The 57,671-nt window shown below is 43.4% G+C and carries 42 protein-coding genes and 1 pseudogene (1 of these 43 running past the window's edge); 15 read left to right on the forward strand and 28 right to left on the reverse strand.

Features of this window, described 5'->3' with window-relative positions:
* Window positions 1–283: 283 nt before the first annotated feature.
* On the forward strand, window positions 284–622 hold the full coding sequence (locus tag FAM09_RS17300) for a GIY-YIG nuclease family protein (protein WP_136578381.1): 339 nt from the start codon (window positions 284–286) through the stop codon (window positions 620–622).
* Between the two features lie 141 nt (window positions 623–763).
* Here the strand turns inward: FAM09_RS17300 and FAM09_RS17305 are convergent, their stop codons facing one another.
* The 7 genes from FAM09_RS17305 to FAM09_RS17335 form a co-directional block, all read right to left on the reverse strand.
* Complete coding sequence (locus FAM09_RS17305; RefSeq protein ID WP_136578382.1) at window positions 764–2,188, reverse strand: alpha-L-fucosidase; 1,425 nt, start codon at window positions 2,186–2,188, stop codon at window positions 764–766.
* A 145-nt stretch (window positions 2,189–2,333) separates the two neighbouring features.
* The gene (locus tag FAM09_RS17310) at window positions 2,334–5,525 is read right to left on the reverse strand and encodes a glycoside hydrolase family 2 TIM barrel-domain containing protein (protein ID WP_136578383.1); all 3,192 of its coding nucleotides are present in this window, start codon (window positions 5,523–5,525) and stop codon (window positions 2,334–2,336) included.
* Between the two features lie 57 nt (window positions 5,526–5,582).
* Entirely contained in the window at window positions 5,583–6,551 is a 969-nt protein-coding gene (locus FAM09_RS17315; RefSeq protein ID WP_136578384.1) for a BT_3987 domain-containing protein, read from the reverse strand.
* Between the two features lie 119 nt (window positions 6,552–6,670).
* Complete coding sequence (locus FAM09_RS17320) at window positions 6,671–8,434, reverse strand: RagB/SusD family nutrient uptake outer membrane protein (RefSeq protein ID WP_136578385.1); 1,764 nt, start codon at window positions 8,432–8,434, stop codon at window positions 6,671–6,673.
* A gap of 38 nt (window positions 8,435–8,472) precedes the next feature.
* Complete coding sequence (locus FAM09_RS17325; RefSeq protein WP_208025591.1) at window positions 8,473–11,802, reverse strand: TonB-dependent receptor; 3,330 nt, start codon at window positions 11,800–11,802, stop codon at window positions 8,473–8,475.
* Between the two features lie 301 nt (window positions 11,803–12,103).
* Window positions 12,104–13,405 (reverse strand): FecR family protein, encoded by a 1,302-nt coding sequence (locus FAM09_RS17330; RefSeq protein WP_136578386.1) that lies wholly within the window; start codon window positions 13,403–13,405, stop codon window positions 12,104–12,106.
* Window positions 13,406–13,531: 126 nt separating this feature from the next.
* A complete protein-coding gene (locus FAM09_RS17335; RefSeq protein WP_166437190.1) occupies window positions 13,532–14,119 on the reverse strand; it encodes an RNA polymerase sigma factor in 588 nt (195 codons plus the stop codon).
* A gap of 209 nt (window positions 14,120–14,328) precedes the next feature.
* Here FAM09_RS17335 and FAM09_RS17340 point away from each other — a divergent pair, with 209 nt between their 5' ends.
* The 7 genes from FAM09_RS17340 to FAM09_RS17370 all read left to right on the forward strand — a co-directional run bounded on the left by FAM09_RS17340 (window position 14,329) and on the right by FAM09_RS17370 (window position 23,372).
* Window positions 14,329–15,450 carry a 5-(carboxyamino)imidazole ribonucleotide synthase gene (locus FAM09_RS17340; protein ID WP_136578388.1) on the forward strand — a complete coding sequence of 374 codons (1,122 nt, stop codon included), beginning with the start codon at window positions 14,329–14,331 and terminating at the stop codon, window positions 15,448–15,450.
* Window positions 15,451–15,682: 232 nt separating this feature from the next.
* Window positions 15,683–16,738 (forward strand): efflux RND transporter periplasmic adaptor subunit, encoded by a 1,056-nt coding sequence (locus FAM09_RS17345; protein WP_136578389.1) that lies wholly within the window; start codon window positions 15,683–15,685, stop codon window positions 16,736–16,738.
* 119 nt (window positions 16,739–16,857) lie between these two features.
* Window positions 16,858–19,950 (forward strand): efflux RND transporter permease subunit, encoded by a 3,093-nt coding sequence (locus FAM09_RS17350; protein ID WP_136578390.1) that lies wholly within the window; start codon window positions 16,858–16,860, stop codon window positions 19,948–19,950.
* A 142-nt stretch (window positions 19,951–20,092) separates the two neighbouring features.
* The gene (locus FAM09_RS17355) at window positions 20,093–21,421 is read left to right on the forward strand and encodes a TolC family protein (protein ID WP_136578391.1); all 1,329 of its coding nucleotides are present in this window, start codon (window positions 20,093–20,095) and stop codon (window positions 21,419–21,421) included.
* A 105-nt stretch (window positions 21,422–21,526) separates the two neighbouring features.
* Window positions 21,527–21,928, forward strand: a complete 402-nt coding sequence (locus FAM09_RS17360; protein WP_136578392.1) for a four helix bundle protein — start codon at window positions 21,527–21,529, stop codon at window positions 21,926–21,928.
* Entirely contained in the window at window positions 21,925–22,470 is a 546-nt protein-coding gene (purE, locus tag FAM09_RS17365) for a 5-(carboxyamino)imidazole ribonucleotide mutase (protein WP_243751694.1), read from the forward strand. Before FAM09_RS17360 ends, purE begins: the two co-directional genes overlap by 4 nt.
* A 35-nt stretch (window positions 22,471–22,505) precedes the next feature.
* The gene (locus FAM09_RS17370; RefSeq protein ID WP_136578393.1) at window positions 22,506–23,372 is read left to right on the forward strand and encodes a DUF6929 family protein; all 867 of its coding nucleotides are present in this window, start codon (window positions 22,506–22,508) and stop codon (window positions 23,370–23,372) included.
* A gap of 152 nt (window positions 23,373–23,524) precedes the next feature.
* On the opposite strand, the gene bshC is transcribed toward FAM09_RS17370, so the two are convergent.
* The 5 genes and pseudogenes from bshC to FAM09_RS17395 all read right to left on the reverse strand — a co-directional run.
* Complete coding sequence (bshC, locus tag FAM09_RS17375) at window positions 23,525–25,123, reverse strand: bacillithiol biosynthesis cysteine-adding enzyme BshC (protein ID WP_136578394.1); 1,599 nt, start codon at window positions 25,121–25,123, stop codon at window positions 23,525–23,527.
* A 78-nt stretch (window positions 25,124–25,201) separates the two neighbouring features.
* Entirely contained in the window at window positions 25,202–26,029 is an 828-nt protein-coding gene (locus FAM09_RS17380) for an SMP-30/gluconolactonase/LRE family protein (RefSeq protein ID WP_136578395.1), read from the reverse strand.
* Between the two features lie 140 nt (window positions 26,030–26,169).
* Window positions 26,170–27,417 (reverse strand): NAD(P)/FAD-dependent oxidoreductase, encoded by a 1,248-nt coding sequence (locus FAM09_RS17385; RefSeq protein ID WP_136578396.1) that lies wholly within the window; start codon window positions 27,415–27,417, stop codon window positions 26,170–26,172.
* Window positions 27,418–27,554: 137 nt separating this feature from the next.
* Window positions 27,555–28,556: a 4-hydroxyproline epimerase gene (locus tag FAM09_RS17390; RefSeq protein ID WP_136578397.1), complete on the reverse strand. Its 1,002-nt coding sequence runs from the start codon at window positions 28,554–28,556 to the stop codon at window positions 27,555–27,557.
* A 209-nt stretch (window positions 28,557–28,765) separates the two neighbouring features.
* Window positions 28,766–30,250 (reverse strand): annotated as a pseudogene (locus tag FAM09_RS17395) (aldehyde dehydrogenase (NADP(+))); the annotation flags it as partial.
* Window positions 30,251–30,333: 83 nt separating this feature from the next.
* On the opposite strand from FAM09_RS17395, the gene FAM09_RS30740 reads away from it, so the two are divergent.
* Window positions 30,334–30,477 (forward strand): hypothetical protein, encoded by a 144-nt coding sequence (locus FAM09_RS30740; protein ID WP_153825462.1) that lies wholly within the window; start codon window positions 30,334–30,336, stop codon window positions 30,475–30,477.
* Between the two features lie 640 nt (window positions 30,478–31,117).
* Here FAM09_RS30740 and rimO read toward each other — a convergent pair.
* Window positions 31,118–32,428, reverse strand: a complete 1,311-nt coding sequence (gene rimO, locus FAM09_RS17400) for a 30S ribosomal protein S12 methylthiotransferase RimO (protein WP_136578399.1) — start codon at window positions 32,426–32,428, stop codon at window positions 31,118–31,120.
* 353 nt (window positions 32,429–32,781) lie between these two features.
* Here rimO and FAM09_RS17405 point away from each other — a divergent pair, with 353 nt between their 5' ends.
* Entirely contained in the window at window positions 32,782–33,264 is a 483-nt protein-coding gene (locus FAM09_RS17405; RefSeq protein WP_136578400.1) for a hypothetical protein, read from the forward strand.
* Between the two features lie 81 nt (window positions 33,265–33,345).
* On the opposite strand, the gene ftsY is transcribed toward FAM09_RS17405, so the two are convergent.
* The 5 genes from ftsY to rpmB all read right to left on the reverse strand — a co-directional run bounded on the left by ftsY (window position 33,346) and on the right by rpmB (window position 35,639).
* Window positions 33,346–34,305, reverse strand: a complete 960-nt coding sequence (gene ftsY, locus FAM09_RS17410; protein ID WP_136578401.1) for a signal recognition particle-docking protein FtsY — start codon at window positions 34,303–34,305, stop codon at window positions 33,346–33,348.
* A gap of 60 nt (window positions 34,306–34,365) precedes the next feature.
* A complete protein-coding gene (locus FAM09_RS17415) occupies window positions 34,366–34,818 on the reverse strand; it encodes a YqgE/AlgH family protein (protein WP_136578402.1) in 453 nt (150 codons plus the stop codon).
* Between the two features lie 108 nt (window positions 34,819–34,926).
* On the reverse strand, window positions 34,927–35,100 hold the full coding sequence (locus FAM09_RS17420; protein WP_136578403.1) for a DUF4295 domain-containing protein: 174 nt from the start codon (window positions 35,098–35,100) through the stop codon (window positions 34,927–34,929).
* Window positions 35,101–35,196: 96 nt separating this feature from the next.
* Window positions 35,197–35,379: a 50S ribosomal protein L33 gene (gene rpmG / locus FAM09_RS17425; protein WP_038107717.1), complete on the reverse strand. Its 183-nt coding sequence runs from the start codon at window positions 35,377–35,379 to the stop codon at window positions 35,197–35,199.
* Between the two features lie 23 nt (window positions 35,380–35,402).
* The gene (rpmB, locus tag FAM09_RS17430) at window positions 35,403–35,639 is read right to left on the reverse strand and encodes a 50S ribosomal protein L28 (protein ID WP_081155212.1); all 237 of its coding nucleotides are present in this window, start codon (window positions 35,637–35,639) and stop codon (window positions 35,403–35,405) included.
* 877 nt (window positions 35,640–36,516) lie between these two features.
* On the opposite strand from rpmB, the gene ppk1 reads away from it, so the two are divergent.
* The 3 genes from ppk1 to panB all read left to right on the forward strand — a co-directional run bounded on the left by ppk1 (window position 36,517) and on the right by panB (window position 40,643).
* Window positions 36,517–38,634: a polyphosphate kinase 1 gene (ppk1, locus tag FAM09_RS17435; RefSeq protein ID WP_136578404.1), complete on the forward strand. Its 2,118-nt coding sequence runs from the start codon at window positions 36,517–36,519 to the stop codon at window positions 38,632–38,634.
* 8 nt (window positions 38,635–38,642) lie between these two features.
* A complete protein-coding gene (locus tag FAM09_RS17440; protein WP_136578405.1) occupies window positions 38,643–39,548 on the forward strand; it encodes a Ppx/GppA phosphatase family protein in 906 nt (301 codons plus the stop codon).
* A gap of 273 nt (window positions 39,549–39,821) precedes the next feature.
* The gene (gene panB / locus FAM09_RS17445) at window positions 39,822–40,643 is read left to right on the forward strand and encodes a 3-methyl-2-oxobutanoate hydroxymethyltransferase (protein WP_136578406.1); all 822 of its coding nucleotides are present in this window, start codon (window positions 39,822–39,824) and stop codon (window positions 40,641–40,643) included.
* A 92-nt stretch (window positions 40,644–40,735) separates the two neighbouring features.
* On the opposite strand, the gene FAM09_RS17450 is transcribed toward panB, so the two are convergent.
* Together FAM09_RS17450 and FAM09_RS17455 are read right to left on the reverse strand one after the other, a co-directional pair.
* Window positions 40,736–41,194 carry a hypothetical protein gene (locus FAM09_RS17450; protein ID WP_136578407.1) on the reverse strand — a complete coding sequence of 153 codons (459 nt, stop codon included), beginning with the start codon at window positions 41,192–41,194 and terminating at the stop codon, window positions 40,736–40,738.
* A gap of 728 nt (window positions 41,195–41,922) precedes the next feature.
* On the reverse strand, window positions 41,923–42,303 hold the full coding sequence (locus FAM09_RS17455) for a hypothetical protein (protein WP_136578408.1): 381 nt from the start codon (window positions 42,301–42,303) through the stop codon (window positions 41,923–41,925).
* A gap of 782 nt (window positions 42,304–43,085) precedes the next feature.
* Between FAM09_RS17455 and FAM09_RS17465 the strand changes: the two genes are divergently transcribed.
* Window positions 43,086–43,571: a hypothetical protein gene (locus FAM09_RS17465; protein WP_136578410.1), complete on the forward strand. Its 486-nt coding sequence runs from the start codon at window positions 43,086–43,088 to the stop codon at window positions 43,569–43,571.
* Between the two features lie 158 nt (window positions 43,572–43,729).
* The gene (locus tag FAM09_RS17470; RefSeq protein ID WP_136578411.1) at window positions 43,730–44,179 is read left to right on the forward strand and encodes a DoxX family protein; all 450 of its coding nucleotides are present in this window, start codon (window positions 43,730–43,732) and stop codon (window positions 44,177–44,179) included.
* A 58-nt stretch (window positions 44,180–44,237) separates the two neighbouring features.
* Here the strand turns inward: FAM09_RS17470 and FAM09_RS17475 are convergent, their stop codons facing one another.
* From FAM09_RS17475 to FAM09_RS17510, 8 genes are all read right to left on the reverse strand, one after another.
* A complete protein-coding gene (locus FAM09_RS17475) occupies window positions 44,238–44,795 on the reverse strand; it encodes a DUF6939 family protein (RefSeq protein WP_208025592.1) in 558 nt (185 codons plus the stop codon).
* A gap of 3 nt (window positions 44,796–44,798) precedes the next feature.
* A complete protein-coding gene (locus tag FAM09_RS17480) occupies window positions 44,799–45,104 on the reverse strand; it encodes a hypothetical protein (protein WP_136578413.1) in 306 nt (101 codons plus the stop codon).
* Window position 45,105: 1 nt separating this feature from the next.
* On the reverse strand, window positions 45,106–49,164 hold the full coding sequence (locus tag FAM09_RS17485) for an RHS repeat-associated core domain-containing protein (protein WP_136578414.1): 4,059 nt from the start codon (window positions 49,162–49,164) through the stop codon (window positions 45,106–45,108).
* Window positions 49,165–49,239: 75 nt separating this feature from the next.
* A complete protein-coding gene (locus FAM09_RS17490; protein ID WP_136578415.1) occupies window positions 49,240–49,755 on the reverse strand; it encodes a hypothetical protein in 516 nt (171 codons plus the stop codon).
* A gap of 33 nt (window positions 49,756–49,788) precedes the next feature.
* Window positions 49,789–53,898, reverse strand: coding sequence for an RHS repeat-associated core domain-containing protein (locus tag FAM09_RS17495; RefSeq protein WP_136578416.1), 4,110 nt, complete (start codon window positions 53,896–53,898; stop codon window positions 49,789–49,791).
* A gap of 38 nt (window positions 53,899–53,936) precedes the next feature.
* Entirely contained in the window at window positions 53,937–54,533 is a 597-nt protein-coding gene (locus FAM09_RS17500) for a hypothetical protein (RefSeq protein ID WP_136578417.1), read from the reverse strand.
* A gap of 42 nt (window positions 54,534–54,575) precedes the next feature.
* Window positions 54,576–55,943 carry a hypothetical protein gene (locus FAM09_RS17505; protein WP_136578418.1) on the reverse strand — a complete coding sequence of 456 codons (1,368 nt, stop codon included), beginning with the start codon at window positions 55,941–55,943 and terminating at the stop codon, window positions 54,576–54,578.
* A gap of 102 nt (window positions 55,944–56,045) precedes the next feature.
* Window positions 56,046–57,671, reverse strand: partial view of a type VI secretion system Vgr family protein gene (locus FAM09_RS17510; protein WP_136578419.1) — the 3' portion only. It continues 198 nt past the right edge of the window; 1,626 of the gene's 1,824 nt are visible here — the last part of the coding sequence; its start codon lies off the right edge, out of view; its stop codon occupies window positions 56,046–56,048.

Here is a 57,671-nt window from a genome sequence, read left to right on the forward strand (position 1 = left end):
GCTCAGTACCGACTGCGCTCAGTACCGACTGCGCTCAGTACCGACTGCGCTCAGTACCGACTGCGCTCAGTACCGACTGCGCTCAGTACCGACTGCGCTCAGTACCGACTGCGCTCAGTACCGACTGAGTTCAGTACTTTACTTAGATACAAAGATAGACAAATTGCTGAATATCGGAACTGAGCCTCATTGAATTGGATCCTGAGCGCAGTCGAAGGTAATTTTTAGCACATTGAGCGTAGTCGAAATGTGCCATTGTGTTGTTATACAGATAAAGGCATATATGATTTACCTCGATGGCCCTCAAAACGCATATTATGTTTACATTATACTTTGTGAGGATGGTTCGTACTATATTGGATTGACCAACGACCTGGTCAAAAGGTTTAAAGAACATCAAACCGGCGTGTATGCAACATGCTATACTTTTCGCAAAAGACCTTTGCAATTACAGTATTATGAAATGATCCCTTTTTTACAGGATGCCATACAAAGAGAAAAACAATTGAAGGGTTGGACAAAGGCTAAAAAGAAAGCTCTGGTAGATAGAAACCTCCATAAGTTGCAATTATTAGCTGAATGTCAGAATTTCACCCATCATAAGTACAAGGATTCGCATTAACATAACAATATAACCCTTCGACTACGCTCAGGGTTTTAAGCAGATCCTTCGACTGCGCTCAGGATCTTTGTTGCAACCACATCGCTCAGGATCTTTGTTGCAACCACATCGCTCAGGATCTTTGTTGCAATACCACATCGCTCAGGACGCTTTCGGCTGCTTATAAATTCCGAAGCTATGTAACACCGGGCAAGCTTTGCCTGCTGTAATTCGTAACCGAACGTGAGTGGCTGTTACTGGCCTGAACCTGACCAGCCATTTGTATCCGATACTTTGTTTTCCGGTTGCTTCCGGAATGGCGATCCAGTTTTTGCCATCCATTGAATAGTCGACCGACCAGCCGGTAGTACGATGCCCGAGCTCGATCACTTCCTGTAATTTCAGCACATCGAATGTTTTGGCCGATGCCAGTTGAAAGGTGATGGTATCGGTTGTAAAAGCATCTGAACCGGCATACCAGGTGCTTTCACTGTTATCAACCAGGTTAGCGGGGTTGTACTTTGCACCCCGTACATGCAGCGATCGAATGGAAGCGCCTTTGGCCAGATTGGTTTTAAAAGTGTTGTTGATCAACCAGCGCAGGCTATCTGTTCTTTGTGTATCAACTGCAGGAATTAACCCCTCTTTATTGGGTGGATAATTCAACAACAATACACTATTGCGACCTACCGAATTAAAGTAAATGTCCCACAACGTGGCAACACTTTTTACTTTGTTGTCTTCTTCGGGATGATAAAACCAACTGGGACGAATAGAGACATCTACTTCGGCGGGAACATAGGCAGTTCCATCAATTTCTCCTTCGTTTAGTTCTTTTATGTGATCGGCTTCGTCTCTTATTGAGTTCGGATTAATGGTTGACCAGCACGGGTCACCCGAGAAGCCAGATTCATTGCCCACCCAACGGCAGTCGGCAAAGCGATACGAATTCTTGGTGCCAAAAACAACGCATTGGGGTTGCAAACGGCGAACGGTATCTGCCCAGCGTGTATAGAATTCCGTTGTCAATTTATCTGCACCTGCCCCATCCCACCATATTTCCCAAATGGGACCATAATTTCTTAATAATTCTGATAACTGGCTGGCGTAATAATCACTGTAAGCAGGTGTTCCATACCGGCTATCGTGCCGGTCGTGAGGCCCCAGGTAAATACCGGCTTTTATACCGTCGGCTTTACAGGCTGCTGCAAACTCTTTCACTACATCGCCCCGCCCATTTTTCCATTTACTGTTTTTAACCGAATAATCGGTGTGGGCCGAAGGCCAGTTGCAAAAACCATCGGCATGTTTTGCCACCAGGATAGCGCAGGGAATACCCGCTTTTTTCAGCACGTTTGTCCATTGTTTGCAATTCAATGCGGTGGGGTTGAATAATTGCGGGCTTGCTTTTCCGTCTCCTTCATTATCGTTGGTAAATGTATTCATGCCGAAATGAAAAAATGCAATGATCTCCCGGTGGTACCATTCTATCTGACGGGCGTTAGGTACCGGACCTACGGGTTTGGGAGCCTGCTGTGCCTGTATTGATAATGGTAAACATGTTCCTATCATTATTATGAAAAACATGGATGTATTTATTTGCATTGATTGATGATTAAATTGTAAAAAATTTTATAAATGAATATGTAGCCGTGCCACGGTTTGCCCTTCAACCCTTCGGCTTTGCTCAGGATCGTGGCTCGGTCCTTCGGCTTCGCTCAGGACCACAATCCTATTTTAATTCCCATTTCGCATATTCACCCGGTTCGCCTTTCAGCGGATCGTACGGTTGAATACTGAATGACAGGGTTGCCGGTTTAAAGGGTATTTTATACTGGAGTAACTGATCGGGTCCGCAACTGGCATTGCCAATGCCCTGCTGTGCCTGATCGAGACTTAACACGGTTTCTTTACGTGGCTTTAACTGGTACAGGTGTTCTGCTTTATGCAGGTCCTGGTCGGTAAAATGTAAGGCCGTAAAGCTAAGCCGGTCGTGTGCAACGATCATGATGCCCTCATTATCTGCATCGCACAGGGTAACCCATCGAACCTCTTCCCGGTTGGCCATGCCCTGCGGACGTTCGTATGGTTCCAGCATCTTAGCTACTGTTTGCCCGTATTGCCCAACAGCGGCAGCTTCTTTTCTATCGGCATAATTTTCATGCGGACCTCTGCCATACCATTGTACATTTTCAAGGCCTTCGTGTAATAACATTTTAACTCCGAGGCGTGGAATATTAAGCGTACCATGGCTCGGTTCAAAAGAAGCATTTACCTTGATGTACCCATTACCATACACTGCATATTGAATGGTTGTTGTAATTGTAAAACCGTTTGTGGTAGCGGCTTCTGTAACTGTAGTGAGTGTAATACATTTTTTAGTTACCTCATTTATGGTAAAAGACCGGAGCTTATATTGCAAACTATCGTAACCGGCTTTTTCCCATTCCAGGTATGGTCCGCGTTCCTGTGTTCTATCATTATCCATGGTAGCGCGGTAAAGATTAAATAATGGACCACCCGCTGCTCCTTCAATAATAATTTTGTTATTGTATACCAGCGATGACAATGTGCCGGCAGCTTTATCAAATGCTGCCTGAAATGTTTTTCCATTTACCGTTACTGCGTTATTATCCTGGTTAACGGAAATATCTGCCAACTCAGTAATCTCAATAGTTGGTTTTGCCGGTACTGCAAAAGGCAGGGCTATTTGTTCATAGGCGACTGAATGCCCCTGTGGCGCCCAGGCAACATCCTGTTTTAACCGGGCATCGATCCGTAACCAGTATTCAGTGCCGGGTGTTATAACAGGCTCACTGAATGGTATGGTTACCTGTGCCGTTTGTGTGGGCGCCAGGTGTAAAGGCGGTAATACCCCGGACTGAATGACCTTTCCATCTGCTGATAAAGACCAGGTAATACTGAACTGATCGAGGTTGATGAAATTGTATTTATTCACGATCTCTATGCTCCCTGTCAATACATTCACCGGTTTTATTTTAATGTACTGGTATACTTTTTTCACTTCTTCTATTTCCGGTTTTATAGTGCGGTCAGAGGTAACCAGCCCTTTTATACTGAAGGTGCCATCATTGGGCACATCGCCAAATTCACCACCATACCCATAAAATGTTTCACCTGTGGCAGAACCCGGCACCGGTTTATTTACGCCCTGGTCTACCCACTCCCAGATACAACCGCCTATCAGGCGTTGATGCGATTCAATCACTTCCCAGTATTCTTTTAAATTGCCAATGGCATTGCCCATAGCATGGGCATATTCGCACATAAAAAAAGGCTTTGCAGATGATTTTTCTCCTTCCGCTTTTAAGGTGCTCACCGAAGGATACATGGTTGATTCTATATCGGCAATGTCATTATATCCTTCATAATGAATGGGCCGGCTTGAATCTATAGCCAGTATGGCTGCCTTGCCGGCTACAAAATTTTCCCCACCCCACGATTCATTGCCCATTGACCAGATAATTACCGAAGGATGATTCTTATCTCTTTCCACCAGTCGCACCTGCCTGTCAACATAAGCGGCTTTCCATTTGGGGTCTTTACTTAGCTGGTCGCCTGCGCCATGTGTTTCCAGATTGGCCTCATCAATTACATACAGTCCATATTCATCGCAGAGCCTGTACCATTCAGGATCGTTTGGATAATGGCAGGTTCGTACGGTGTTGATATTATACTGTTTCATCAGTTGAATATCACGCACCATGGTTTCAACCGGTATGGCTTTGCCATATTTCGGATGCACTTCATGGCGGTTAACGCCTTTCAGTAATACCGCTTCGCCGTTGACGTATAGTTGCCTGTTCTTTATTTCAACCTTCCTGAAACCAATTTTCGAGTGTAGCACCTGCAACACATTCTCTTTATTGTCTTTTAATACCAGTACTGCCGTATACAGGGTGGGTATTTCGGCGCTCCATAACTGAGGGTTTGGTACTGGCGCCTGCATGGTAAGCGTAATTTCCTCACCGGTACGAATACCTGCGAAGATTTTCGAAGCAACAGGCTTGTTACCCACTAATTCACCCAACGCATTATACAGGAATACGTCTACTTTACTGATAGCCGATTTAGCGGTTGCTTTATTTTTTACTGCCGCTTTTATGTTGAGCACAGCACTTTTAAGATCCGGCGACAATTGAGTTTGCAGGAAAAAATCCCTGAGCTGCAATTTGGGATTAGCATATAAAAAAACACTCCGGTGAATGCCGCTGAAGCGAAACATATCCTGGTCTTCGAGATAGCTGGCATCACTGAACTTATACACTTCAACAGCCAGCACATTTTTACCGGGTTTTATATAGCGGGTAATATTAAATTCAGCCGGGCTCATGCTGTTTTCGCTATAACCTACCCGTTGCCCGTTCACCCAGATATAAAACGCGCTCTGCACCCCTTTAAAATGAATGAATATTTCTTTACCATTCCAGTTGGCCGGCACCTCAAAATACCGGCGATATGAGCCAACCGGGTTGGGTTCTCTGTGTAAGGTCCAGTTGGCAGGAACTGCACCCATTACCCGGGGTGGATCATATTTAAACGGATAAGTAATATTGGTATAAATGGGCGTGCCATAGCCATGCATTTCCATGTTGGAAGGAACGGGTATGCTTTTCCATTTACTGTCGTTAAAATTTTCGGTATAGAAGTCAACCGGTCGTTCAGACGGTTGTTTTACCCAGTTGAATTTCCAGTTACCGTCCAACGACAGAAACCAGGGCGAAGCGGTTGGTACATGCTGCAACGCCTGCTGTATGTTTGCATAAGGAATATACGTTGCATGGGAAGCTTCTTTATTTATTCCAAATACCTGTTCATTCTCCCAGTCGTTTTGTTGACCATATGCATTAATGCCGGTGCTAACAACAAAGACCAAAAAAGGCAATACTTTTATTCGGATCATTTACGCGTTGATAAATTAGTGAGTAATAGATAATTTAAATGGTTATTGTTTTCGTTTCTAAAAGGCGCCCAGTTCAGCCAGATGGCAATAAGCGGCGTCATAGGCAGAAGTGAAAATCACTTTGAAAAATTTAGCTGATTTAAATCCGCTGAGAAATTGTTTTTGTGTTGCTTTGGAATTTTCCAGGGTAAAAGCACCGGCATCCGTCCAGTTAACACCATCCATGCTTACCTGCACCTGCACTTCTTTGGGTTTGCCTTCCTGATCGTTCTGGCGATCAATAAACCAGAGGCCGTGCAAGATTTTTGTTTCATTCATATTTACAATGATGTAATGCGGCGGGCCCGGACTTGCATTTTGCCATTGAGAATGCCAGAAGGTGGAGGTATTATCGTCAAGGGCATGAATGGCCTGTCCCCCATTACCCCACTGCGCTTCGGCCGGTTCTTCCGATGAGAATCCGGCAATCGTCCAGCCTGTTCTGCTATAATCGGGATAATCAGCCAGGTTGGGCTGCGATTTGATAAGATAGTACGTAGTGCGCAAATCTTCATTCACCTTTATATTGCTTTTAGGCGCCGTCATGGTAATGGGCACTAAATAATCGGTGAGCACATCAATAGCGCCTGCGCCGCCGGTTTTAATTTTTAACTCGAGCGGTTCGGTAGTCAGTTTTCCTTTTTGAATAACCGCCGAAGTTTGTGTAAATGAAAAGCTACCGGAAGGCAGGGCTTTATATTTAGTATTGTTTTTCTGGTTGAAACTGTCTATCAACGCGGGGTTAATAATAAAATCAACGGGAATATCCTGTGCAGGATAATCCTGCCCGCCATAATTAGCACCATAAATGATCGTTTGAGCAGTATCGGAAACTATTAATATCCTTTTTACAGGATTGTTTACAGCCTGCGGCATGTATATTTTTTCATAATCCGACAAAGGTTGCGACGGCAACGTTACTTTATCGCTGCAGCTTACATAAAGCACTACAGCTAAAAATGCGGTAATAATTTGTTTCGCTTTCATTATAATGCGCGTTATGTAATGAATTATTGTTATTGAGTTAGCGTTTCGATCCTTCGACTCCGCTCAGGACTCGACTCCATTAGGACTCGACTCCGCTCAGGGCAAGCCCGCTCATGAGCCTACCAACCCGGGGCTTGTACTACTAATCTGGCTCGGTCTAACTCGGTTTGTTCTACAGGAAACCAGTAATATGCTTTGCGATATACCCTATTGGTGATGGTGGTCCTTTTATAAAAATCATCGCTATCGCCATCTACATTCATTCCATGCAGGGCGCCGTTCACCGTTTGTTCCAGTATCTTCCAACGACGAATATCGAACCACCGGTGTGTTTCAAAAGCCAGTTCAATTCTTCGTTCGGCCTTTATTTTTTCACGCATAGCTTCTTTGCCTGCGGGTACCGGTAAACCTGGTGAACCGTATTGGGGAATGCCGGCTCTTTCCCGTATCAGGTTCAGGTATTTTGCGATGTCTGCATTGCCGGGATCGTACTCATTCAACGCTTCTGCATAGTTTAAATAAATTTCTCCCAGCCTGATCATCACATACGGCCTGCTTACGAAACTGTTGGTTAAACGGTTAGAACCAGGGTGCAGGTTTTTTCTGGAGAGATAACCGGTATGTGAGTAGTCTTCTTTGCCATCTTTTTTACCGTCGCGGCCCGAATAACTTAGATCAACAGTGGTGGGTGTTGTAAGAGCCCCGCCCTGCCATTCACTGCGGTTGTAGGTAACAGAGGCATAAAACCTGGGTTCCCTGTTCAGGTACATGTTATAAACGCCGTTGGTAAAACCATTTTCATTGTACGTAGATGATTCCCTGATCGATTTTCCATCTGCCATAAAATAGGCATCTACCATTTCCTGGGTAGGCGACATGCCGTTCCATCCGCCTGCAGAACGAAGGTTACAATGATTTTCCCAGTCCCACAGGTTGTTGGCCGGCCGGGCAAAAATGGTTTCCACATTCCATGGTTCTAACAATATATTGCGATAAGAGGTAACCGGATCACCACCTGGCGCTTTATATAAGTTGTATAAACCCATTTGAATAACCGCTAATGCCGCTTTGGCGGCAGCTTCCCATTTGGCCTGGGAATATGTTTGACTGATCAGCACTTTACCATCTGTGTTGGTATAACCGGCATAGTCAGTATTGCCGTTGTACAACGGACTGGCGGCATACAGCAGTAACCGTGATTTTATAGCCAGCGCAATTCCCTTTGTCATTCTGCCATATTCCAAATCGCTTTGCTGTCCGTTCCTCGACGGCACATTGGGCAGTATGACAGCGGCAGCATCCAGTTCGGATGATACAAAGGCTACGCATTCGTCGAAGGAACTTCGGGGGAGTTGAATGTCTTTTGCGTTCACATCTATTTCATTCTCGCCGAGTAAAACAACAGGCCCATATTGACGCATCAGGCAAAAATAAAACCACGCGCGCAGGCAACGGGCTTCAGCCTTATACTGATCTATAAGTTGTTGTCCGTTTAAGGCCAGGATCTCTTTATTACCATCGATATGATTTATAAAATAAGAGGCCGACCGTATTCCTTTGTAATAATGCGCCCATTTTGCAAAAGGCACATTGCCGGAGCTGATAACCCCGAGGTTGATCTTAGTACAGGCATGAGAAGTCCATGAATCCTGTATTTCGTCGCAGGTAGTTGTCCACGGATTGGCATCCCACTGGTTTCCTTCGCTATCCATGATGTAACTATATACGTTTGCGAGGTACTGTTCGGAAGCTTGTTTTTTCTGGAACACTTCTTCAATAGTGATCCTGTCGTCGGGCACCTGGTCAAGGAATTTTTTGCACGACCATGTATTGATACACATGGTGAACAAACAGAGCCAGAAAGCAATTCGTTTGCGAATCATAATCTTTTTGTTTTGTATATTAAAGTATGATCGTGTTATTATTTAAACCGGCAGTCTATACCAATGTTATAAGTTTTGATGAGCGGGTAATTAGCCCCTTTGCCATCACCTAATTCAACATCCCACATTTTAAATTTGCTGAAAGTAGCCAGGTTGTAGCCAATGAAATAAATCCTGAAATTGGAGAGGCCTACTTTGTTAAACCAGTTCCGTTTGGCCAATGTGTAACTAAATTCTACATTCTGCAAGCGGATAAAGGCGCCGTTTTTCACCCACCAGGAGCTGGCTTCATAATTCATATTATCCGTACCGTAAGTAAGCCGCGGATAAAAAGCATGGGGATCGGGATTTTCAGGTGTCCACCGGTTCGTGATCTCTGTGAACAGGTTGCCCCTGGTACTACCGTGACTGAAAGGTTGCAATCCAGAGCCATTCGCGTATATATCCACTTTACTAATGCCTTTAAAAAAGGCGCCTAAAGAAAAACCTTTATAGCTAACGGTGGGGCCAAAACCATATACCATTTCAGGTATGGAGCCATACCCTATCGGGCCTTTATCCTTGTCATTGATGATGCCGTCGGCGTTCAGGTCTTTGTATTTTATATCGCCGGGTTTATTTGTGCCTGTTTGATAAGGGCTGTTGGCAATTTCCTTATCATCGGTGAACAATCCAAGAGCGGTGAGGCCAAACCGTTGTCCCAGTTTACGGCCTATTACCTGTTGCCAGGGATAAGGCCAGGGCGCCATGGCATCATTGATCACGGTAGCCCTGTTCCAGGTAAAATTGCTGCGAAGGCCTACATCAAATTGACCTATTTTTTTATTGTATTCCAGGGTGGCGTCCACTCCTTTGTTGTGAATTTCGCCGAGGTTGCCCCAGGGCATGTTGCGCAAACCGAGGTATTGGGTAATATCGCCCCGCTGCCTGAAAATGCCGGTCCTTACTTCCCTGAACAGGTCGGCGGTAATGGAAAGGGCATTGTTCAGCATTTTTATATCTACGCCCAGGTTACTTTTATGGCTTTTCTCCCAGGTAACATCCACGCCATAATCGCCAATGTCGAGTCCGCTGATGTTGTTATTCATGGCTGTACCGTATGTATAACTGCCGTTGCCACCATCTACAGTAGAAATATATGCAAACCGGCGGCCGGTAATATTGGAGTTGCCTACCACCCCTGAAGAAAATCGAACTTTGAATAATTGAATGATGTTTGAAAGCGGTTCAAAAAAGCGTTCGTTGCTAGCTACCCAGCCTACACCAAAGGAAGGGAAAAATCCATATCGTTTGGCTGGTGCAAATGTTTCCGATCCGTTATAGCCAAAGTTTACTTCGGCCAGGTATCGTTTATCATATCCATAGGTTGCTCTGCCTGCGAGCCCCCGGTAGCGAAAAGGAATAGAAGACATGAAATCACCGGCAAACGCATTTACATAATCGCTTTGATTATATAATACCATGCCTGTTACATCATGTTTGCCAAAAGCATTGGCGTAATTAATTGCCGATTCGGTATAGAATCTCCTGTCGCCACCGTTTGATCTGTTATAACCCAGGTACGACTGGCCTACCCTTGTTTGTTCTAACGCAAGATTGCCGGCAGAATCCCTTCCTGTTGCTATATATCCGTCAACTGTTTTTGTTCTGCTTATATCATGCGCGTTTTGATTATCAAATGAAAACATACTGGTAACGGAAAGCCCTTTTACTAAAAACCCCAGGTCCTGCGTAGCCCGTACATTCGACCACAACTGGCTTTTAAATTCAGTTACATAGCCGCTTTGCGTTAACTGCGTATAAGGATTCCAGAGATCGCCGCTTCGTTGTTGCGCAAATAGGCCATTGGAGTATTTTGGCGGATGCACGATCGGCGGCACCAGGGTGGTGAGCTCCCAGATACTGGACGCGCTGTTGCCCGGATAATTACCATTGGCGATGAAGCCTGAAGCGCCGAAATCGAGCTTCGTTGTTTTGGTAATTTTTAAGTTAAGGTTGGACGTGAAATTGAACCTTTTGTACCTTACTTCATAATTGTATTTCGATAGTTCATCTACTTTGTACAGTCCTGTTTCATCAAAATAGCTCAGTGACAAATAGTATAATGCATTTTCCGACCCGCCATTTACATTCAAATTGATCCTGCGGTTCTTTCCGGTCTTGTTGAACATTTCTTTAAACCAGTCAACGTTGGGATATAGATCAGGATCGCTGCCATCGGCTGTTTTTTGAATGGCTTCATTGGAATACAATGGGTTTACGGCTAAAGGATAACTGCTTTTATACGCCTCATTGGCCATCTTCATATAGGTAACCCCGTCTGCAAATTTGGGCACTTTTGTAAACTGGGTAATGCCCTGGTTAAACTGGAAGTTTATGGTGGGTTTACCGGCTTTTCCTTTTTTAAGTGTAATGAGAATAACGCCATTGGCGCCCCGAACGCCATAAACCGCCGTTGCAGAAGCATCCTTTAAGATACTGAAGCTGGCTATGTCCTCAGGATCAATATTATTAAACGATCTTTCTACCCCGTCTACCAAAACGAGCGGACTGCTGCTGTTGTTGGCAAAGGTAGAAATACCCCGTATCCATATATCGGCATTGTCGTATCCCGGTTCACCGCTGCGCTGCACTCCAATAATGCCGGCAATACGGCCGGTGATAATGTTTGAAATATTAGCAACCGGCTGTTTTAATTCTTCGACCTTAATAGTAGTTTGAGCACCGATAGTAGTAATTTTTTTCTGTTGCCCGAAACCTATTACTACCACATCGTTTAAACTGCCTGATGTACCCTCCAGCGTAACATTTATCACAATACGATCTGAGATGGTAAACTGTTGTGTGGTAAACCCTATATGTGAAAACTCAATGATCTGGCCGGTATTAGCCTGTATGCTGTAATAGCCCTTTTCATCTGTAATGGCGCCTTTACCGGTAGAAAGGTTTTTTACGTTTACGCCCGACACTTCTTTTCCTAACTGATCTTTTACCGTACCGGTGATATTTAGTTCTGCGTTTATTTCATTCGCAGTTGTTGCTTTGGCAGGTTTGGCTTTAATTAAAATATAGCTTCCTTTCGGGTCGTAGGTTAATGCGGTAGCACTTAGTAACAGATCGAGGGTTTGCGCCACGCTACGCGTTCCCTTCAATAAATTCACTTTATGATACGGCGTTATCAGATCTGCTTTGTAAACAAACCGGAAGCTGGTTGTACGCTCAATTTCTTTTAAAGCGTACTGCAGGCTTTTGCCTTTTACTTCGAGACTGATCATTACGGTTGATACGTCCTGGCCCGGTGACCTTTTCGCCATTAATATGCCGGAACCTGTTAATATGATCAATAAGGTAAGAGTGCTACATCTCATAAGCCAAATGATTGTGCTTACCGGAAGCGCCCTGATACCAGGGCCGGTATTTAAAAAAAGCATAATTTTAGTTTGGTTTTAAGCTGTGAGGAAGATCTGTTATGATTTGCTTTCAATTGTTTAAAATTCAACCATTGCAGCTTACTTGCCGGTATGCTGCAATAATCTTTGGGCCGTTGTGATTGCCTTCACAGCGGCCTTTTTTAATTGTACTATTTGACTATTCAGGTAGGCGCAGTTTTACTGTTGGGCATAAGCATCGTTTTGGTTGTATTGAAATTATTGTTTGAAACGAGATCATTTATTCACATCCCTTCCCGCTCAGCGTTATTGTACCATCTTTCATTTGCCATTTAATGTCATAATACGCGCCGATCACTTCCATCACCTGTTGTATGGTTTCTCCTTTTAAAAAGGATACGCTAACCCTGCATGTTGCTACTGGCGGGGTTTTAATAACAACACGTACATTAAACCATCGCTCTATGATTGGCGCCGCTTCGGCCATGGTGAGGTTATTGAAGATCAGTTCACCCTTCTTCCAGGCAATTACTTCGTTTACATTAATATCGTTTGTTACCTGTATGTTGCCATTCTTTTGTAATTGAGCCTGTTGGCCGGGAGAAAGAAGTTTATAGTTTATAGTTTTTGGTTTGTTGTTCTTCCCATTTTGGATTGCTGATTGTTCGTTGAAATGGCCGACTGCCGAAATCTTTACTTTGCCTTCGAGCAGGGTTGTTTTTATATTCTCATTAAATGCGTTGATATTGAAGTGCGTGCCCAATACTTCTACCCGGCCTCCGGCACCCCTTCCAGTGGAAGTAAGAATGTCAACAATAAAAGGGACCTTTCCTGATCCTTCGCCAGTTGGCTGAGTCAGGGGCGCCACTTCAAAATAGGCTTCACCGGTCATGTCAACGGCTCGTTCACTACTGCTAAATGCTGCCGGAAAACGAATGGCCGTGGCAGCATTGACCCAAACGTGACTCTCATCAGGCAATATCACTTCGTATTGTGAGCCCGGTGGTGTGGTAAGGTTGTTATAATGTAAAGTTTCGACTTCTTTATCGGAAGGATCGATTTTATAAACCAGTTGCCTGTTACTATATTTAATGATGGTGGCACTTCCCTGCCTGGCCAACTCACCATTGGGGACATCATCCAGTACAATCTCCGATCCGTTGGCTAAGGTGAGTATGGCTTTGCCCATTTGGGCGGCCTTGTCATTTTTAAGTGGCGTAAGAAGAACTATATTTTTTTGCGCTGGCGTTTCTTTTTTATTTAAATACATAAAAGCCACGCTCCCCAACGCCAGCACGAGAACCGCAGCGGCGGCTATTTTAAACCAGGTATATCGTTTTACAGGTTCTTGATGAACAGGCGCTGCTGCAATAATATTGCTAAATAGGGCTTCTTTATCAAAGGTGGGTAATGTATCCGAATCGGTTATATTTTGCCAAATGTTTTGCAGCGAGTTGTGTAAGGTGTCATCATGCCCGGCTTCTTCTATTGCCTGCAATAGTTCAAGCAATTCCCTGCGGGTGCAATTATTGTTGGCGTATTGCATCAATAAATAATGCAATTGTTCCGGGCTTGTGCTCATAATGGCAGTTGATTGTATCGTTAAAAGGGTAGTTTTGATCTCCCCTGATTAAAAGATGACGATGCAAAAACGATATCGTACTGCCATTGACAGGTTTTTTTTACATTTTTTTTTAGTTGAAGTATTTTAATGGAGCGAGATGCATGCCAAGAGCAGTAATAACGCTTCCGGATTAGGCTGCTGGCTGATGTGCTCCTTCACATGCTTTAATGTTTCGGAAAGATGATTTTTGACGGTACTCTTGGACAATTGCATGATCTCGGCTATTTCATCATGACTAAGTCCTTCATTCCTGCTTAAATGAAAGATCCTTTTTTTCTGTTCCGATAGCTGCTCCAGCGCCTCTTCAATTAAAAGCTGCAGCGCCGACGCATTTAATTTATCCTCTATGTTGTTATTATGTTCGGGTAACTGTGCCGATAATACACTAATTAAATGGGTTTCTTTTGCCAGCCGGCGCAGGTGATCGATCGTTTTGTTGCGGGCCATGGTAAAAATGTAGGCATCCAGAATAGCTACATCCGTCAACAGGGCTCGGTTTATCCAAAGCTTTACAAATATTTCCTGTACAACTTCTTCGGTTGCAGCTTTAGATTTACATAATTTGAATATATAGGCCGACAAATGATTGAAATAGGCATCATACAAGGTCCTAAATGCTTTTTCATTCCCTTTAGCCACTTCTTTTAGCAGAAGCCCTTCCTCATATGACAATAAAACAGGCAATTTAATTAGTGGAGATTGTGAAGTTATTAAAATTAAAAGAAATGTTGTAAATGTATGGTTTTAGCAAATCGACTTCACTCAGGATCTTTTGCTTTAATTCCACTTCGCCCGGGACTGTTAAGTGGCCGTTGGGTCCTGAGCCGGAGTAGAAGGACACCTCTACTTCCCTATCTTTGCGGCTAAACTAACCTGCAAACATGCAAAAAATTGGTATCCTTGGCGGCGGACAATTAGGTAGAATGTTATTACAGGCCGCAGCCAACTATCCCGTTGAAACTTTTGTGCTTGAAAACGACGAACAATGCCCCGCAGCCCATTTATGCCACCATTTTGTGAAAGGTGATATCCGCAATTTTGATGATGTGTACAATTTTGGGAAAGGACTGGATGCCATTACCATTGAAATTGAATCGGTGAACGATGATGCCCTGGAAAAGCTGGAACAGGAAGGCGTAAAGGTATACCCCCGCCCTTCGGCCCTTCGCACCATAAAAAATAAAATACTCCAAAAAGAATTCTATAAAGAACAACAAATTCCTACCTCCTCATTTGTTGTTACCCAAAACCTGGCAGAACTAAAGGCCAATGCTGCATTCCTGCCTGCCGTACATAAAGTGGGCATTGGTGGTTATGATGGCCGGGGCGTGCAGGTGCTGCAAACCCCTGGCGACCTCGATAAGGGTTTTGATGCACCGGCAGTGCTGGAAAAGATGGTTACCATTCACCGCGAAATATCCCAGATCATCGCTATTAATGAAAAAGGTGAAACGGCCTTATATCCCCCGGTAGATATGATCGTGAATGCCCGCCTGAACCTGCTCGATTACCAGATCAGTCCGGCAGAGCTCACAGAAAAAGTATTATGGAAAGTAGAAGCCATATCGCTGGCTGTTGTTAAAGGATTAAAAAGCCCGGGCATTTTTGCAGTTGAGCTGTTTATTGATAAAGAAGGAAACGTGGTGGTAAATGAAACCGCACCGCGTGTTCATAACAGTGGGCATCATACGATTGAAGCCAATTACAGTTCGCAATTTGATATGTTGTGGCGCGTTATGTTGAACTATCCCTTAGGAAATACCGATCACATTTTACCCGCTGCTATCGTTAACCTGGTTGGCGCTGATGGGTTTGAGGGAGACGCTAAATACGAAGGACTAAACGAAGTGTTACAAATGGACAACGTGTTTGTTCACCTCTATGGAAAAAAACAAACCAAGCCTGGCCGCAAGATGGGACATATAACTATCGTCAGTAAAGACAAACAGGATTTGACGTATAAAGCGAACAGGATTAAAAACATATTAAAAGTAGTGAGTTAACACCCTGTTCTGACTGCCGTTCATCTCTTTTTAATATTCAACCTTAGTTAAAACATTAATTTTGAGGGCGCAAGTAGCGTGAAACAGAAACCCCCGACTCGTTGGGGCAAGCTGTAAAACGTGAAATAGTTTCCGAAATTCGGGTGTACCGGTTTTTGGGAAACCTTCAATTAAGGGCTGCCTTTCACGTTTGCCGTTTGCCGTTTCACGATTTAAACTTTAAGACACTCAGATGAACTGTAAAAGCCGGATTGTATTTGGATTTATTCTGTCCATCATTTTTATTTCCTGCAAAAGCGAAAAAAAGGATAATGCTCCTGCAGCCCGTACCGGTGGTGGGGCCGACCGTCCCGTACAGGCAGAAGCGTTTATCGTTAAAACGAAATCGCTCAGCGAAAACCTCGAAATTCCCGGAACCCTGTTGCCTTTTGAAGAAACTGAGATCCGTCCCGAGATCTCGGGCCGTGTTATTGCATTAAATATTCCGGAAGGAAGTTTTGTACAAAAAGGAACGTTGCTTATCAAGTTGTTCGATAGCGATCTGCAGGCGCAGCTAAAAAAGTTACAGGTGCAGTTGGAGATTGCTCAGAAAACTGCCGAACGCCAGGAGGCATTGTTGAAGATCGAAGGCGTCAGCAAACAGGAAGTTGACCTGAGCCAGTTACAGGTAAGCAACCTGAAGGCCGATATAGAATTGTTGAAAGTTGACATCGGCAAAACAGAGATCAGGGCGCCGTTTGCCGGTCGCATCGGATTGAAGAGCATCAGTAATGGCGCATACATCACCCCTACTTCCCTGATAACTACTATTAGCCAGGTAAACCAGTTGAAACTGGAATTTTCCGTACCGGAAAAATACAGCGAAGACATGCGCAGAGGCAGACCGGTAAACTTTACGGTTGCCGGCAGTGATAATAAATTCACAGCTTCGATATTGGCCACCGAATCGAACATTGAGGCCAATACGCGTACCTTAAAAGTGCGGGCGGTTGTGCAGGGTAAACATAATCTGCTGGTACCGGGCGCTTTTGCCAAAGTGAATTTACAATTGGGAAAGAACGATCATTCGCTCATCGTTCCTTCACAGGCCGTAATTCCGCAAGCACGTAATAAACGGGTGATCGTTTATAAAGGAGGCAAACCCGACTTTGCAGTGGTTACCACTGGCATTCGCGATTCATCGTATGTGCAGGTGCTGGATGGCGTGAACGAAGGAGATACAGTTATTACCACTGCTTTATTGACCATACGCCCTGAAAGTAAAATTAAATTAACGAAAGTACAATAGCCGATTTTCATGAAATGAACTCTGTAAAATTTTAGAGCTATCATTCTGTTTGGCGATGAATTTTTATGGCGAATTCTCCCGAGAGCTATCGGGAGCCAAAATAAAATAGAAATTTTCAGATGAATATATCGGAACTGAGTTTACGGCGACCAGTGTTGGCAACGGTACTGAACATCATGATCGTGTTGTTCGGCGTGATCGGGTTTACCTTCCTGGGCGTTCGTGATTATCCTGCTATTGACCCACCCAACGTAAGTGTGCGTACAAGTTATCCCGGCGCCAATGCAGAGATCGTAGAATCGCAAATTACCGAACCACTCGAAAAAGCCATCAACGGTATTGCCGGTGTGCGTAATATCACTTCTACCAGCAGCCAGGGTGTAAGCAGCATTAACGTAGAATTTGATTTAAGCATTGAGCTGGAAGCTGCCGCCAATGATGTGCGTGATAAAGTATCGCAGGCGCAACGGTCTTTACCAGATGACTTACCTGCCCCACCCGTTGTATCGAAGGCAGATGCCAGTTCAGATGCCATCATTTCCATGACGGTGCAAAGCAATACGCGTAACCAGCTACAGATCACCGAATATGGCACCAACGTGTTGATGGAACGGTTGCAAACCATTCCCGGTGTAAGCGCCATTCAAATATGGGGTGAAAAGCGGTATGCCATGCGCATCTGGTTCAACCCCGCTAAATTAAGTGCGTATGGACTAACGCCAGGTGATGTGCAAACTGCGCTTAACAGGGAGAATGTGGAGTTGCCGTCGGGAAAAATTACGGGTAATAAAACCGAATTAACCGTTCGCACATTCGGCCGTTTAACCACTGAAGAAGATTTCAATAATGTAATCATAAAGAACGTAAACGGAAGCGATATCCGTTTAAAGGATGTGGCCGAAGCGGTGCTGGGGCCCGAGAATGAAGAAACCATTTTGAAGGAAAGCCGCATTCCCATGATCGCACTGGCCCTGGTGCCGCAACCAGGTTCTAATTACGTAGCTATTTCCAACGAATTTTACCGTCGTTTTGAACAATTAAAAAAAGAAGTCCCAAACGATATCAAGCTGGGTATTGCGCTCGATCAAACCAAATTCATTAAGAAGTCAATTTCTGAAGTAGAGGAAACCCTGATCATTGCGTTGGTACTGGTGGTGTTGATCATCTATTTGTTTTTCCGAAGCTGGCTCATTGCCTTGCGCCCCCTCATAGATATCCCTGTTTCTTTGATCGGGGCCTTCTTTATTATGTACCTCAGCGGTTTTACCATTAATGTGTTGTCGCTGCTGGGTATTGTATTGGCCACAGGCCTGGTGGTGGATGATGGTATTGTGGTTACCGAAAACATCTTTAAAAAGATGGAAGAAGGCATGAACAAATACCAGGCGGCGCGCGAAGGTTCAAAAGAAATTTACTTTGCAGTAATAGCCACCTCTATTACGCTGGCCATTATCTTTTTGCCCATCATATTCTTACAAGGCTTTGTAGGCCGGCTGTTCCGCGAGTTTGGTATTGTGGTAGCCGGTGCGGTGTTGATCTCGGCACTGGTGTCATTAACGCTTACACCGGTGCTGAACGTGAAGCTTACCCGCAACGTGCATAAGCATGGCTGGTTCTATCATAAAACAGAACCTTTCTTCCGCTGGATGGAGAACGGCTATTACAATTCGCTGAAAAGATTTATGCGGGTTCGCTGGATAGCCTGGGTTATAGTTCTTGCTTGTGTTGCCCTGATCATTACCATCTTCGGCAATATAAAATCAGAACTGGCGCCCATGGAAGACCGCAGTCAGTTCCGGTTACAGGTGACTGCCCCGGAAGGCACTTCGTTCGATTATATGGATCAATACGTTGACCGGTTAGCCCAGTTGATGCTCGATTCCGTACCGGAATATAAAACTGTGCTTACGGTTACCGCACCCGGTTTCAGCGGTTCCGGCGCAACCAATACCGGTTTCGTTCGGTTAACATTGACCGAACCCCAGGAGCGCACCCGTTCCCAGCAACAGATCGTTGACATGGTGAACCGCAACCTGGGCAAGTTCTCTGATGGTAAGGCTTTTGCCATTCAGGAACAGACCATTTCGGTAAACCGCCGGGGTGGACTGCCGGTGCAATTCGTTATTCAGAATAATGATTTTAACAAGATCGCAGAGGTGCTGCCCAAGTTCCTGGAAGCGGCCAACAAGAACCCGATATTCCAGGGCGTGGATGTGGACCTGAAGTTCAATAAACCAGAAGTAAACATTGAAATTGACCGCATAAAAGCCAGTCAACTGGGGGTAAGCGTATCTGATGTGTCGCAAACCCTGCAACTGGCGTTGAGTAACCTGCAGCTCGGGTATTTTTACCGCACCGGTAAACAGTATTCGGTGATAGGCCAGGTGGCCCGTAACGACCGCGACGACCCCACCGACCTCAAGAATATTTATGTTCGCAATAACCGGAACGAGATCATTTCGCTCGATAACCTCGTTACCATGCGTGAACAAACCACGCCGCCCACCCTGTACCATTTTAACCGGTATAAATCGGCCACTGTTGCAGCCGGCCTGGCCCCAGGCCGTACATTGGGAGAAGGTATTGAGGCTATGCAGAATATTGCCGCAGGTTTGCTTGACGACACATTTGCTACCTCCCTGTCGGGCGCCAGCCGCGACTTTGCAGAAAGTTCAGGTAATACCCTCTTTGCATTATTACTGGCCCTGGCGCTGATCTTCCTGGTACTGGCTGCCCAGTTTGAAAGTTTTATAGATCCCATTGTGATCATGATCACCGTACCGTTGGCCTTTGCCGGCGCCCTTCTGTCATTGTGGTTGTTCGATCAAACCCTCAATATCTTTTCGCAAATTGGCATGATTATGCTGGTAGGGCTGGTTACCAAAAACGGTATCCTGATCGTGGAGTTTGCCAATCAGAAACAATTGGCTGGCATGCCTAAAAAAGAAGCGGTGGTAGAAGCGGCGAGTGCCCGTTTACGCCCGATATTGATGACCAGTCTGGCCATGTCGTTGGGTGCATTGCCCATTGCCCTTTCGCTGGGTGCTGCGGCTACCAGCCGTATACCACTGGGTATAGTAATTGTGGGTGGCATTATGTTCTCCCTGATCTTAACCTTATATGTGATACCAGCTATTTACTCATTCCTGTCACGTAGAAAGAAGAAAAGCGAACTGGAGTTGATGGATGATAAGGAAGGGTATAGAGCCTGATGGTTTGATTGATAGATTGTTTGATGGTTGGCCGGCTGAATGTTCTGGCTGTTCCCCAAATGGCTGACCGAATTTGAAACGCAATCATCAAGCCCTCGAGCCATCAAACCATTAAATAATAAAAGAATTTGAGACATCGATTATGAAATATGTTTCTATACTTTTCATTAGTTTGATTAGTTCCGTACTGGCAAATGCGCAACAGCAACTTACCCTGCAGGATGCTATTGCTGCTGCATTGAAAAATAATTATGACATATTGTTAAGCAGAAACGATTCCACTTCCTACGCGCTGGACCGTTATTATTCATTCGGTGCTTTTTTACCGCAGGTGAACGGAACAGCCACCTCTGTATGGAATACCAATGACCAGGAAGTGAAGTTTGTAGCCCGTGGCTCAGGTAAAGACAGTATTGTTCAACGAAACGGCATACGTACTACCAATATAAATTACGGGGTCAGCCTGAGCTGGACGTTATTCGATGGTATGCGCATGTTTGCCACCCGCGAAAAGCTCATTGAGCTGGAGCGACTGGGAACATTGAGCGTAAAAGCACAGGTTGTGAACAGCATTGCAGCGGTGATCAATAACTATTTCAATATTGTTCGCCAGAAACAACAGTTGAAAGCCGTAGAAGAACAAATGTCGATCAATGAAGAACGGGTAAAACTGGCCGACAAAAAGTTGTCGGTTGGTTTAGGCAGCAAACCGGAATTGTTACAGGCTAAAGTTGACTATAACGCCCAAAAGGCAGCCCAATTGCAACAGCAGATATTAATTGCCCAGTTGCGCGATCAGTTGAACCAGTTAATAGGGTTCAAACCAGGTTCTGTATATGAGGTTACTGACAGCATACCCATCAATATGAGTTTACAGTATGGGGAGTTTGCCCAAAAACTGGAACAGACAAATCCATTGTTATTGGTGGCCAAACAAAATATTGATATTGCGAACCTCACCGTGAAAGAACAACGGGCCGGGTTATGGCCAACGCTTTCTTTTACTTCAGCTTATAATTTCACTTCTACTAATAACAGTGTAGTGGTCAACCTCAACCAACCTTTCTTTAACCAGAATAAGGGATTCAACTACGGGTTTGGTTTGAATGTTCCCATCCTGAATGGTTTTAATACCCGCCGGCTCATTAAACAGGCGCAACTGGATGTACGGTACCAGCAGATAGATTACGATAAGCAACGATCATTGATCGACGTAGGCGTAAGCAATGCCTTTAAAGATTACGAACTACAAAAGCAACTGCTCCACCTCGAAGATGATAATATTATGCTGGCCAAAGAAAATGTGGCCATTGCGCTAGAAAGGTTCAAGCAGGGGGTATCAACCTACCTGGAGTTGCGGGAAGCCCAAAAAAGCCTGCAGGATGCCTATAATCGCCTGATTGCCGCCCGGTATAATACCAAGCTGGCAGAAACGGAATTGCTTAGATTAAAGGGCGAATTGCTGCGGTAGTTTCTGGTTTATTGTTTCTGGTTTTTGGTTTATTGTAGCCTCCTGCCTATTTTCGGGATTCCAAATGGTTTAGGCTTGTAAATATATTTACCTAAATCAATTAACATGGCTACCATAAACCGGTTTGAAGAACTTGAAATATGGCAGTTAGCCCGGAAGTTATATGGGAAGGTTTCATTAATAGCAGAAAGCTTAAGACATAAAAAAGAGTTCAGGTTCGCTGAGCAAATGAAATCGGCTGCAGGATCTGTAATGGACAATATAGCGGAAGGGTTTGAACGCAGCAGCCGGCTTGAATTCTTAAATTCCCTGAGTATTTCAAAAGGAGAATGTGGGGAGCTAAAATCCCAGATCTACCGGTGTTGGGATGATAAATATATATGTGAAACCGAATTTTCTGATCTTTATAACGAAACAGGTATTCTTTCCAAAAAAATAGCAGCATTTATTATCTATTTGAACTCCAGTGAAATTAAAGGCTTAAAATTTAAAGACAGACAAAAGTGAGCGAACAAGAAACTATAAACCAAAAACCAGAAACTGTTTTAGTTGGTATTATCATGGGTAGCGACAGCGATCTGCCTGTAATGAAAGCAGCGGCAGATGTGCTGAAGGATCTGGGTATTTCTTTTGAATTAACAGTGGTTTCGGCCCATCGCACCCCCATGCGGATGGTGCAATATGCTACAAAAGCCAGGGAAAGAGGACTGAAAGTGATCATTGCCGGTGCGGGCGGCGCAGCCCATTTACCCGGCATGGTAGCGTCATTAACCCCCTTACCGGTGATCGGCGTGCCTATAAAATCGTCTAACTCAATAGATGGCTGGGATTCTGTATTATCAATTCTTCAAATGCCCAATGGCATACCTGTTGCTACAGTAGCCCTGAATGCAGCAAAGAATGCCGGCATCCTGGCAGCCTCCATAATCGGATCATTTGATGAACAGATTGGTAATCAGGTAGCAGTTTTTAAGCAGAAATTGGAGGAAGAGGTATTGGTAAAGATTGAAAATCTCAAAAAACAAGGGTGGGATAATAAATTTGATTAGGGAATTATAGTTCATCCTTGTAATTTGCGCGCGGTATGAAACTCAAATTGCTCGACTACAGAGAAATTCCGGATTTGCCCATTGGCTCAAACCTCGAATTTTTTAATGATACCATGTACCTGGTTGATGATGATGCCAGCGACATGGTTGCCCTCAATAAGAAATGGCAAACATTGGCTACGCATCAATTATTGAGGTATGATGATCCGAAAATACTTCCCGGCAGCAAGTCCGATTTCGAAGCAACAACCATTGTTGAGGTGAATAGCATTCCCCGCTTGCTGGTATTGGGTTTCGATGTGAAAGACAATCACCACAAAGCCATCCTGGTGAACCTGGACGATTACACGAAAGAAGAATACGACATCACCGAATTTTATAACCGGTTGAAAGAAACCGTAGGCATCATTAATATTGAATCAGCCGCTATTGTACTGGGTAAACTGATATTATGTAACCGCGATCATAAATCCGCTCCCGAAAATCATATCATTGTTACCGATGCCGATTTCTGGAAACATCAGGGTACTGCAGAAATAACCACAGTAAGTTTTGATTTACCACAAACGTCTAACCAGGTGGTAGGGCTGTCGGGACTCACCTATTCGTATAAAAACGACTGGCTGATTGTTTCCCTGTTGTCTGAAAGCACCGATAAAGATCATAAAACCACAGGAGATAGCTACCTGGCCGTTATTGAGAACGCGTCCCGCAAAGTGGTTCGTAAAAAAATGAAGGTGAATTCCCTGTTTCATCTGAACGAAACAAATGAAGGCTTTACCGGTTTCAATATGCATTCGGTTTGTATTCGCTCTGAAAAAAGCCGCCGCCTGAAATTATTCCTGTTAGCTGATAACAAAGCCGGGAAAAATGGGGTGTTTACTGTTCGTGTAAAAGAGTAGTAAGCTGTAAGGTACTTGCATATGTGCTACAAAAATCATTTGCGTAGCGAGTAGGAAATAGCGAGTGGCGAGTAGGAAAAACAGGATGCAGCTAGCAAGTTGCGAAAATAAACCCCACTAGCTACTAGCCACTTACTACTCGCAGAACCTTATCAATGCTTTTCTTCAATTATAACAAATTGCTGTTCCAGGGTAAGTGAGTGTTCATATACTTTCTGAATAAACTCCCTTCCCCACAACGCATACCAGGGCATGAAGTTGTCGATTCGTTCCTGTAACCCATTGCGGGGGAACAACGCTGTACGGATGGCTTGGATCTGCCGTTGTTCAGCTTCGTATTTTCTTTTTTCGGCACGCAGTAATTTCTTTTCCAACTCCTGTATCGGCTTCAGTGTTTTAGCCTGTAATGCTTCTACATGTTGTAGTAAGCTTTTATCTATGTTGGCAGTTTTAGTCTTTAATAATTCATACACGTGCACGGCTGCTTCCAGTTCATTCTTTAATTTCAGTTCCCCGTTCTTGTGCCTGCTTACCAATATTGTAAGCAATTGCTGTTCGGGTTGAAAGAAATCCTTCGGTTCCAGGTCAAGCCTATTGATCTTCTCCTGCCATTTTTTTTCAACAACCAGGAATGAATTGCGCAGTAACAATACCGGGAATGGAACATGATAGTGTTCAAAAAGGCCTTTAAGTTCCAGCCAGTATGCTGTTTCACCACCTCCGCCTACAAATGCAATATTAGGAAGAACCGTTTCCTGGTACAATCCGCGTAAGATCACATTCGGACTAAACCGTTCGGGATGAACCGAAAGTTCAGTAAGAATTTCTTCTTTAGTAAAGCTTATTTCTGTATTTCTTACTTCATACTTCGTACCTCTTACTTCAATTAATTCCCTGATGTTATCCTTCAGGTAAAACAAATTGATATCGCGTGGGTGCGCCTGGGCTTTATACTGTTCCGATAATTTCTCAATGGTCTTCCCTACTATACCGGCTGCTGTTTGCTGCAACAGGTCTTCTCGGAAAACCGGCTCCATTGCTTTTTTCAGGTTCGCATTATCGGGCAGTACCACTATCAAACCATATTCTGCAAACAATGCGTTGATCAGTTTAAAAGTGGCGGTCTGTATATCGGGGCTTTCCAGGTAACAGGTGCGCAGCAATTGAATAAGCTCCTTACCATTAGGCTGCACCGATAATTCTCCTTCTATACGATGGATCATTTTATCGAGCCCTTTGGTTTGCATACGTCCAACAGCGCCTGTTTGCTTTGTTTCCCAAACTAACTTTTCGCCGCTGAGGTAAACATGACCGAGTTCATCCAGGTCGGCGTCTTCGCTGCCCATCCAGAATACCGGTACAAAATGGCTGCCCGGAAATTCCTGTTTAAACCGTTCGGCCAGTTTTATAACATGTACTATTTTATAAATAAAATACAGGTTACCGGTAAAGATGGCGGGTTGGTGTGCCGTGGTAACAGTAAAAGTATTGGGCTGTAAGAGTTGTTGAATATTTTGCTTTACTGCGGCAGTCGTATCGATCGCAGCATATTGTTTTTGCAGTTCTTCTACCAATAAGTTACGGTTGGGTTGTGCCAATTGCCGGGCCTGTATAGCGGCTGCAATCCCCTGCAACGAAACCGGGTGCTTATAAAAAGGCTGTAAAAACGGTGACTGGTTAAGATAATCTACAATGATCTTTGAAAAATAACCGGTCTGCTCAAATGATAAATTAGTAGAATTACAATCCATAAATAATAGAATGCGAACATAAAAGTACTATCAACCGCACGATTGCCATAACTGGTCGTCAATTTTAACGTTCCATTACTACTTTAGTTCATAGGCCACGAGACTATTTTTGAAGAAGGTGGGAACATATACGATCCTGTTTTTGGCATCATATCCAATATCGGCCGTATTGATCTTTTGTGCACGCGTATCGAGCAGGTTTTGTTTGGTGCCGTCGCCTTTCACATACCAGATGGCACCAGCCCAGCAGCTAACGATATAATCTTTTCCCTTTACATGTTCAACGCCATCGGTGCCGCCTTCCATGCCGTCGGCCAGTTTGGTGAATGTTTTATCTTTTTCTACTTTATATAAACCACCCGCATCCAGTACAAACAGGTCATTACCGTTGATCAATACGCCATTGGGCCCTTTAAGGCTATCGAGCCAGGTGGTAGCCTGCCCGTTTTCGATGCGATGAACCCTTTTAACTTTAGAATCTGAAACGTACAATACGCCTTTTTTATCTACTGTGATATCATTCAAACGCTCAGCGCCTTCAACCGGAATGGTTTGGGCAATAGTTCCGTTTTTTATATCTATTACGGCCACCTTATCAACATCAGCTACATACAGGTTGTTCTTATACAGCGCCATACCCTTGGGCGCCTGCAAACCGCTTACCCAATCCACCGTAATGATCTTGCCATCGAGCCCTACTTTGCCCACAGAGCCTTTGTTATCTTTTTCCCAGGGCTGTCCATCAATATTGGACACATATATGACTTTATTCTCTGCATCATACAATGCCCCTTCCGGCACTTTCAATAAGGAGTCTGTTTCCCATTTTTTAACAAGCTGATGTTCCTGTGCATTGGCAAACAGAGTTGCAAGGATCACTGTCCCGGTAATAAGGTGTTTTTTCATATGTGTAGCTTATTTTGAGGGTCTAAAGATACAGGTTTGTGGTTTATGGTTTGCTGTTTGTGGTTGCTGCCAACTGCCAGAATTTAACTTTGAGTCTGAAATTAAAGAACCACAAACCATAAACTACAAACAACAAACTTTTAGAACCTTTCGGGCGAAAACGCCTTCAAATCAATGCTAGGCTTCTTTTTATCGATCAGTTCTCCTACTAATTTTCCGGTTGCGGCAGCCAGTGACAAGCCCAGCATGGCATGACCGCCTGCAATAACCAGGTTGGTATATTTGCTATGATGGCCAATATAAGGCAGTCCATCGGGTGTAAGCGGCCGTAATCCATACCAGATCTTTTCTTTTGGCATTGCCTCCACCGGCAGATCGGGGTAATAGGCTTTGGCGCCATTGTAAATGGCATGCGCGCGCTTTATTAATAAAGGAGAATTGAGCCCGCTTATTTCCATAGTACCGCCCATACGCAGATCGGCGCCCATGGGCGTCATGGCTACACGTTTATCGACTAATATCGCAGGGTAACGCAGGTTGCGTTGTACGTTCTCATACGTCATGCTATAGCCCTTGCCGGCTTGTAACAAGAGGGAAACGCCCAGCTTTTCACTTACCACCGGCAACCACGATCCACTCGCCAGCACCATTTGAGAACATTCAAATTTGCCCTGGTTCGTGATAACTGCAGTAACTGTATTTCCTTTTTTCTCAAAACCTTTTACGGTAGTGTTCAATTGTAGTTTTACTCCACTCTTTTGCAAATGCGTTTTTAATGTGCGCATGAAGTCGCCAGGATGCATGTGGCAATCTATCGGGTACAATACCCCACCCTTTACATCCACCTGCACATCAGGCTCCATGGCCTGTACCTCCTGTGCATTTAAAATTTTGGTTTCAATATTCAGCGCAGCAGCTTCATTGGCCAGTTCTATTTCGTGTTTTTCAATAGCTGCCGATTTATACAACATGAAGCAACCTACTTCCTGCATGCGGAAGTTATTGCCAAGGTCGTTTTTTATATCGCTGGTCAATTCACGGCTTAATTGCAGAATATCATTTAAGGGCGGAACGTTTTGTTTTACTGTTTGCGCATTCGCCTGCTTCCAGAAGGTCATTAACCATTTGATGAGATCGAGGTTGAAGCGGGGCTTTATGTAAAACGGACTGGTTGAACTGAGCATCCAGCGCAAGCCTTGCGCAACTATTCCGGGCGTAGCGAGTGGAACAAAGTGACTGGGCGATACGTAACCGGCATTGCCAAAAGAAGTGCCATCGGTAATGTCGCCCTTTTCAATAACCGTTACTTCGTATCCTTCTTTCTGTAAGTAATATGCGCAGCAAAGACCAATTACTCCGGCGCCTATTATCGTTACATTTTTACTCATGTTTATTGTTTGGTTGTATAAACTAGCGGAATATGGCTAGTAGCTAGTGGTAAGTGGCTAGTGGGATTTTAAATTCGAAGCTCGATACTTTCTACTGGCTTTCTCCTACTCGCTACTCGCTATTTACTACTCGCTCTTTAAATTACCTGAAACCCATACGCATACGGATCGTCATCCGGGTCAATGGAAATGGTATTGTACCCATACACCTTGGCCCATCCCTCTATGCTTGGACGAATAGCCGGCTTTCCGGCTACCGTAGTTTCTTCTTCAATACGGCCAACGAACTGCGACCCGATGATGCTTTCATGTATAAAGGCATCGCCCTTTTTCAATTTACCTTTTGCATACCATTGTGCCATGCGGGCTGAAGTACCGGTTCCGCAAGGAGAACGATCAATGGCTTTATCTCCGTAAAAGACCGCATTGCGGGCCGTTGCATTTTTATCAATTACAGAACCAGTCCATAAGATATGTGAACAACCATTAATGGTTGGGTTCTCCGGATGTACAAACTGGTATTGCGCGTTTATTCGTTTGCGTAATTCACGCGCCCAGGCGATCAATTGATCGGCGCCATAATGTTCCAGCCCTTTAAAATTAGCCTGCACATCAACGATCGCATAAAAATTACCACCATACGAAACGTCAATGGTGAGTTCACCCAAATCGGGGCAAGTCACTTGTAAGCCTTCTGCTGCCAGGTAAGCCGGTACATTCACGAGCTCGACGCTTTTTACTTTTTTGCCTTCCTGTTTATAGCTGATCATTACCAGGCCGGCTGGTGTTTCCAACCGCACGCTACCAGGTACTTTAGGCGCTATCAATCCTTCTTCAATAGCAATGGTAATTGTGCCAATGGTACCGTGGCCGCACATTGGTAAACAACCGCTGGTTTCAATGAAGAGAACGGCTATGTCGTTTTGCGGATCGTGCGCCGGATACAGGATACTGCCACTCATCATGTCGTGGCCGCGTGGTTCAAACATCAGGCCTTTACGGATCCAGTCATATTCCTTTAAAAAATGCTGGCGTTTTTCACTCATGTTCTTTCCTTCCAGTACAGGACCTCCACCGGCTACCAGGCGTACCGGGTTACCGCAAGTATGTGCATCGATACAGAAAAAAGTTTTCTTCATGGACCGCGAGTAAAGTAGTAAAAAATTAGTAATGAAAATAAATTTCTATGCCGCAAGAAACCGCAATATGGTTTGTGGTTTATGGTTTGTGGTTTGTTGTTCTTTAAGTCAGGATTTCTGAGTGGTTTTGGGCCGATGCCTATTGCGATTTCCGAAATTTCAGGTAAAACCTCAAAGCGCGCCAGCAACCACAAACGACAAACTACAAACTACAAACTGGCCTTCGTTACCACATCATTCACCGTTCTCCAAATATCTAAAGGATTATTATTCTTTAATTCCTCTGGCAAAAGACTATCAGGCCAGTTTTGATAAGCAATCGGGCGGGCAAATCGTTTGATGCCATCTGCGCCTACAGAGGTAAATCGCGAATCGGTTGTTGCCGGGAAAGGACCGCCATGGTGCATGCTTAAACATACTTCCACGCCGGTAGGAACGCCGTTCACAATAAATCGTCCACAAATATTTTTTACGGCTTCCACCAGTTCATCATTATCTGTAATATCTTTTTCAGTGGCCATCAGGGTGGCGGTTAATTGTCCTTCCAAATGCCGTACAACTTCCAGCAATTCCCCTTTGTCTTTACAACGAATGACAATTGAATATGGGCCAAATACCTCCTGGTGTAAGATGGGATTGTTTAGGAACGCTTCGCCGCTGGCAGAAGCAATGGTAGGTATTCCCTGGTTGGCCGCAGCCTGTGCATCGCTTATAGCTACTGTTTGTACCTGTTGTTGCGATAAGGCGCGAGCCCTGTTCTCCGCATAATTTTTTGAAATGCCGGGGTGCAGCATAGTGCCCGGGCTTATTGCTTTTATTTCATTGCCCAAAGTAGTAATGAATTGTTGCAGTTCATCGCCTTCAATGCCGAAGATCAATCCGGGATTGGTGCAGAATTGTCCAACCCCCAGCGTAATAGAGCCGGCATACATCTTCGCCACATCAACTGCACTCTGTTTCAATTTTTCAGGGAACAGGAACACGGGATTCACACTACCCATTTCTGCAAACACGGGAATCGGCTCTTTGCGTTGGTTTGCCCAATCGAACAAGGCTTTGCCACCGAGATACGAACCGGTAAAACCAACTGCTTTGGTATGAGGATGCGTTACCAGCGCCTTTCCTACTTCCTGCGAAACGCCGTGTACGTGCGCAAAAACGCCGTTAGGCAGGTTGCATTTGCCGGCTGCTTTCAATATGGCTTGTGCTACTAATTCAGAAGTTTGAGCATGCGCCGGATGTGCTTTTACAATAACCGGGCAACCGGCTGCAAAAGCACAGGCTGTATCGCCGCCTGCAGTGGAATAAGCGAATGGAAAATTACTGGCGCCAAATACGACAACCGGGCCCAAAGGGATCAGCATTTTGCGGAGATCTGGTTTGGGTGGCGTTTTAGAAGCATTCGCCGTATCGATCCTTGCTTCAAGCCATTCTCCCCTTTCACAGGCATCTGCATAACTGGTTAGCTGGAACATGGTGCGGGCCCTTTCATTGCGTAAACGCGCCTCGGGCAAATTGGTTTCCCGCATAGCGGTTTGTATCAATTCATCGCCTGCATTTTCAAGTTCCACCGCAATGCTGCGCATAAATTGCGCCCTTTCTTTTAACGAACACTTCCGGTATTGATGAAAAGCCTGCCATGCATTATTCAGTGCCTGATCTATCTCGTGTGAAGAAGCATCTTTAAACATAGTTAATGTATTTACCGTTGTATCGGGTTACAAAGGTATTATACATTCCTTTAACCAATATCCCTGCGTGAAATATTGAAGCTAAATTGATAATTATTGTTAATTGGTGGGATTGTTACAGCGCTTTCGCCATGGCTTCGGCGGGCGATGCCGGATTAACAGGAAAGAAAGAAGATCTTTCTTTCACTGTTAACTTATTCCGGGATATGCTGGCTTTACAGCATAAATGAATAATCAGAACCTAAACCCTCTGTTTGGAGAGTTGCTACTAATGATAACAAAGCAAATTAACCTGGCTCAAATTTACCGGCTAAATAAACTACTTTATAATTTTAGTTTGTGTATTTATTATTTTTTTTTGTTAATGGTATGTCACATTTATTTAATTAATTAGGACTGCAAACTTTTTTTAGCACCTAATAAAATAAAGAGGCAGGCACATGAGGTTGTGCGCCTGCCCGTGTGGATAACATACAGTAAAAAAAATATCGTCGCACTACTAAATTATCCACTGTAATGCCCGGTATAGATCTGCTTCGTAAACCTTTCCGGATTTGCCATTGCCTCCATTGAGCCAATTAGTAAACTATCGATTAATGGACTATTGATTAACGGAACCTCTAATTTGAATGACGAATATTACTGTGAAAATATTTGATCATTGATCTTTCAATGTAAAATATTTACAATGCGAAGGTATTGCTAAATAAATATGGCTGCAATACAACTTTGTGGTAATAATTATTAGTTTATGGTTTATAGTTTATTGTTTATAGTTAGTTCCGGGGTGAGATGTTGGAGGTTACAAATAACAAAACTGCTGCATGTAATGAGCCTGCCCGAACTGCAGCAACAACCACAAACTACAAACTATTCTACTACTTCACCTTCCAGGTCGTAATCGTACGCCTTCGTGATCTTTACATGTACAAATTCGCCGATGGTTAATTTTCTGGAGCTGTTAACGATCACTTCATTGTCTACTTCCACACTATCAAATTCAGTACGGCCTAAGTAGCGGCCTGATTCTTTTTTATCGATGAGCGTCTTGAATGTTTTGCCAACTTTCTCCTGGTTCTTTTCGTAGCTGATATCCTGCTGCACTTCCATGATCTCCTGTGCCCGTAATTCTTTTTCTTCGTGCGGAATATTGTCTTCGAGGCCATGCGCTGAAGTTCCTTCTTCATGCGAATACGTAAAGATGCCCACCCGCTCGAACCGGTGTTGTTTCAGGAACGACTTTAACGACTCTACATCATCCTGTGTTTCGCCCGGGAAACCCGCAATTAATGTAGTACGTAAACAAATGCCAGGTATTTTCTCCCTGATGGCGCTGATGAGCTCGGTCATTTCCGCCTGCGTGATCTGGCGTTTCATCGCTTTAAGCATATTGTCGCTGGCATGTTGCAGCGGCATATCGAGGTAATTGCAAATGTTATCACGCTCCCGCATTACATCCAGGATCTCCAATGGAAATTTAGATGGATATGCATAATGCAGCCGGATCCATTCCAGGCCTTTTACATCGGCCAGGCGGTTTAACAGCTCGGGCAACATGCGTTTTTTATAAATATCCAGGCCGTAATAAGTAAGCTCCTGGGCAATAAGCATAACTTCTTTAACGCCTTTCCTCACCAGGCCTTCCGCTTCTTTAACCAGGTCTTCAATAGTTCTGCTGATGTGTTGTCCGCGCATGAGTGGAATGGCGCAAAAAGAGCAGGTACGGTTACAACCTTCAGAAATTTTCAGGTAGGCGTAATGGGTAGGCGTAGCAAGCAAGCGTTCGCCTAACAGTTCAGCCTTATAATCGGCTTCAAATTGTTTCAGGATCAACGGCAGCTCCATGGTGCCGAAATAAGCATCTACTTCAGGAATTTCCTGCTCCAGGTTATTTTTATACCGTTCGCTCAGGCAACCTGTTACATATACTTTATCCAACTGGCCGCGGCGTTTGCGTTCCACCTGCGCCAGAATGGTGTTGATGGATTCTTCCTTGGCCTTATCAATAAAACCACAGGTATTTACAATAACAATATTGTGATCTGATTTCTTGTTCTCATGTATCACCTCAATATCATTCGCTTTTAATTGACCGCTCAACACTTCACTGTCTACCATGTTCTTGCTGCAGCCTAGCGTAATGATGTTAACCTTATCTTTTTTATGTGATCTTACTTTCATATAAGGGCGCAAAGGTACTAAAGAAAGCTGCACGCTGCAAGCTTCAAGCTACAAGCAAATACAAAGAACCAATTTCCAAAACCTCAAATCACAAAAAACCTGGTTACTTAACCCAATTTAAGGTTGAGGTTTCGCGATTTAATATTTGTGATTTTATAATGTGATTTGTTATTTGAAATTTTGGTTGCCCGCCCAACAATTGTTAAACTCTTTGTGTTTTACGGGTTTAGGTGTAATATTGCGCAGCCTATTGTAGTAAAGGGTATTGAGGCTGAGGCGCTTATACTTGTTTTTAAATTATGTACGATTTGGCATAGTTTTTAAAAGTGTTATTGACCAAACATTGAATATTTATGAAAAGAATCGTTGCTCTTTTAGGCTTAATGACCCTTTTGACCGTTTCCCGTACCCAGGCCCAGTCCATGGGATCAGAATATCGCACTGCTATTGGTGCTAAATTCTGGCCTGGTGGTTTAACTGTAAAACATTTTATCCGCGATAACCGGGCTTTGGAAGGCATTGCCTATTTCTGGGGACATGGTTTTCGTTTTACCGGTTTATATGAAGTGCACGGTGATATCAATGGCGCCCCAGGCCTGAAATGGTATGTTGGCCCCGGCGCCCACTTTGGTGTTTACAATGAACGCTGGCATCGTAATGGTGAATATTATGATGATGGCGATGCTTCATTGGGTGTTGACGGCGTACTGGGCCTCGATTACAAGATCAACGGCGCTCCTATTGCCCTGAGCCTTGATATTAATCCTTATGTAGAGTTCCTGAATGGCGCTTATGTTGGTGTTTGGGGTGGATTAGGCATCAAGTTTACCTTCTAAGAGGATTTGAAAATGCATTAAATAAAAAACGTCCCGGGCTTCGGGACGTTTTTTTATTTATAAGATGTTTGGTTTTTAATGTCACCCCAACTTAAACAAACTGTCTACAAACTCATGTTTGTCGAAGACCAGCAGGTCTTCCATTTTCTCACCTACTCCTATGAACTTCACCGGTATTTTAAATTGATTGGCGATGGCCAGCACCACACCACCTTTAGCCGTTCCATCGAGTTTGGTAATGGCGAGAGCCGATACATCGGTGGTGGCTGTAAAATGTTTCGCCTGCTCTAAAGCGTTTTGTCCGGTAGAACCATCGAGCACCAGCAGTACTTCATGCGGCGCTTCGGGGATCTGTTTTTGAATCACCCGGCGGATCTTACCCAGTTCATCCATCAGGTGGGCTTTGTTGTGTAACCGGCCGGCGGTGTCGATAATGATCACATCAACGCCTTTGGCCAGACCGCTTTGCACGGTATCGAAGGCTACTGAAGCCGGGTCGGAACCCATGGCTTGTTTTACGATGGGAACACCTACCCGATCACTCCAGATGGTTAGCTGGTCAACTGCAGCAGCGCGGAAGGTATCTGCGGCGCCCAGCAAAACCGACTTACCGGCTTTTTTGAAATTATACGCCAGTTTACCGATGGTAGTGGTCTTTCCTACCCCATTCACTCCAACCACCAGCATTACATAGGGCCTGGTAGGCAGTTCGGTATTGAAACTATAGGAATTACTTTCCGGAGCATCTACTAATATTGCTTCAATTTCTTGTTGTAATATCCTGTTCAGCTCGTTGGTATTGAGATATTTGTCTTTTGCTACACGTTGTTCTATGCGTCCAATGATCTGAACGGTGGTATCAATGCCCACATCGGCGCTTACCAGGGCGTCTTCGAGGTTATCGAGCACTTCTTCATCTACTGTACTTTTGCCGGCAATGGCTTTGGTGATCTTCGACAGAAATCCTTCTTTGGTTTTCTGCAGTCCCTGGTCGAGCGATTCTTTTTCTTTTTTACCAAACAACTTCCCGAAAAAACTCATTTTCCTGATTTTAAGGCTAAGATAATTGATTTATGATCGTTAATCGGCAATCAGGCTTTTTTAAAGCTGTGCCGAAAATGGATCTCCGGTTTCCTGCACAGCCCAGCTACCTTCCGCTATTTCTTCGTCAAGCTCATGGTGATCCCAGCCGCAATAGCCTAAAAATATCATGCAATCTTTCTCGGTAATAATTTGATTGTTAATATGTATCACGGCTTGCTTAAAATTTCCCCCAAAGTAAATGTTATCGGTTACCGGTACTCCTCCTTCTATTAGATCTGGCCGTTGATGTATAAAATACAGGTGCTCCTGGTCTACCGGACCGCCCAGGTATATTGGAAAAGGTTTTATGGTTTTAAACTCTTCCAGTTCGTTTAGCTTTCTGGGGAATTTTTGATTAACCACAAAGCCCATAGCTCCCTTGTCGTTGTATTCGGTAATAAAAACCACTGAATTTTCAAAAACGGTATCATTTAGCAGGGAGGTGCTTTTTAAAAAGAGTCCTGGTTTCATGAAGCGAAGGTAATTTAACAACGGGAGAAACGGGGAGACATTGGTGAAATGCAAAAAAGCTGTTCCCTTACGAGAACAGCTTATGATAAAATACTTCCTTACCCAAAATTATTTTCCAGCTAAGAATTCTTTGATCTTGTCTTTGTGCACGATATTTTCTTTGAAGGTATATGCACCAGTCTTCTCACTGCGTACAGCACGTATTACCTTCGTCCAGTTTTTTGCTTCAGCTGCTGCTTTAGCATCTTTAGTTTTCGCGTTTTTAGAAGCTGCTTTTGCCATGGGAAAAATTTGAAAATTTGTGAATTTGAAAATTTGAAAATTTCACTTGTGATGCGTCAATTTTCAAATTGGCACATCTTCAAATTTTCAAATCAATTACTTGATTTCTTTGTGAACCGTTACCTTTTTCAGGATCGGGTTGTATTTTTTCAGCTCCAGGCGTTCTGGAGTGTTCTTTTTGTTTTTGGTAGAAATATACCGGCTGGTACCAGGCTGTCCGCTGTTTTTGTGCTCAGTACATTCCAAAATTACCTGTACTCGGTTACCTTTCTTTGCCATTGTTATTACGCTTTAAAAGTTAATTAGATTTTTTCACCCTTTGCGCGCAGTTCTTTGACTACGGGCATCAAACCTCTTTTGTTAATAGTACGAATACCTTCAGTTGATAACTTCAGGGTGATCCATTTATCTTCTTCGGCCAGGTAAAAACGCTTTGTTTGCAAATTCGGTAAAAACCTACGTTTGGTTTTAATGTTGGAATGCGAAACTTTGTGTCCTGTTACTGGAACTTTACCTGTCACCTGACATACTCTAGCCATGACGCATAAAAATTTAGGACGGCAAAGGTCGGAAAATCTAGGGAATCCACAAATTAATACCAAACTTTTTTTGTTGTTTTTTCAACATCTGTGGATATGTTCGTCTTGGAAATGTGCAAATTAGTAAATTTGACCAGGTTATTCACATTTATTGGGCTTCGGTGCCTGCTGAAGCGTTCTAAAACTTTCTAAAAGGAGCTTCACCCATGCAAAATTAAGAATTACACGGATCTGGTGAGAACCGGCGCTTTTACGGGAGTTTCCTTTTTTACCTGTTGTTTACCCTTCTTCGCCCCAGGATTGTTCCCAGGTCGTATCTGATTAACCAATACATCGCACTTATCTTTAATGTATCTCGTTGGTGTTTCGTACATGTTCCGTACATATTAAAGGAACGGGACATATACGGCACATATACGAGACATGTACGAAATATATACGGGACACCGGTTAATCAAATACGAAGCAAATACGGCCCGGGACCGAAGCGGGGGATACAATAAGAAATAATGAGGAAAGTCTGGGTGAGAAAGGTCGGTGCCGTTTCAATTGCGCCACCATACTCCGACGCCGAAACTTCAGCGACACGAGAACAGCCAGCATGCCCTATTCACAATTCAAGCATGCCTTATAGCGGCAAACTTCATGCAAGAATAGGCTTATATGAAACCCTCCAGGCCTTTATCTGCTTTTTTCTCACCAATCGATTTAATAATTACTTAATTTAATTTTAATTTACGCCTTCTCACCTTTGGCAGAACATCTTCATACCCAATTGTATGAAGATTCGAAATCGGGCACAGAAATTAGATAGATTTCTTTAAACCTAAATGGAATTACCAGGGGGAATTCTGCCAAAACAAATATGAGCACACAGATGAAACGTAAGACAATAGCACGGGATATTAGTTGGTTATCTTTTAATGCCAGGGTATTACAGGAAGCTGCTGACCCCAGTGTGCCCTTGCGGGAACGGATCAAATTTTTAGGCATTTTCTCCAATAATATGGATGAATTCTTCCGGGTTCGGGTAGCAACCCTGAAACGCATGACCCAGGTAGGTAAAAAGAACATGCACATGGAAATAGCGCCCGGCAAGATCCTTGATGAAATTCAGCAAATCGTACTGGAACAACAGACCGAATTCAACCACATATGGGAAGGACTGCATAAAGAACTTGAAAAAGAAAAGATCTTCCTGATCACAGAAAAAGCCCTGAATAAAGAACAGCAGAAATTCGTTCAAACGTTTTTTGAGGAAGAAGTGCGGAGCAATACCATTCCGCTCATGATCGAAAGTATTCAGCAGTTTCCTTACCTGCGCGAAAAATCAATTTACCTGGGCGTGGTGCTTTCCCGCAAAGACGGCACCCTGAAACGCAAATATGCCATTGTTGAAATTCCTGCCAAGGCCAATGGCCGGTTCATTCAATTGCCTTCGCCGCCGGGCCAGCACCAAATTATTTTGCTGGAAGATGTGATCAGGTTCAACCTGAAAAGCATTTTCTCTTATTTCGGGTACGATCGATATGCATCCTGGGTATTTAAAGTGACCAAGGACGCCGAAATTGATATGGACAGCGACATTTCAACCAGCCTTATTCAAAAGATAGAAAAGGGGGTAAAGAACCGACGGAAAGGTAAACCCGTGCGGTTTGTGTTCGATAAACAAATGGATTCAGGTTTACTCGATTACCTGATCCGCAAGCTGAACCTGTCGCACAAAGACAGCCTGATCCCCGGCGGACGGATCCATAATTTCCGGCATTTTATGGATTTTCCCGATGTGTTTGAGAAAAAGGGGCACCGGAAACGGCCGTTTGTGCATCCCATGCTGAAAAGCACCCTGCGCGTAACGGATGTGGTGTTGCAGACAGACATAATGCTCAATTTTCCTTACCACTCCTTCCACCCTATTATTGACCTGCTGCGCGAGGCTGCCATTGACCCCGATGTAACGGTGATTAAAATAACCGCTTACCGCCTGGCCAGCAATTCAAAAGTGATAAACGCCCTTGTTAATGCAGTGCGTAACGGCAAACAGGTAACGGTGATGCTCGAGCTGCGGGCACGGTTCGACGAAGAAGCCAACCTGGAGTGGAAAGAACGGCTGGAAGAAGAAGGCGTAAAAGTATTGATCAGTATTGCCGATATGAAGGTGCATGCCAAAGCCTGTCTTATTAAAAAACGGGTGAATAACCACACCATTCATTACGGTTTTATAAGTACCGGCAACCTGAACGAAAAAACGGCTACCGTGTATGGCGATCATTGCCTGCTTACGGCCGACCGGCATATAATGGCCGATGTAAACCGCATATTTAATTACCTGGAGAAGAGTAAGGATGGGATACATTTTTTAAAAGCTTGCAAAACCATTATCCCCTGCCCCACCGATTTGCGGAAAGAACTGCTGAAGCTCATTAACCGGGAAATAAAAAATGCCAAAGAAGGTAAACCTGCCGAGATCATATTAAAGATGAATTCACTGAGTGATGAAACCCTGATCGAAAAGCTGGACGAAGCAGCCCGGTCGGGCGTAGAACTAAAACTCATCATTAGGGGTATCTTCTGTATGTATTCAGAAAACAAGAAGTTTAAAAAGCCCGTAAAAGCGATTAGTATTATAGATGAGTACCTGGAACACGCCCGGGTGTTCATTTTTCATAATAATGGTAATGAAAAGGTATATATCTCATCGGCCGACTGGATGGTGCGCAACCTCGACCACCGTGTTGAAGCTACTTGTCCTATTTTTGACGAGAATATTAAAAAAGTGTTGAAAAATATCCTGGAAATACAACTCAGTGATAATGTAAAAGCCAGAATTTTGGACAATGAATTAAGTAACCGGTATATGCGTGACCGGAAACATAAAAAAGTACGGTCGCAGGTTGAGACATATAATTACTTACATCAAAAAACGAACGTGATACCCGGGTTGCCACCACCTGTAGTTACAGAACCTGCAGTAATTGGTGAAACACCTGTATAAACTGACACATGAAACTGGCGGCTATTGATATTGGCAGTAATGCAGCGAGATTGCTGATCTCTGATGTTATTTTTTCCAATAACAAAAGACCGCAATTTCAAAAGATCAACCTGGTTCGGGTGCCATTGCGCTTAGGCTTTGATGTATTTGAAGAAAAAAAGATCTCCCCGGAAAAAGAGGATATGATCCTCAATACCATTAAAGCATACAAGCTATTGATGGATGCTTATGGTGTACAGCATTGCAAAGCGGCCGCCACTTCTGCCATGCGCGATGCCACCAATGCGAAAGAGATCATTGAACGGGTAAAACGGGAAACCGGTATTGGCATTGAAGTGATCACCGGCGATGCAGAAGCTTCTTTCATTTACGAAAATCATATTGCAGAAAATCTCGATAAGAATCATACCTATTTATACATTGATGTAGGTGGCGGCAGCACCGAACTTACTTTCTTTGCCAACGGCAGGCTCATTTTCAAACGTTCTTTTAATATTGGTACCATTCGATTGCTGAAAGACCAGGTAGATGATTTTTTATGGGGAGAAATGAAAGATTTTGTGAAGCGCGAAACGAAGCCCTATAATGATATTATTGCCATTGGTTCAGGCGGAAACATCAATAAAATATTCTCGCTCTCCAAAAGAAAAGAAGGCAAGCCATTACCGCTTCAACTGTTAAAGGACTATTACAAGGAGTTCAGTAATTTTTCGGTTGCCGATAGAATACGTATTTATAAACTGCGCGAAGACCGGGCCGATGTGATCGTGCCTGCCCTGTTCATATATGTAAATGTGATGCGCTGGGCCAATATTGAAGAAATTTATGTGCCCAAGATCGGTTTGGCCGATGGACTGATTCAGCACTTGTATGATGAGTTGAAGATGGAAGGGAAGCTAGTAGTAAGTAGCTAGTGGTGTTAGTGGGGGCAAAAGACAAATAGTCACCAAGCAATATGCAATTGGCAAGGCATTCAGCAACATTGGTCTATAGTCAATTATTCTGAACTTCCTCATTTTTAACATCTTATCCTCTACTTTCTCATTTCTCTGTTTCACATTTTTGATTTCTCATTTCATTTTCCCTTACCTTAGCAGCCACTAACACTGCGAGGAGCATTATGAATGTGTTTTATTCTAATGCAGAGCCATATTCCCTCCCGCCTTTCATACACTAAACTCCCAAGTATGTCGGTACACGTTAACAAAGAAGTAAAAAAAGTAACGACCCATACGTTACAAAGAATGAAGGCCGTAGGAGAAAAAATATCGATGATAACGGCTTATGATTATTCCTTTGCCCGGTTGTTTGATGAAGCCGGTATTGATGTAATACTGGTTGGCGATTCTGCTTCGAATGTAATGGCTGGTCATGAGACTACGCTGCCCATTACCCTCGATCAGATGATCTATCATGCCTCCGCGGTTATTCGCGGCATTAACCGTTGTTTTGTTGTGGTTGACCTGCCGTTTGGCACTTACCAGGCTAATTCAAAAGAAGCGCTGGCCTCAGCCATTCGCATTATGAAAGAAACAGGTGCGCATGCCGTTAAGCTGGAAGGCGGCGAGGAAGTACTGGAATCAATTAAACGCATTGTGGCTGCGGGTATTCCCGTAATGGGGCACCTGGGTTTAACGCCACAGTCTATTTACAAGTTCGGCACCTATACCGTACGGGCACGCGAAGAAGCCGAAGCAAATAAACTGCGAAACGATGCAAAGCTGTTGCAGGAAGCTGGTTGTTTTGGCGTGGTGCTGGAAAAAATACCGGCACAACTGGCAAAAGAAGTATCTGAATCGATCATAATACCTACCATTGGCATTGGCGCCGGTATGTATTGCGATGGACAGGTATTGGTTATGCACGATATGCTGGGTATTAATACCGAATTCAAACCTCGCTTTTTACGGCAATACCTGAATTTGTATGAACAGATCACCGGTGCTGTAAAGAATTATATTCACGATGTGAAGGCTAAAGACTTCCCTAACGATAAGGAACAATACTAAAATGTAGAATATTAAATGTCGAATATTGAATGTTGGAGTGAAATAAATCATTACTTCAACATTCAATATTTAATATTCGATATTCATCTGTTCTACCTAACCGCTACATCGGCATCCAACACTTCATACAACATGAGGTTGGCTTGCTTCTTTTTTAATTGCAGGAACAACGTATTGCAGTCGGTCGATGCAGTTGTTTTTGCGATCACTTCTATTTTGTTATAGAACAGAATTCGAAGGAGTCGCTTTTCTTTTTCGAGCCTGAGCCTGGCTTTGGCCAGATCAGTTGGTTCGTCACTAATAGTTTTCTCGGCAAAGACCACTGCATTTTTTACATGGTGGTTGTTGCTACGCAGGTTCAAAATTTGACAGGCACATACTTTGGCTGCCGTAGTAGCCGTAATGATGCTATCAAATGTTTTTACCGAAGTAATAAAACGGGTAGCTGTAAATGTTGATGGAGCTGCATGACCATCGTTAGCTAATGTGGTGGTGGTATTGATCACAATGCATGCAATCAACAGGAACCAGGTTTTGTAAAAAGGGTTCATTGGTACGGTAATAATCAAGTTAACAATGTGATTAAGGTTTTTACAGGAACACCGGAACTTGATTAAATAGGCAGGAAGAAAGTCATTGCTGATTGAGTGATTTCGAGATTTGGCGATTTGATTTATGCGGGCATCATGAATAATATTTAAATCCCGAAATCGCTAATTCCCAAAATCGAAAATTCTTTTTTCTACCTGCAGGGCGCAGGCTTCTCATCGGATACGTGATGCAAAGAATGAAACTAATTTTGAGATTTCATAGCATTTGTGACAAACTTTTTTAACGCCAATCAGTAATTGATTCATTTTCAATTTATATATATTCTTTATCGTTAAAAAACATTTAAGGAGTGCGTGTTTTTACGAATATACTTGCGCATGAACCGGGGTTATAGCCAATGGACTTTATTAAAAAAAAGAAGCCTTTTGTAGACACAAAAGGCTCAAACGATTGCTTGCCATATGAAAGTGCAAAGATAAATTAATTGTGTTATCGTAGTATTAACCAAGTGTATAGAAAATGTTAACATTAAGTGTTTCACAAACAATTGCCAGTGTAGACGGGCTTTGCAGTAATGGTAAATGGTGATTCTTGAATAAATAGCTTATGAATTGGAATACCCGGGTCAATTGCCAATTGGCAATATGCAATTGGCAAAGCCTGCCGATAATCGGGCTTTCGGATTATTACACTATGCCTATTGTGTCTATTGCTTATTGCCTATTGACTACTCCCGGTTCGCTCTCCGTTGTTTAAACTCATCTTTCATTTCAGCCTGTTGCTGCTTGTATGTTTTAAATTGTTCTTTCGTCAATACTTCTTTCATTTTTTTATCACGATCTGCATTTAGTGATTTGAACTTTTTATACCTCGCCATTTTAGGGGCGCCTGATCTTTTTAATTCAGCGATCCCTTCAAACCAGGTGGTATTGATGGCATCTACTTTATTTGACTGATCTTCTGTAAGCTTCAGTTCTTCCTTATAAGCCTGGTATTTTGCTTTGGCTTCTTTCTTTTGTTCTTCCGTCATTTTTGATTGTGCAGAAGCATTGACTGTCACCAGCAGAATCAATAACAGCAGCGTGGTAATTTTGATAATTCGTTTCATATGTATTTGTATTTTGATTGTAGATCGCTATTGATGTTAGTAGTATCAATCGGATCAATAACAATAGACTACCCACTAACCCTGACGTTTATTCACACCTATGATTTTTTTGTGGAGCTATTTTAAGCGGTTTAACAAAATTGTAGTTACAAGTAAAGAAAAAAATGTGCAGTTTTAGGCCTGAATGATTTACATAACACAACTCATTTACATTAGAGAGGGACAGGAAAATAAATTTTTCGAGTATGAAGATGCAGTTCTCCCCCTTTTGTGGAAATATAGCGGACAACTTCTTTTACGTTTACGGCCAACAAGTAGTACATTTGTAGATAATTCAATAGAACACCCATTCGAAATCCACCTGGTAGCTTTTGAAAATGAGGAATGTCTCGAGCAGTATCTGCAAGATGAGGAAAGAAAAAGCTATCTGCACCTTAAAGAACAATCTGTTAAATCAATTGTTCTGCTAAAAGGAATCCAGGTTTAATAAATCCAGTTTATTCTACTTGTTTACAAATTTACCGGGTAATCCAACGGTACTTGAACCAGGAATGTCAATTTTGGAAAAAACTGTCCAATTGTGGGACTGATTTTTTTGATATACCTGCTTTAAAACGTTAAGAATCATTGATAAGGAAAATGGTATGGCAATTGGGTAGTTTTCATGCCGAACGCAAAACGCTGAAGGCAGAACGCAAAATCCAAATAATGAGCGTTAGGCTTTAAGCCTTAAGCATGAGATCCATACCGTTGTTTTTTATTCTAAATATAAAACGGATACTATGAATTCTAATTTACCCGGAAAGTTGTTGAAGAGAAAGCTATCTGAATTGAACAGCGCCTTGTTTTTTGCTGAGGGTGACTCTTTATTCAAACTTCCGAACCACCTGGTTACTGAAATGGAGATCAATGACAATAGTGAGATCAGGTTCGTTATTCCTAAACCTGCTCAGGACATTGAAGCATTCGAGAAAGAATTTCCCGTTCGTTTAGAGTTTTTTAAAAAGGGCATCGCCTATCGCTTAAAAGTGCAGGGTAAAGGTGTTATTGTTGAAGACAGCACTGAAATGGAAAAATGGCTGGTTTATTCAGCCGCCAGGCAGGAAAAAGCAAAGAACGAATCGATGATCATGATCAAAGTGATGGTGCAGTTTGTTGATTACACTGGCAACATTGCCGGTTCTTTTCCTAACAGGCTTAAAATGGCTGGTTTACAATTATCCGGCTGGTTATTTTCACACGGTAAAGGCGCCAGCGTATCTGTTTAATATGCATTAATAGGCTATTGAACTATAAATCAAGGCACAAGCCCAATCGGAAAACCGGTTGGGCTTGTGTTTTTTAGAAGGTCATGCATGTGTAAGAAGTCTAATATAATATACCTACCTTTATACTGCTCTTTCTTTATTAACTCAAAATTTGCCGTATGAACCTCCTTCAACGTCTTGAGTACTGGGGTGACAGGCATCATCCCAAATGGGCAGACATTCTTCGCTTCGCCCTCGGATTATTCTTATGCTACAAAGGGATTGAGTTTCTCGAAAACATGAGTACAATGATCAGCCGCATGAGTGGTATGCTGCCCAACAGTTATTTTGCATTAAGTATCCTAAGCCACTATATAGTTTTTGCGCACCTTGTTGGTGGTCTTATGCTGGCATTCGGATTACTCACCCGCGCTGCCTGCATTATGCAGATCCCTATTTTAATTGGTGCTATATTCTTTATTAACCAGGAAGAAATGTTCCGTCCTTTTCAGCAAATGACCATTACAGTTATATGCCTTGCCGGGCTTATTTATTTCCTTATTGCCGGTAACGGGCCGTGGAGTGTAGACAAGTATTTTGATGAAAAAAAGCGGGAAAAGAACACATAAACTGCTTTTATCTGGTTGCTGAGGCTTCAACACATTTGCCTTAGTCGGGACATTGCATTCAATTTATGGCCCGTACTGGCCATTCACCCTGTATGTATTTCTGAATTAAGCCTGCATGCGACAAGGGCTTACTTGTATTATAAGGATCGGTATTTGTTTCATAATCTAATAAAACCACATCATTTAACTGCATTATTTTTTTTATTTCAGCAATTTCATCCTGCAATTTATTATCGAGGATCCAGCCATAAGCGGGAAGATAGATGCTGAACCTTGCTTCGATGTAAGGTAAAATATCATTAGAGCCAATGCCAAATCTATGGCCCTTCACCTGGCCATGTTTGCGAACTGTTCGTTTGATATTTTTCATTGTCCGGTTATCGAACGACTTAAGATCAATGTCCTCATGTTCAAATACTTTTAACCCCTGCCAGAGTCCTTCAACAGACATTGCCTGATATGAACAATTTGGCACAGGGATATCGCCGTGTGGATAAAAGGGGCTGAACTTTACCCACGGCATTTGTGCTTTTGATGTTACATCAAGTATTACGGCATTGGGATATACTTTACTTAACTTTTCAAGCGATTTCTTCTTACTTTCTACTATAATCATAATTCAAGATAATAATTCGTCAACAGCCTGTACTAATTGATGGCCTGCATCTTCAATTTTTTCCTGTTCTTCTTCGGGGTACCATTCATCGCCGAAAATAAAATAATTAGAAACATCCAAAAAAGCCAGCGCCAGTTTTTTGGGAATATATTCCTGGTCTTTATAAGCCTCTTTCAACACTTCTATTGCTTCAAGAATTAAATCATACTTTTCTTCATCCAACCCTTCTTTATTTCTTAGTTTAACCAATATAGATTGCTCTCCCAGTAACCCTTCATATATAACATTTAATGCTTTTTCCGTTGTCATATTATTTACATTTTGTAATTGCACTTGCAGGAACATGTCCTTCTACAAGTATTTCTTTTGAGTCCTTCGAAAATCTTGCCGACACTGTACCAACACCTGCAGCTCTTGCTTTTTCAAATGTTGAAATATCCACGATCCGTTTGTTACCCACTTTATCCGGTACCACGTCATCAGTATCGAAACTTACCATTGTTTGGCCGGGTTGTCGCCATTTTGCAATAGCATTAGGATCTGTACTTGTTGATATAAATTGAGAACCCTTAAAAGTAGGTCTTGAGCCGGCGGAAACATGCCCATGTACTGTCATATTTCTCCCCGGCTTTTTAGCAACCAAACCCTGGGTCGGATCTTCATCAGGACGTAATAATCTGTACACCCGTATCAATCCCCATGGATCTATCCAAATATTCGTATCATGAACATAGGCATATAATGCATTGCCTCCTTCAATCCTGATTGGATCCTGGCTTATATAAATGCCTTCTTCCGGTGCATAATATCTGAACCTGTTATAATACAAGCCGGTTTCTGCATCCTCATACTGTCCCTGGTACCTGAATGGCAATACGTTTTTGTTGCCGTGCAAATTTCTTAAACTTCCGTAAATATCCAACACCCCTTCCCACACTTTATTACCTGTTGCATCAAACATTTCATGGGGCGTACCCAAATGATCAACAATTATACTGTATGTATTACCGTTTTGTATTTTAGCTGCAGGCACAAAACTATCATCCTCAAATATCCAGGTTATAGCTGACCCTTTTTCGTAGGGCTCTGGTTTGTCATATGTTATTTCGCCCCATTCATTTATTATAGCCTTTGGTTTATCTTCTTCTTTATACGTCCATTCATGTAGCGGAACATTGCCATCCCAAACCCAACGGGTTATTTTGCCACCAAAGCATTTTGAGATCCGGCGTTTAAAGGCATCGTAGGCAAATGCTACTTCTTTACCATCGGGCCGTACCACTTTTTTCAACATACCATTGGCATACCATTCATAATATGTTTTTTTCTGGTTTCCTTTATCTGTTTTACTTATCAGAAAGCCTTCTTCATCGTACGTATAAATATATTTTTCACTTTCGAGCAAAGCGCCTGCGCTGTTGTATTTGCGATCTGTTTGTGTGGTGGTTTTAAAAATATTTCCGGTAGCATCAGCGGTACGATGCACAATGCTGTTATCGGCATATTGTGCAAAGACGAGATTTGAGAAGGCATCATGTTTAAAATGGGTATTACCCTGAGATAGGGCATCAAAAATATTCACCAGCCGGTCGTCGGTATCCCAGGTGTATTTTTTCCAGTGTTGTACTGTGCTTTTTTTTCTCACCTGGTGTTCTGCAGGTCTTCCGGCTGTATCGTATTGCCATACACTGGTTATACCGCCGGGTAATAATCTTTCCATTTCCTTACCCGCCTGGTTGTATTTCATTTGCGTTTCCCATAAGAGATCATTCACCTTTGCCTGCATATTGGTTACCAGTCCCTGTTTATTGTGATGCAGTAATATGTCTGCACCTAAATTACTGGTTAAGCCAATGCGGTTTCCTGCCTTGCTATACCTGCTATGTACCTGGTATTCGCCCTGTATTTCTGTTTCTATATAACCCATTTTATTGCGGGTCAACCGCACGTGGCTATATTCGTTAATAGCTTCCTGCAGGTTTCCGTTGCGGTCGTAATTATACAGTTCCCAACTGCCATCCTGATATTCCACACGAACTATGCGGCCATTCGCATCGTATTCATATTGTACAGAACGACCACCGGCGCACACAACTTTAGTTACTTTTCCTGCAGCGTCCCGTTCATATTGGCGTTGCAAACCATCGAACCCGGTTTCTTTACTAATTTCACCCCGTTTATTGTACCTGAAAGAATAGTGTTTGCCAGCCTCATTTACAACTGAATTTAAACGCTCTTCTGTATCATACAGAAAAAGTATTTCCGTATTGTGCTGTTTTCGTTTTTTTACATTGCCCAATGGCGTGTACTCAAACTGTACCTGGTTATGCCGGTCTGAAGCCTGGATGACTTCTTCATAAGCATTGTATGTAAAGCGAACGGTATTGCCATCGGGTAAATGTATATTGCACAGGCGATTCAGGGGGTCATACTCAAAATACCGTACCTGGCCTGTGGTATTGGTGGTTTGTGTACAACGGCCCAAATCATCATACTTCCAGAGGGCTACTGACTCATCGGGTAGTTGCAGCGTTGCCAGGTTGTCGTCTTCGTCGTAACTCAATACTGTTTTTCGATTGCCGGTTTCAATCACTGATTCAAGTTGCCCCTCTACGTTGTATTCATAGGTAATAGTACCTCCATTGGAAAAGTTAATAAAACGCAGTCGCCACATTTCATCATAGCCAAAGGTTTGGCTGCTGTTATCCGGTTGAATAATTAGCGTAAGCTGATCATGATCGTTGTAATGAAGCTGCCGGGTGCTGCCATCGGGGAATGTTTTTATTGTAAGCCGGTTTCTTTCGTCATATACATAACCGGTTATATTCCCCTCTTCATCTATTTCACGATATATATTAAAGTCTTCGGTATATTCAGTGTACCGGTGATTGCCATAGTGATCGGTTTCCCGGATGCATAAATTGTTTTCATCGAAATAGTAGGTGGTGACTTCCTCCAGGGAGTTGATGACGGTGTTATAGCCTTTATAATACTTAATAAAGCCTGCTAAAATACCGCCATCGCCCCAGGTATGAATGCAACGCTTTTTGCTGTCGTATTCCCAGTAAAAGCTTTGACCATTGCGATCGGTTTTTTTGATCATCAGGTGATACCGGTACTCAATGATAGTTGCCTGGTTCAATGCATCGGCAATGCTTGCCAGGTCGCCCGCTTCATTATAAGCATAGGTAACCAGTATTTGTTCAAGGTTGCGATGTTTTACTTTTACCTGCGTGATGCGATGCTTTTTATCTAGCTGTAAAAGCAGTTGCCTTCCGGCGGAATCTGTTATGGCTGTAAGATGTCCGCCGGTATAATGCAACTGAATACGGTTACCGCTGTAATTTTCTATCAACGACAACTTCCAGGCGCCTGACTTTGTTTCATGATTGAAATGATAATAAAGCGATTCGTTGTAGTCTTCCAGTATAAAATGGCCGTTCTGTTTGCGGCGCAATAATATTTTTTCCTGCGGGTGATAAAAGCTTTCGCCCGGGTAAAGCAAAGGGAATACCGCCTGCCTGCCATCGGCTAATGTTACAGACAAGCATTCTTCTTCGGACCAAATTTGCACGCAGCGATCATATGACAATTGCACTCCATGCCCCAGCAGACCTTCAATGGAGGAATCGCTGTCCCAGTTGCGGGTCCATTTAATTGGAACAGGACCCGGCAATTCAAAATCGGTGTATTCATAATTTACCCGGCCAGTGATAAGGTCTACCGGTTCAAAGCCCATTTTACATAAGCGCTTACTTAGCTTTTGTGTGCACTTGAATTTTTTACAGACTTTATGATTCAGTTTTTTCAGCATTTTACCGCCCAGTTTGCCAAATACTTTCAAAAAAGAACCGAAGGCAAAGGCTTTTAATAAAGCCATGATGCTGAAATTAGGCACCAGCGGACCGCCCACCATTACCGGCTTTCCCCATTGCAGCGGAATACAAAATGATGTAGGCAGGTATAAAGATGGAATGGGTTTGAATTTTTTTCCCGGCCTGAATGACAATGGTAACCCGATGTCGTTACAGGTCATGAGCATATAACCTGCACCGCTCATGGGAGCGCCGTCTATATGCACTGTTTTGCTACCAAAGAAATTCTGGCTGTCGTGGCCGATCATGGGTATCAACGTAAAGCCGGCGCCAAATGGGATATGTACAAAGGTTATGATCATACCGGCGGTATCGGTATTACCACGAGGTACATTATTTACTTTTACCGTGGCGCCGATAAACGGAATATAATCAAACGGGTCAATTACTAAACCGATGTATGGATGCGGAATGGGAATAAAAGGAAAAGGCATATTCACAAAGTGAATGTCGATGCCTATCACCGGTTTCAGGTGCGTGTTGGCTACGTACATAAGGTTTATTGTTCAATTATTCGATTGTTTAATGGTTGGGATTGCTGCGTTTTCGCGGGAGATCGGGATATTTTTTTATTTTTTCCAGGGAGGCGGCAACTGTTCAAATGAAATTTTATCATTGCTATCTAAAGTGGCTTTTAAGCCCATAGATCTCAGATCCTTTATATAGTCAGGCCCGTTAACGAATTCAAGCAGATGCTTTCCGGATTCTGCAGAACTGAAATCAACTACTTTATTAAATAATTTTTTGGCATCAATTCCTAACTTTTTAGCAACATACCAGATAACTGCCAGGTAAATGGAATTTTCCCTGGCATCCCATTTGAAATTTTCAATCACATGCAGGATTAACGCCGCCTCCAGGTATGCTTCCGATTTATGGTTATATGCTTCTTCCGACAATATTTCCGACATGGATAATAACCGCAACCTTTCCTCGTCTTGAATAGCGGCCATTAAATCATTTCTAAAGGTAACATCGGTGCTAACCCGACTGGTAATTTCCAAAATAATTGATAGCTGATCTTCGGATAGCCGAATTTCTGAACGGGCCAATAATTGTTTAAAAGTTTCTATACTACTGTTCATCTTTTGATTTTATTACACCTGCAGGTGCATAGTTTAGGGTTTACTACAAGCAGCAGCCGGCGGCTTCATGTAATTACCATCCTGTTTGTATTTAGCTGCATCCAGTTGATTTAACTCACGGTCAAAAACTGTTTTTGGAAATTTTGAACCGGGAGGATTTGTTCTATTAGCATCAACATTGTCAGAAGCCAGGTAAAATGTTTTATTTGCATCAATACCGCCCTGGACCCATGCATCGTTAACAGCCGGCGTCCAGCCTTTGGTATTTAATCGTCGCATCCCTATTTGCTCTGCAGCCTCGGTATCGGGCAAACGTCCAATGGCTAATTCCTCTACTGATTGAGAACTCTCTTTATATACTTTCCATCCCACAGCTGCTTCCTGGCGGCTACCGAACCAGCCCGTGGTTTGTGATTGAAATGCATTCCAGGTAGTTGCCGGCGCACCGGGTGTTAATCCAAGAATATCCACCCATGCATTGGGGTCGTTCACATATGCATATAATGCCAACCCACCTTGTAGCCCAATAGGGTCCTGAGCAATAAACGTACCTTCTTCCGGACTATAATACCTGAAGCGGTTATAATGCAAACCTGTTTCCTCATCAGCATATTGTCCCTGGTATCTGAAAGGTATAAAATTTTTTTCGCCATTTACTACCCGCGCTCTTCCATATATATCCAACACCAATTCCCAAACGCGTTTTCCTGTTTCGTTATAGGCTTCACAGGGAGTTCCCAAATGATCTGAAATAATGCTAAATGTTTCGTTATTTTCTATTTTGGCGGCAGGAACAAAAGAATCTGCATTAAATACCCAGGTGATTATATTTTCTTTCGGTTCTTCCTTATCATACTTCAGTTCTCCCCACTCATCTACTACCGCAACAGGCTTTTCATTTTCAGCATAGCTCCATTCATGTAAAGGTACATTGCCGTTCCAGATCCACCTGGTGATTTTTCCGCCGTAGCGTTTTTCTATTCGGCGGCCAAGCGCATCATAGGTAAACTCTACGCTTTTTCCATCGGGTCGCAAAACCTTTTTCAGCATACCATTTGCATACCACACATAACGTGTTTTTTTATTGGTGGTTTTATCGGTTTTGCTGATTAAATTACCTTCGTTATCATATTTGTAAATGAACTGATCGCTTTCAAGCAATGCACCGGCAGCACTGTATTTACGATCGGATCTTTCTTTTGTGGTATAAACATTCCCGGTGGCGTCTGTAGCGCGTTGCACGATGCTATTATCTGCATATTGGGCAAAAACAAGGTTGCCCCATGCATCATGTTTAAACCCTGTATTTCCCTGCGACAAAGCGTCAAAAACGTCGGTAAGCCGGTCGTTGGCATTCCAGGTATATTTTTTCCAGCTTTGCACCACCTCATCCCTGCTTACTTTATGTGCTGCCGGTTTCCCTGCACGGTCATATTGCCATTCACTTGTTAATTTACCAGGCAATAGCCGAGCTGTTTCCCTGCCTGCCTTATCATATTTTATGTGAGCCTGCCAACTGGCGGCCTCTGATTCTCCCGGTGATGATACTGCTGCCTGTATATCGGTTACCAGTTCCAGTACATTGCGCTGTAATTGAATATCGGCGCCCAGGCTGCTGTTAACGCGTATTCGGCTTCCCCACTTATTATAGGTGTTTTGCACTATGTATCCATTCTGTTCTTCCTTTTCAATAAAACCCAATTTGTTGTAGCTGAATCGTACTGTGCTGTGTTCGTTGATGGCCTCTTTCAGGTTCCCGTTTTTATCATAGTTGAATATTTCCCAACTGCCATCGTGATATTCTTTTCGTATAACACGTCCATTGGCATCGTACTTAAATTGTTTGTAGCTGCCATCAGACCCAAGGGTTTTTATTACTTTACCAGCGGCATCGCGCTCATACTGGCGTTGCAGCCCGTCGAATCTTGTTTCACTGATAATTTCCCCGCGTTTATTATAGCCGAAACTATAGTGCCTGCCGGCTTCATTTACAATAGCACGTAAGCGCTCTTCGGTATCGTATATAAAACGAAGTTCTGTATTGTGCTGGCGACGAATTTTTACATTACCGAGCGGCGTATATTCAAACTGAACATTGTGATGTTTGTCCGCCGCATGCGTTACTTCCTCATAAGCATTATAGCTCAAATTTATTTTATTGCCATCAGGCAGGTAAAGTTTGCGCACCCGGTTCAATGGGTCGTATTCGAAACGCCGCGTTTCGCCGGTTACATTGGTGGCCTGTATACAACGGCCCAGCGCATCATATTTCCATGAAGCTGTTGCGTTGTCGGGCAGTTGCACGCTTTGCAAATTGTCATCTTCATCATATGCCATTATTGTTTTGCGGTTGCCACTTTCAATGATCGCAGCCAGTCTGCCAGCTGCATTATACTCGTATGCAATGGTCTTGCCGTTGGGGTGATTTACAAAACGCAGTCGCCGCATGGCGTCATAACCAAATGTCTTGCTGCTTCCATCGGCATTAACAATAAGCGTGGGCTGGTTATGCTCGTTATAGTTAAACTGTATACGGGTGCCATCGGGCAACGTTTTTTCTTTTAACCGGCTGTATTCATCATAAGCATAACCGGTTATATTACCTTCTTCATCTATTTCGCGGTACAGGTCAAAGGTGTCTGTGTATTCGGTGTAGGTTTGATTGCCATAATGGTCAACCTGCCTTACACACAAATTATTTTCATCATAATAATAAATGCTGTTTTCATCGAGCGAATTGATGACTATATTGTATCCCTTTTTATATTGTATGAATCCTTCCAGCACGCCTCCATCGCCCCAGGTGTGTATACACCTTCGTTTGCTGTCATATTCCCAGTAATAGCTCTGTCCATTCCGGTCGGTTTTTTTTATCATCAGATGGTACCGGTATTCAATGGAAGTAGATTGATCCAATGCATCGGTAATTGTTACCAGGTCGCCTTCTTCATTATAAGTATAGCTTACCAGCGTTTGCTGTAAGCCGCGATGCTTCACTTCCGCCTGAATAATGCGGTGCTGTTTGTCTAATTTAAAAAGCAGTAATCTGCCTGCGCTGTCTGTAATGGCATTCAGGTGTTTGTCGGTATAATGCAGTTGTATGCGGTTGCCGCTGTAATTTTCAATATATGATAAATGCCAGGTGTTTGCCTGTGTTTCATGGTTAAAATGGTAGTATAATGATTCGTTATAATCTTCCAGTAAAAAATGACCATTTTGCTTTCGATGCAACAAGATCTTTTCCTGCGGATGATAAAAGTTTTCACCAAGATAAAGCAGGGGAAATACCACCTGCCTGCCATCTGCCATTGTTACCGACAAACATTCTTCCTGCGACCAAAGTTGAACACAGCGATCATAAGATAACTGTACTCCATGCCCGAGCGGGCCGGTGATGGAGGAATCGCTGTCCCAGGTGCGAACCCATTTTACAGGAACAGGACCGGGCAATTCAAAATCTACACATTCGTAATTCACCCGGCCGGTAATAAGGTCTACCGGTTCAAAGCCCATTTTACATAAACGGTTGCTTAGTTTTTGGGTAGCAGCAGATTTTTTAAGCACTTTATGATTTAATGCCTTCAGCATTTTGCCGCCTGCCTTCCCAAATATTTTCAGGAAAGAACCAAAAGCAAATGCTTTTAATAATGCCATGAGGCTGAAGTTAGGCACCAGCGGGCCGCCTACCATCACTGGTTTACCCCATTGCAGCGGAATGCAAAACGATGTAGGCAGATATAATGATGGAATGGGTTTGAATTTTTTTCCCGGCCTGAATGACAATGGTAACCCGATGTCGTTACAGGTCATGAGCATATAACCTGCACCGCTCATGGGAGCGCCGTCTACATGCACCTTTTTGCTGCCAAAAAAGTTCTGGCTGTCATGGCCGATCATGGGTATCAACGTAAAGCCGGCGCCAAACGGGATGTGTACAAAGGTTATGATCATACCCGCGGTATCGGTATTACCACGCGGCACATGGTTTACCTTCACTGTAGCGCCAATGAAAGGAAGATAGTCAAACGGATCTATCACCAGGCCTATGTAAGGATGGGGCAAAGGCACAAATGGAAAAGGCAGGTTCACAAAGTGAATATCGATACCGATCACTGGTTTCAGATGCGTGTTGGCTACGTACATAGAATAAGTTTTGCTGGCGGAATGATCAGACCATTTTACTATTGTTGTTTTTTTGAAGGGGTTGTTTGTTCAATGGTATTCAGGAATAATGTTCGTACAGAATAGTTGCCGTATTTTATTTCATTGGAAGCGTAAGACAGTAAATGTTTTAAGATGGACCTGAGATCGATCTTTTTTGTGTCACAATACCTGATCAGATCACTGAAGTAAACCATTTCATCCCGGGCGTCGGGTTCCAGGTTCCTCACCATAAACAACACCAGGCTCAGGGTAATGTATTCGCTACTTCCGTCAAATATATTTTCATCCAGTTCGCCAAAAGTGGGGGTTATATAATGCTGAAGGCGTTGGGTGTCTTCCAGGAGCGAGGCCATAGCTTGCAGGTCTTTAAATTTATTACCAGCCAGCACCTCTCCTATCGTTCGCCTGATAAAAGCCAGTTCGGGTTGAATTTTTTGCCTGTATTCCGATTCAATTTGCCGCATTTCTTCCACCCAGCCATCTTTGGTGAAATCAATACGGCTTTCTTTCGCCCGCAATTCATCTGCATACTTGTGGGTTATTTCCTCATCTATCAATTCAATTTTCGACTTAACGGTGAAAATGTTTTCCATATAGGTAATTGATTGTTCCATTGTTTGTTTGTTCGATGGCCGGGCCCTCTGCGATCCAGCCCATCAAACCGCTACTTCTCCCGCATTCGCCTCCCTGATCTTTTTCTTTGTATAATTCTGTTTCAGTTCTTCAACATCTTTTTGCCAGTTGATCCCGTAAGCACTGACCATTTTATCAGTCACTTCCTTAATGAGGCTGTTCTTCTCATCATGCTGTTTTTGTTGCACGTAATCGTAAGCCATAAAAGGATATTCAGATGCCTGAATCTCTTCATCGGTCAATTTACCGGTGAGTTGCAGGGCCTGCTGACAAGCCTGTAGTTTTTCTTCGTTCCAGTTCTTGTAATCTGCAAAGATCCAGGCTTTGTAATAAGCCGATATTGCCTGTGTAGTGAAACCAAAGGCAACAGCCTCATCACCAGCTTTCATAAACCATTGCAAGGCCTCTTTTCTTTCCTTCTGGATCTGTAAATCGGCTCCCTTGTAGGTATAATATTGCAGCAGCATGGGTTTTATAGCTTCATTGCCATTGGCAATCTCCTGATTGCATAGCCGTATACCGGTATCGAGCAACTGGTTGATCAGTTCATGGTCTTTGAAGTTGAACAGCATACCTGCGTAGGTGATGTATGCGGTGGCGAGCAGGCTTTTATCGCCGGTCTTCTTACCACTTTCAATAGCTTTCTCTCCCCATTCGCTCAGGAGCGGTTTGTTCTTTTTGTTAGCGGCCTCTCCCATTTCGAACATGCATTTTCGAAAGAACGCATAGGGGTCGGTTGCAGCGCCGGCCGTTGCAATTTGCCGAATGGCATCCTGCATACGCAGATCATGCTTCAGCGTAACGGTGTAATCGGTATAATATTCAAAAACGGTTCCCCAGAAATTTCCCTCGACATGATCAAATACGAGCAGTTGTATGCCCGGTTCTTTGGGTTGCTCCATCCATTGGTGCAGCCATTGCTGAAATTGCTGCGGACTGCTCATTTCTTTCGGCAATACACTGAATACAAAAGCTGCCTGTTGCTGCCCTATAAATTTTTTATAAGACAGGATCATGGCGGGCAATAACTGGTCACAGGCTGCATAGTTATTTTCTTCCACTGCTTTTCTGAATGCCTGTACATCCCATTCGCTTTTTATACCAGCGCTTGTCAGCAATTTTCGTTGCCTGGGATCATCATATTCGTTCAGCCAGTTCTGCAACAATGCATGGCTATAGGTTTTTGCATTACTGAAGGGCGTATAGAAGAATACGAACAGGTTATCGAGTTTTCCATGCGGCGATGCTTCCAACCGGCAAAATCCTTCGTACATACGATGATCTTCCGGTTTCAACATCCAGCGGATAAGGCTATGCCGGGGCAGTACGTTCTTTTTCCATACCTGCACCATTTCATCGATACGAACGGTTATGGGATTATGCTCGTTCATTGTTAGTTTACTTATTTTTTAAACTCAAAATACGTGAAACGGCAAAAGTGAAATGGCAAACGCCATCTATCCTCTCACTTCCTATTTCTTCCATTCACCTTATCAACTATTCAACAATACCTGTCCGCCTTTAATGGTAGTGGTTAAATTACCTTCTACCGTAACAAGGCCATCCCTGGAATCGATACCGACATGTTGATTGCCTTTTACAGCCACCTCCACATCTCCGGAAATGGTTGTCTTATTGAGGGAGGTCACGTAGGACTCTTTATCAGAATGTATTGTCATCTCATTTAAACCTTTCCATGTACAGGTTTCAGTGAGGGTGCCGTTAAGCACCTTCGCATCCACTTTAATTTCCTCTTCCACATCTATGATCATATTTTTTGTGGTGAGCTTGATCTCCTCTTTGGCGTCGATCCATACTTTTTTATTGGCCTTCACGGTTATATTACCGGCGCCATCCAGGAGTATGCTATTACCGTCTTTGTCTTCCACAAATACACTTCCGTCTGCATCGTTCATCACCACTTTATTGCCGCTGCGGGTTTGCAGTGCTTTTACATCGTTGCCGCCATTGCTGAAGGTATTGCTGGCTTTACCATGATACACAGTTCCTGCCACATAGGGTTTGGTTGGACTATCGCCTTCAAATCCTACGATCACTTCTTCGCCTATTTCCGGGATAAAGAACATCCCTTTTCCACCTCCACCGTGCGGACTGGTAACGCGGATCCAGGGTGTTTTTTCCGTTCCGTTCATCCAGTGGAATTTTACCCGAACGCGACCTAACCCTTTGGGATCGTGGTTATCGGTTACCATACCACTTTGTGTTTCGATAGGCGGCATACCTCCAGATTTTACCGGTGGTACTTTTATACCGGCAGGAACCGCCGTGAAGTCGTTATTATAATTGCCATGTCCATCGAAATAATGATTGATGGAAAGTATGGTGTACTCGCCATAATTTTCGCCCGACAGGCTATATAGATTGTTTCCCTGTACATTAATGGTGCCGCCTATTTTAACCCCGGGATGCGCACTGCTGCCCGAAAAACGTACGGTGTTACTGCTTTGCATAGCCGTACGAATGTTAATGGCGTCATCCAGTTGTTTTTTATTGCTGACGAACTGGTTGTTCCAGATCTTGGGCTGCGTAGCGTATACGGTGTTGCTGGCTTGCAGCACATGTTTGCCCAGGTCATTGAGGCCCGCTTTGCTTTCTATGCTTTGCGGCTTACTGTTATATACTTCGTGATTGAGATAATCGTACGCCATCATCTGGCTGTTGGCAGGTTGTACCTGCAGGGCCATACTGAAACGGTTAATGTTGCTACCGAATGTAAGCTTAGTTGCATCGGATGATTTGAGTGCGCCTATTTGTAACTGGTTGCCATCGTAGTACAACCATTCGCCATAGCTGGCACATAGCGTGTTGAGGAATTGCCAGGCAGTTTGTTTGTATTGAACGGTATACGCCAGCGTTTCGGGATATTGTGGCGAGATCTGCGCCTGCAACAGGTTTTGCGGAAAGTGTTTCAATACATCCTGTGCAATGTTCTTAATGGCCTTTTTCTCCCAGCTTTTACAGTGGGGGCCGTTGTCGAGTACAATGGTGGGACTGGTACCGGAGATAATGATATTGCCTGTATGACCGCTGAACCGGTCTGCTTCAACCTGCATCACAATACCCCTGAACTGTAATCCGCTTCCTGTGGCTGGTGTGCT

This window comes from Niastella caeni (assembly GCF_004834005.1).
In the GTDB taxonomy this organism is placed as follows: domain Bacteria; phylum Bacteroidota; class Bacteroidia; order Chitinophagales; family Chitinophagaceae; genus Niastella; species Niastella caeni.

Excerpts from the sequence above, each read along its gene's own strand:
- FAM09_RS17300 (WP_136578381.1), top strand. The coding sequence starts at position 284 with ATGATTTACCTCGATGGCCCTCAAAACGCATATTATGTTTACATTATA.
- FAM09_RS17305 (WP_136578382.1), bottom strand. The coding sequence starts at position 2,188 with ATGTTTTTCATAATAATGATAGGAACATGTTTACCATTATCAATACAG.
- FAM09_RS17310 (WP_136578383.1), bottom strand. The coding sequence starts at position 5,525 with ATGATCCGAATAAAAGTATTGCCTTTTTTGGTCTTTGTTGTTAGCACC.
- FAM09_RS17315 (WP_136578384.1), bottom strand. The coding sequence starts at position 6,551 with ATGAAAGCGAAACAAATTATTACCGCATTTTTAGCTGTAGTGCTTTAT.
- FAM09_RS17320 (WP_136578385.1), bottom strand. The coding sequence starts at position 8,434 with ATGATTCGCAAACGAATTGCTTTCTGGCTCTGTTTGTTCACCATGTGT.
- FAM09_RS17325 (WP_208025591.1), bottom strand. The coding sequence starts at position 11,802 with ATGAGATGTAGCACTCTTACCTTATTGATCATATTAACAGGTTCCGGC.
- FAM09_RS17330 (WP_136578386.1), bottom strand. The coding sequence starts at position 13,405 with ATGAGCACAAGCCCGGAACAATTGCATTATTTATTGATGCAATACGCC.
- FAM09_RS17340 (WP_136578388.1), top strand. The coding sequence starts at position 14,329 with ATGCAAAAAATTGGTATCCTTGGCGGCGGACAATTAGGTAGAATGTTA.
- FAM09_RS17345 (WP_136578389.1), top strand. The coding sequence starts at position 15,683 with ATGAACTGTAAAAGCCGGATTGTATTTGGATTTATTCTGTCCATCATT.
- FAM09_RS17350 (WP_136578390.1), top strand. The coding sequence starts at position 16,858 with ATGAATATATCGGAACTGAGTTTACGGCGACCAGTGTTGGCAACGGTA.
- FAM09_RS17355 (WP_136578391.1), top strand. The coding sequence starts at position 20,093 with ATGAAATATGTTTCTATACTTTTCATTAGTTTGATTAGTTCCGTACTG.
- FAM09_RS17360 (WP_136578392.1), top strand. The coding sequence starts at position 21,527 with ATGGCTACCATAAACCGGTTTGAAGAACTTGAAATATGGCAGTTAGCC.
- FAM09_RS17370 (WP_136578393.1), top strand. The coding sequence starts at position 22,506 with ATGAAACTCAAATTGCTCGACTACAGAGAAATTCCGGATTTGCCCATT.
- bshC (WP_136578394.1), bottom strand. The coding sequence starts at position 25,123 with ATGGATTGTAATTCTACTAATTTATCATTTGAGCAGACCGGTTATTTT.
- FAM09_RS17380 (WP_136578395.1), bottom strand. The coding sequence starts at position 26,029 with ATGAAAAAACACCTTATTACCGGGACAGTGATCCTTGCAACTCTGTTT.
- FAM09_RS17385 (WP_136578396.1), bottom strand. The coding sequence starts at position 27,417 with ATGAGTAAAAATGTAACGATAATAGGCGCCGGAGTAATTGGTCTTTGC.
- FAM09_RS17390 (WP_136578397.1), bottom strand. The coding sequence starts at position 28,556 with ATGAAGAAAACTTTTTTCTGTATCGATGCACATACTTGCGGTAACCCG.
- rimO (WP_136578399.1), bottom strand. The coding sequence starts at position 32,428 with ATGAAAGTAAGATCACATAAAAAAGATAAGGTTAACATCATTACGCTA.
- FAM09_RS17405 (WP_136578400.1), top strand. The coding sequence starts at position 32,782 with ATGAAAAGAATCGTTGCTCTTTTAGGCTTAATGACCCTTTTGACCGTT.
- ftsY (WP_136578401.1), bottom strand. The coding sequence starts at position 34,305 with ATGAGTTTTTTCGGGAAGTTGTTTGGTAAAAAAGAAAAAGAATCGCTC.
- FAM09_RS17415 (WP_136578402.1), bottom strand. The coding sequence starts at position 34,818 with ATGAAACCAGGACTCTTTTTAAAAAGCACCTCCCTGCTAAATGATACC.
- FAM09_RS17420 (WP_136578403.1), bottom strand. The coding sequence starts at position 35,100 with ATGGCAAAAGCAGCTTCTAAAAACGCGAAAACTAAAGATGCTAAAGCA.
- rpmG (WP_038107717.1), bottom strand. The coding sequence starts at position 35,379 with ATGGCAAAGAAAGGTAACCGAGTACAGGTAATTTTGGAATGTACTGAG.
- rpmB (WP_081155212.1), bottom strand. The coding sequence starts at position 35,639 with ATGGCTAGAGTATGTCAGGTGACAGGTAAAGTTCCAGTAACAGGACAC.
- ppk1 (WP_136578404.1), top strand. The coding sequence starts at position 36,517 with ATGAAACGTAAGACAATAGCACGGGATATTAGTTGGTTATCTTTTAAT.
- FAM09_RS17440 (WP_136578405.1), top strand. The coding sequence starts at position 38,643 with ATGAAACTGGCGGCTATTGATATTGGCAGTAATGCAGCGAGATTGCTG.
- panB (WP_136578406.1), top strand. The coding sequence starts at position 39,822 with ATGTCGGTACACGTTAACAAAGAAGTAAAAAAAGTAACGACCCATACG.
- FAM09_RS17450 (WP_136578407.1), bottom strand. The coding sequence starts at position 41,194 with ATGAACCCTTTTTACAAAACCTGGTTCCTGTTGATTGCATGCATTGTG.
- FAM09_RS17455 (WP_136578408.1), bottom strand. The coding sequence starts at position 42,303 with ATGAAACGAATTATCAAAATTACCACGCTGCTGTTATTGATTCTGCTG.
- FAM09_RS17465 (WP_136578410.1), top strand. The coding sequence starts at position 43,086 with ATGAATTCTAATTTACCCGGAAAGTTGTTGAAGAGAAAGCTATCTGAA.
- FAM09_RS17470 (WP_136578411.1), top strand. The coding sequence starts at position 43,730 with ATGAACCTCCTTCAACGTCTTGAGTACTGGGGTGACAGGCATCATCCC.
- FAM09_RS17475 (WP_208025592.1), bottom strand. The coding sequence starts at position 44,795 with ATGATTATAGTAGAAAGTAAGAAGAAATCGCTTGAAAAGTTAAGTAAA.
- FAM09_RS17480 (WP_136578413.1), bottom strand. The coding sequence starts at position 45,104 with ATGACAACGGAAAAAGCATTAAATGTTATATATGAAGGGTTACTGGGA.
- FAM09_RS17485 (WP_136578414.1), bottom strand. The coding sequence starts at position 49,164 with ATGTACGTAGCCAACACGCACCTGAAACCGGTGATAGGCATCGACATT.
- FAM09_RS17490 (WP_136578415.1), bottom strand. The coding sequence starts at position 49,755 with ATGAACAGTAGTATAGAAACTTTTAAACAATTATTGGCCCGTTCAGAA.
- FAM09_RS17495 (WP_136578416.1), bottom strand. The coding sequence starts at position 53,898 with ATGTACGTAGCCAACACGCATCTGAAACCAGTGATCGGTATCGATATT.
- FAM09_RS17500 (WP_136578417.1), bottom strand. The coding sequence starts at position 54,533 with ATGGAACAATCAATTACCTATATGGAAAACATTTTCACCGTTAAGTCG.
- FAM09_RS17505 (WP_136578418.1), bottom strand. The coding sequence starts at position 55,943 with ATGAACGAGCATAATCCCATAACCGTTCGTATCGATGAAATGGTGCAG.